Source organism: Haloterrigena salifodinae, assembly GCF_003977755.1.
Lineage (GTDB): Archaea > Halobacteriota > Halobacteria > Halobacteriales > Natrialbaceae > Haloterrigena > Haloterrigena salifodinae.
In genome coordinates, this window is record NZ_RQWN01000002.1 from 1,128,899 (window position 1) to 1,184,421 (window position 55,523).

54 protein-coding genes and 2 tRNA genes (1 of these 56 cut by a window edge) are annotated in these 55,523 nt (G+C 65.8%); 37 read left to right on the top strand and 19 right to left on the bottom strand.

The window, feature by feature from the left end; translation table 11 throughout:
- The first annotated feature begins 373 nt into the window (after positions 1-373).
- The 6 genes from EH209_RS14165 to EH209_RS14190 all read left to right on the top strand — a co-directional run bounded on the left by EH209_RS14165 (position 374) and on the right by EH209_RS14190 (position 4,710).
- Entirely contained in the window at positions 374-697 is a 324-nt protein-coding gene (locus tag EH209_RS14165) for a hypothetical protein (RefSeq protein WP_126663498.1), read from the top strand.
- Positions 698-803: 106 nt separating this feature from the next.
- On the top strand, positions 804-1,124 hold the full coding sequence (gene sugE / locus EH209_RS14170) for a quaternary ammonium compound efflux SMR transporter SugE (protein WP_008896835.1): 321 nt from the start codon (positions 804-806) through the stop codon (positions 1,122-1,124).
- Between the two features lie 203 nt (positions 1,125-1,327).
- The gene (locus EH209_RS14175; RefSeq protein ID WP_126663499.1) at positions 1,328-2,404 is read left to right on the top strand and encodes an Mrp/NBP35 family ATP-binding protein; all 1,077 of its coding nucleotides are present in this window, start codon (positions 1,328-1,330) and stop codon (positions 2,402-2,404) included.
- Positions 2,401-2,658 carry a hypothetical protein gene (locus tag EH209_RS14180; RefSeq protein ID WP_126663500.1) on the top strand — a complete coding sequence of 86 codons (258 nt, stop codon included), beginning with the start codon at positions 2,401-2,403 and terminating at the stop codon, positions 2,656-2,658. Before EH209_RS14175 ends, EH209_RS14180 begins: the two co-directional genes overlap by 4 nt.
- Before the next feature lie 331 nt (positions 2,659-2,989).
- Positions 2,990-3,997 (top strand): helix-hairpin-helix domain-containing protein, encoded by a 1,008-nt coding sequence (locus tag EH209_RS14185; protein ID WP_126663501.1) that lies wholly within the window; start codon positions 2,990-2,992, stop codon positions 3,995-3,997.
- Between the two features lie 89 nt (positions 3,998-4,086).
- Positions 4,087-4,710, top strand: a complete 624-nt coding sequence (locus EH209_RS14190; RefSeq protein WP_126663614.1) for a uracil-DNA glycosylase — start codon at positions 4,087-4,089, stop codon at positions 4,708-4,710.
- A 12-nt stretch (positions 4,711-4,722) separates the two neighbouring features.
- Here EH209_RS14190 and EH209_RS14195 read toward each other — a convergent pair whose 3' ends face one another.
- On the bottom strand, positions 4,723-4,959 hold the full coding sequence (locus EH209_RS14195) for a hypothetical protein (protein WP_126663502.1): 237 nt from the start codon (positions 4,957-4,959) through the stop codon (positions 4,723-4,725).
- Between the two features lie 110 nt (positions 4,960-5,069).
- Between EH209_RS14195 and EH209_RS14200 the strand changes: the two genes are divergently transcribed.
- From EH209_RS14200 to EH209_RS14220, 5 genes are all read left to right on the top strand, one after another.
- A complete protein-coding gene (locus EH209_RS14200) occupies positions 5,070-5,843 on the top strand; it encodes a hypothetical protein (protein WP_126663503.1) in 774 nt (257 codons plus the stop codon).
- A 40-nt stretch (positions 5,844-5,883) separates the two neighbouring features.
- Positions 5,884-5,967, top strand: a tRNA-Ser gene (locus EH209_RS14205).
- Between the two features lie 188 nt (positions 5,968-6,155).
- Positions 6,156-6,974, top strand: coding sequence for a hypothetical protein (locus EH209_RS14210; RefSeq protein WP_126663615.1), 819 nt, complete (start codon positions 6,156-6,158; stop codon positions 6,972-6,974).
- Positions 6,975-7,076: 102 nt separating this feature from the next.
- Entirely contained in the window at positions 7,077-8,165 is a 1,089-nt protein-coding gene (locus EH209_RS14215) for an AI-2E family transporter (RefSeq protein WP_126663504.1), read from the top strand.
- A 256-nt stretch (positions 8,166-8,421) separates the two neighbouring features.
- Positions 8,422-9,753, top strand: coding sequence for a hemolysin family protein (locus EH209_RS14220; protein WP_126663505.1), 1,332 nt, complete (start codon positions 8,422-8,424; stop codon positions 9,751-9,753).
- A 69-nt stretch (positions 9,754-9,822) separates the two neighbouring features.
- Here EH209_RS14220 and citE read toward each other — a convergent pair whose 3' ends face one another.
- The 5 genes from citE to glmS form a co-directional block, all read right to left on the bottom strand.
- Complete coding sequence (gene citE, locus EH209_RS14225; protein WP_126663506.1) at positions 9,823-10,866, bottom strand: L-malyl-CoA/beta-methylmalyl-CoA lyase; 1,044 nt, start codon at positions 10,864-10,866, stop codon at positions 9,823-9,825.
- 97 nt (positions 10,867-10,963) lie between these two features.
- Positions 10,964-12,031, bottom strand: coding sequence for a 2-methylfumaryl-CoA hydratase (gene mch / locus EH209_RS14230; RefSeq protein WP_126663507.1), 1,068 nt, complete (start codon positions 12,029-12,031; stop codon positions 10,964-10,966).
- Positions 12,024-13,307 (bottom strand): methylaspartate ammonia-lyase, encoded by a 1,284-nt coding sequence (locus EH209_RS14235; protein ID WP_126663508.1) that lies wholly within the window; start codon positions 13,305-13,307, stop codon positions 12,024-12,026. Before EH209_RS14235 ends, mch begins: the two co-directional genes overlap by 8 nt.
- Position 13,308: 1 nt before the next feature.
- Positions 13,309-14,748, bottom strand: coding sequence for a methylaspartate mutase subunit E (locus EH209_RS14240; protein WP_126663509.1), 1,440 nt, complete (start codon positions 14,746-14,748; stop codon positions 13,309-13,311).
- Complete coding sequence (gene glmS, locus EH209_RS14245; protein ID WP_126663510.1) at positions 14,749-15,204, bottom strand: methylaspartate mutase subunit S; 456 nt, start codon at positions 15,202-15,204, stop codon at positions 14,749-14,751.
- Between the two features lie 138 nt (positions 15,205-15,342).
- Between glmS and mct the strand changes: the two genes are divergently transcribed.
- Entirely contained in the window at positions 15,343-16,515 is a 1,173-nt protein-coding gene (gene mct / locus EH209_RS14250; protein WP_126663511.1) for a succinyl-CoA:mesaconate CoA-transferase, read from the top strand.
- 84 nt (positions 16,516-16,599) lie between these two features.
- On the opposite strand, the gene EH209_RS14255 is transcribed toward mct, so the two are convergent.
- From EH209_RS14255 to EH209_RS14270, 4 genes are all read right to left on the bottom strand, one after another.
- A complete protein-coding gene (locus tag EH209_RS14255) occupies positions 16,600-17,103 on the bottom strand; it encodes a DNA-binding protein (protein WP_126663512.1) in 504 nt (167 codons plus the stop codon).
- Positions 17,096-17,647, bottom strand: coding sequence for a nucleotidyltransferase domain-containing protein (locus EH209_RS14260; RefSeq protein WP_249038800.1), 552 nt, complete (start codon positions 17,645-17,647; stop codon positions 17,096-17,098). Before EH209_RS14260 ends, EH209_RS14255 begins: the two co-directional genes overlap by 8 nt.
- Before the next feature lie 388 nt (positions 17,648-18,035).
- Positions 18,036-19,382, bottom strand: a complete 1,347-nt coding sequence (locus EH209_RS14265) for a hypothetical protein (RefSeq protein ID WP_126663514.1) — start codon at positions 19,380-19,382, stop codon at positions 18,036-18,038.
- Positions 19,375-21,951, bottom strand: coding sequence for an AAA family ATPase (locus EH209_RS14270; protein WP_126663515.1), 2,577 nt, complete (start codon positions 21,949-21,951; stop codon positions 19,375-19,377). The genes EH209_RS14265 and EH209_RS14270 overlap by 8 nt, the downstream gene beginning before the upstream one ends.
- A 329-nt stretch (positions 21,952-22,280) precedes the next feature.
- Between EH209_RS14270 and EH209_RS14275 the strand changes: the two genes are divergently transcribed.
- The 6 genes from EH209_RS14275 to EH209_RS14300 all read left to right on the top strand — a co-directional run bounded on the left by EH209_RS14275 (position 22,281) and on the right by EH209_RS14300 (position 26,242).
- Positions 22,281-22,607: a DUF5785 family protein gene (locus EH209_RS14275; protein WP_126663516.1), complete on the top strand. Its 327-nt coding sequence runs from the start codon at positions 22,281-22,283 to the stop codon at positions 22,605-22,607.
- Positions 22,608-22,751: 144 nt separating this feature from the next.
- Positions 22,752-23,513 carry a GTP cyclohydrolase III gene (locus tag EH209_RS14280; RefSeq protein ID WP_126663517.1) on the top strand — a complete coding sequence of 254 codons (762 nt, stop codon included), beginning with the start codon at positions 22,752-22,754 and terminating at the stop codon, positions 23,511-23,513.
- A 173-nt stretch (positions 23,514-23,686) separates the two neighbouring features.
- Positions 23,687-24,307 carry a CBS domain-containing protein gene (locus EH209_RS14285; protein WP_008896858.1) on the top strand — a complete coding sequence of 207 codons (621 nt, stop codon included), beginning with the start codon at positions 23,687-23,689 and terminating at the stop codon, positions 24,305-24,307.
- A gap of 136 nt (positions 24,308-24,443) precedes the next feature.
- A complete protein-coding gene (locus EH209_RS14290) occupies positions 24,444-25,670 on the top strand; it encodes a phosphoglycerate kinase (RefSeq protein ID WP_126663518.1) in 1,227 nt (408 codons plus the stop codon).
- Positions 25,636-26,157, top strand: coding sequence for a GNAT family N-acetyltransferase (locus tag EH209_RS14295; protein WP_126663519.1), 522 nt, complete (start codon positions 25,636-25,638; stop codon positions 26,155-26,157). The genes EH209_RS14290 and EH209_RS14295 overlap by 35 nt, the downstream gene beginning before the upstream one ends.
- Positions 26,158-26,168: 11 nt before the next feature.
- Positions 26,169-26,242 (top strand) — tRNA-Thr (locus tag EH209_RS14300).
- A gap of 690 nt (positions 26,243-26,932) precedes the next feature.
- Here the strand turns inward: EH209_RS14300 and EH209_RS14305 are convergent.
- Together EH209_RS14305 and EH209_RS14310 are read right to left on the bottom strand one after the other, a co-directional pair.
- Complete coding sequence (locus EH209_RS14305; protein WP_126663520.1) at positions 26,933-28,438, bottom strand: HTTM domain-containing protein; 1,506 nt, start codon at positions 28,436-28,438, stop codon at positions 26,933-26,935.
- A gap of 506 nt (positions 28,439-28,944) precedes the next feature.
- Entirely contained in the window at positions 28,945-29,571 is a 627-nt protein-coding gene (locus EH209_RS14310) for a universal stress protein (protein WP_126663521.1), read from the bottom strand.
- A 142-nt stretch (positions 29,572-29,713) separates the two neighbouring features.
- On the opposite strand from EH209_RS14310, the gene EH209_RS14315 reads away from it, so the two are divergent.
- The 7 genes from EH209_RS14315 to EH209_RS14345 all read left to right on the top strand — a co-directional run bounded on the left by EH209_RS14315 (position 29,714) and on the right by EH209_RS14345 (position 36,418).
- A complete protein-coding gene (locus EH209_RS14315) occupies positions 29,714-30,733 on the top strand; it encodes a thiamine pyrophosphate-dependent dehydrogenase E1 component subunit alpha (RefSeq protein WP_126663616.1) in 1,020 nt (339 codons plus the stop codon).
- Positions 30,733-31,779, top strand: coding sequence for an alpha-ketoacid dehydrogenase subunit beta (locus tag EH209_RS14320; protein WP_126663522.1), 1,047 nt, complete (start codon positions 30,733-30,735; stop codon positions 31,777-31,779). The genes EH209_RS14315 and EH209_RS14320 overlap by 1 nt, the downstream gene beginning before the upstream one ends.
- Complete coding sequence (locus EH209_RS14325; protein ID WP_126663523.1) at positions 31,776-32,039, top strand: lipoyl domain-containing protein; 264 nt, start codon at positions 31,776-31,778, stop codon at positions 32,037-32,039. Before EH209_RS14320 ends, EH209_RS14325 begins: the two co-directional genes overlap by 4 nt.
- A 39-nt stretch (positions 32,040-32,078) precedes the next feature.
- Positions 32,079-32,912 (top strand): 2-oxo acid dehydrogenase subunit E2, encoded by an 834-nt coding sequence (locus EH209_RS14330; protein WP_126663524.1) that lies wholly within the window; start codon positions 32,079-32,081, stop codon positions 32,910-32,912.
- Between the two features lie 83 nt (positions 32,913-32,995).
- On the top strand, positions 32,996-33,823 hold the full coding sequence (locus tag EH209_RS14335) for a DUF6159 family protein (protein WP_126663525.1): 828 nt from the start codon (positions 32,996-32,998) through the stop codon (positions 33,821-33,823).
- A gap of 211 nt (positions 33,824-34,034) precedes the next feature.
- On the top strand, positions 34,035-35,618 hold the full coding sequence (locus EH209_RS14340) for a long-chain-fatty-acid--CoA ligase (protein ID WP_126663526.1): 1,584 nt from the start codon (positions 34,035-34,037) through the stop codon (positions 35,616-35,618).
- A complete protein-coding gene (locus EH209_RS14345) occupies positions 35,618-36,418 on the top strand; it encodes an enoyl-CoA hydratase-related protein (RefSeq protein WP_126663527.1) in 801 nt (266 codons plus the stop codon). Before EH209_RS14340 ends, EH209_RS14345 begins: the two co-directional genes overlap by 1 nt.
- 57 nt (positions 36,419-36,475) lie before the next feature.
- Here the strand turns inward: EH209_RS14345 and EH209_RS14350 are convergent, their stop codons facing one another.
- A complete protein-coding gene (locus tag EH209_RS14350; protein WP_126663528.1) occupies positions 36,476-36,940 on the bottom strand; it encodes a dCTP deaminase in 465 nt (154 codons plus the stop codon).
- 224 nt (positions 36,941-37,164) lie between these two features.
- Here EH209_RS14350 and EH209_RS14355 point away from each other — a divergent pair, with 224 nt between their 5' ends.
- Positions 37,165-37,989, top strand: a complete 825-nt coding sequence (locus EH209_RS14355; RefSeq protein ID WP_126663529.1) for an MOSC domain-containing protein — start codon at positions 37,165-37,167, stop codon at positions 37,987-37,989.
- A gap of 158 nt (positions 37,990-38,147) precedes the next feature.
- On the top strand, positions 38,148-41,918 hold the full coding sequence (locus EH209_RS14360; protein ID WP_126663530.1) for an apolipoprotein A-IV repeat region-like domain-containing protein: 3,771 nt from the start codon (positions 38,148-38,150) through the stop codon (positions 41,916-41,918).
- 126 nt (positions 41,919-42,044) lie between these two features.
- On the opposite strand, the gene EH209_RS14365 is transcribed toward EH209_RS14360, so the two are convergent.
- From EH209_RS14365 to EH209_RS14385, 5 genes are all read right to left on the bottom strand, one after another.
- Positions 42,045-42,176 (bottom strand): rubrerythrin-like domain-containing protein, encoded by a 132-nt coding sequence (locus tag EH209_RS14365; protein ID WP_008896873.1) that lies wholly within the window; start codon positions 42,174-42,176, stop codon positions 42,045-42,047.
- Positions 42,177-42,249: 73 nt separating this feature from the next.
- Positions 42,250-43,470, bottom strand: coding sequence for an MFS transporter (locus EH209_RS14370; RefSeq protein ID WP_126663531.1), 1,221 nt, complete (start codon positions 43,468-43,470; stop codon positions 42,250-42,252).
- A gap of 525 nt (positions 43,471-43,995) precedes the next feature.
- Positions 43,996-44,460 (bottom strand): hypothetical protein, encoded by a 465-nt coding sequence (locus EH209_RS14375; protein ID WP_126663532.1) that lies wholly within the window; start codon positions 44,458-44,460, stop codon positions 43,996-43,998.
- 66 nt (positions 44,461-44,526) lie between these two features.
- Positions 44,527-45,792, bottom strand: coding sequence for a M20 family metallopeptidase (locus EH209_RS14380; protein ID WP_126663533.1), 1,266 nt, complete (start codon positions 45,790-45,792; stop codon positions 44,527-44,529).
- A 43-nt stretch (positions 45,793-45,835) separates the two neighbouring features.
- The gene (locus EH209_RS14385; protein WP_126663534.1) at positions 45,836-46,285 is read right to left on the bottom strand and encodes a hypothetical protein; all 450 of its coding nucleotides are present in this window, start codon (positions 46,283-46,285) and stop codon (positions 45,836-45,838) included.
- Between the two features lie 175 nt (positions 46,286-46,460).
- On the opposite strand from EH209_RS14385, the gene EH209_RS14390 reads away from it, so the two are divergent.
- From EH209_RS14390 to EH209_RS14400, 3 genes are all read left to right on the top strand, one after another.
- Positions 46,461-46,874 carry an SHOCT domain-containing protein gene (locus EH209_RS14390; RefSeq protein WP_126663535.1) on the top strand — a complete coding sequence of 138 codons (414 nt, stop codon included), beginning with the start codon at positions 46,461-46,463 and terminating at the stop codon, positions 46,872-46,874.
- 116 nt (positions 46,875-46,990) lie between these two features.
- Positions 46,991-47,770 carry an HAD-IIA family hydrolase gene (locus EH209_RS14395; RefSeq protein ID WP_126663536.1) on the top strand — a complete coding sequence of 260 codons (780 nt, stop codon included), beginning with the start codon at positions 46,991-46,993 and terminating at the stop codon, positions 47,768-47,770.
- A 145-nt stretch (positions 47,771-47,915) separates the two neighbouring features.
- Entirely contained in the window at positions 47,916-48,155 is a 240-nt protein-coding gene (locus EH209_RS14400) for a glycine zipper 2TM domain-containing protein (protein ID WP_008896879.1), read from the top strand.
- Positions 48,156-48,390: 235 nt separating this feature from the next.
- Here the strand turns inward: EH209_RS14400 and EH209_RS14405 are convergent, their stop codons facing one another.
- The gene (locus EH209_RS14405; RefSeq protein WP_126663537.1) at positions 48,391-48,834 is read right to left on the bottom strand and encodes an acyl-CoA thioesterase; all 444 of its coding nucleotides are present in this window, start codon (positions 48,832-48,834) and stop codon (positions 48,391-48,393) included.
- A gap of 165 nt (positions 48,835-48,999) precedes the next feature.
- Between EH209_RS14405 and EH209_RS14410 the strand changes: the two genes are divergently transcribed.
- The 7 genes from EH209_RS14410 to purM form a co-directional block, all read left to right on the top strand.
- Positions 49,000-50,769 carry a TraB/GumN family protein gene (locus EH209_RS14410; RefSeq protein ID WP_126663538.1) on the top strand — a complete coding sequence of 590 codons (1,770 nt, stop codon included), beginning with the start codon at positions 49,000-49,002 and terminating at the stop codon, positions 50,767-50,769.
- On the top strand, positions 50,766-51,395 hold the full coding sequence (locus EH209_RS14415; protein WP_126663539.1) for a metalloprotease: 630 nt from the start codon (positions 50,766-50,768) through the stop codon (positions 51,393-51,395). The genes EH209_RS14410 and EH209_RS14415 overlap by 4 nt, the downstream gene beginning before the upstream one ends.
- 249 nt (positions 51,396-51,644) lie before the next feature.
- Positions 51,645-52,478 carry an ABC transporter permease gene (locus tag EH209_RS14420; RefSeq protein WP_126663540.1) on the top strand — a complete coding sequence of 278 codons (834 nt, stop codon included), beginning with the start codon at positions 51,645-51,647 and terminating at the stop codon, positions 52,476-52,478.
- A 1-nt stretch (position 52,479) separates the two neighbouring features.
- Complete coding sequence (locus EH209_RS14425) at positions 52,480-53,502, top strand: ABC transporter ATP-binding protein (protein WP_126663541.1); 1,023 nt, start codon at positions 52,480-52,482, stop codon at positions 53,500-53,502.
- A complete protein-coding gene (locus tag EH209_RS14430) occupies positions 53,499-54,167 on the top strand; it encodes a hypothetical protein (RefSeq protein ID WP_126663542.1) in 669 nt (222 codons plus the stop codon). The genes EH209_RS14425 and EH209_RS14430 overlap by 4 nt, the downstream gene beginning before the upstream one ends.
- 13 nt (positions 54,168-54,180) lie before the next feature.
- Positions 54,181-54,477, top strand: coding sequence for a winged helix-turn-helix domain-containing protein (locus EH209_RS14435; protein WP_126663543.1), 297 nt, complete (start codon positions 54,181-54,183; stop codon positions 54,475-54,477).
- Positions 54,478-54,558: 81 nt separating this feature from the next.
- Positions 54,559-55,523: the 5' portion of a phosphoribosylformylglycinamidine cyclo-ligase gene (purM, locus tag EH209_RS14440; protein ID WP_126663544.1), read on the top strand. The gene runs 28 nt beyond the window's last position; only the first 965 of its 993 coding nucleotides appear in the window; the start codon lies at positions 54,559-54,561; its stop codon lies beyond the right edge, outside the window.

Consider the following 55,523-nt stretch of genomic DNA (forward strand, 5'->3'; position numbering starts at 1 on the left):
GGTTGTGGGCCAGCAGGCGGGTAAACGGTTCGGGACCGCTTTGGAGACTCATCTCGAGCGACGTTCGGCGACTCGAGGTATCACAAATCACTCGAATCATCCCTGCTATCGTGGCGACGGGGAATTGCCACGCCCTCCCCAGCCGACTGCGGTCCTCACTCACGGGTCGTCCCTCCCCGTTCGTTGCGGTCCTCATCCACTGGAAGACGCAATGCGTCTTCCAAGCCTTCACTCACTCCGTTCGCGAAGACCTCGCACGAGTCGTTGATCGCTCCTCGCTGTCACTCGGACCGATTGACAGCGCGCGCCACCGTCCGTCGGATGCGCTCTCCGCGACCGCAGACTTACGTCCTCGAGTCCCATAGAACCGCCGATGACCGTCACCGTTCGCTACACCTGTCCCCACTGCAACGCAGTCGTCAGCCTCGAGCGGCCGCCGGATCTGGCGGATCGGTCGGTCACGAAGAGCCCGCAGCCGGGGTGGGAGTACGCCGACCCGGACGATCCGGGCCGCGAATCGGCCGACGGCATCGAATTTCTCTGCGGTGAGGACGGACCCGTCACCGACCTCGAGGGCGAGCCGGTCGAGGGCTGCGGGCGACCGTTCTACCTGAACTTCGTCCGCTACGAGCAGGGGGTCGAGCTCGAGCCGGATCCGCCGACCTACGGCGGGCCGCGGTTCGATTTCAACGCCTGAGACGGGTTCGCGGTCGCGCGGATCGGTTCGTAGACCGGTTCGCGCCGAGTCGTCGCCTCGAGACCGACAGGGGCCTATACCCGCGGTTCCGATCCTCGAGTCGAGTATGTCGTGGTATCTCCTGGTGCTCGCGGGACTGTTCGAAGTCGGCTGGGCGATCGGGCTCGGGTACTCCGACGGGCTCTCGCGGCCGCTCCCGACGCTCGCCACCGTCGTCTCCCTCGTCATCAGCATGGGGCTGTTGGCCCTGGCGGTCAGAGACCTCCCGGTAGGAACGGCCTACGCGGTCTGGACGGGGATCGGCGCCGTCGGGACCGCGTCGCTCGGGATCGTCCTCTTCGACGAACCCGTGTCTGCGGCTCGAGTCGGCTTCCTCAGCGTGATCGTCGTCGGGATCGTCGGGCTGCACCTCACCGGCGGCCACTGACGACCGACCGGCGGCGGTCCGCGGTGCGACTTCAACGCGTAGACGGTGCGCATCGGTCACAGACAGCGTTCGCGCGGCCAATTTGCTGGTGCGGTCTTTTTGGACCAGCTTTTTGCAAGGGCTCGAGCGAACGAAGTGAGCGAGCGCCCGCAGGAAAAAGGTGGGAACACAACCCTTTTCGACGCCCGGAAGTAGCTAGTTACATGGACGAAGCCGCCGTTCGCGACCGCCTCCGGACGGTCGAAGATCCGGAACTCGGCGACGACATCGTTTCGCTCGGACTCGTCAACGACATCACCGTCGACGGCGAGCAGGTCGATATCGATCTCGCGCTGGGGGCGCCGTACTCACCCACCGAGACCGATATCGCCGGCGAGGTACGGGAACTGCTCCTTGAGGAGGGTCTCGAGCCGGACCTCTCGGCGAGCGTGCCCGACCGGGACGACGTCGCCAACGAGGACCAGGTGCTGCCGGGCGTCAAGAACGTCATCGCCGTCGCCTCCGGGAAGGGTGGCGTCGGCAAGTCGACGGTCGCCGTCAACCTCGCGGCCGGCCTCTCGCGGCTGGGCGCCAACGTCGGCCTCTTCGACGCCGACGTCTACGGCCCGAACGTGCCACGGATGGTCGACGCCGACGAGCCGCCGATGGCGACTGAGGACGAGACGCTCGTGCCCCCCGAGAAGTACGGCGTGAAGCTGATGAGCATGGCCTTCCTCACCGGCGAGGACGACCCCGTCATCTGGCGCGGCCCGATGGTCCACAAGGTCATCACCCAGCTCACCGAGGACGTCGAGTGGGGCCACCTCGACTACCTCGTCATCGACCTCCCGCCGGGGACCGGTGACACCCAGCTGACGATGCTCCAGACCATGCCTGTCACGGGTGCAGTCATCGTCACGACGCCCCAGGACGTCGCCCTAGACGACGCTCGGAAGGGCCTCGAGATGTTCGCCAAACACGACACCGTCGTGCTCGGCATCGCCGAGAACATGTCGACGTTCTCCTGTCCCGACTGCGGTGGCGAGCACGACATCTTCGGTTCCGGCGGCGGCCGGGAGTTCGCCGACGAACACGAGATGCCGTTCCTGGGCTCGATCCCGCTCGACCCGGCCGTCCGCGAGGGCGGTGACGGCGGGAAGCCGACCGTCCTCGAGGACGAGAGCGCCACCGGCGACGCCTTCCGGACGATCACCGAGAACGTCGCGAACAACACTGGGATCGTCCACCGGCGCGGCGTCTCCCAGACCAGACGGAACGAGGCGGCCTCGGCCGATCGATGACGGCGGACGACAACCCCGACTCGACGGACGAATCGGACACACCCGAGTTCGAGCCCGATCCCGAACGCGTGGCGGCGCTCCGCAACGTCGCCGACGACATCCGCGGGGAAACCAGCGAGAGCAAGCAACTCGCTAACATCCTCTACCGGACTAGCGACCTCTACGATCCCGACGAGGAGACCACGCCCGAGGAGATCGTTCGCAACGTGAAGTTCATCCTCGAGGTCACCGAACGCGGTGGCCTCGATCGCTGAACCGCGACGCCGCTTCGCGGACCGGTTTTTCGACCGTCTTCGCCGGCTGTTCATTTCGTCCCCTCGTTTCTCGTCAGCCGTTCGTTTCTCCTTCCTATTCCTCGCCGATGTGCCCGAGCGAACGACCGAGAGCCGGATTGCCCGCGATAGCTATGGCTCCGATGACAGGATATCGAGAAACCACCCGCTGATACTCTGATGAATTTCTACGACATTCTGTGGTATCAAATGGTTCCTAAAACCATTTAGGGACAGCGCTTATACGAGTCGCCGTCGTTCTCGCGGGTAGGTACCAGGGACGGCAATTACCCGTCACTGCGCCCTCGACACCATGACCGACGCAACCACGCCCATCGAAGCCACGTTCGAACTGCAGCGCCAGTCGATCAAACAGAGCCAGCAGCTGTTCGAGCAGGGGCTCGAGTTCCAGGAGAACGCGATGGAGACGATGCTTCGCAACGGGATGGCGGCCCAGCGAAGCGCCCAGCGCCAGGGCACCGAACTCGCCCGCCGGTTCCTCGACGCCCAGCTCGAGGCCCTCGAGGACGCCATCGACGAGGACGCCTACGACGTCCGGTCGACCGTCGACGAGGGATTCGAAGAGAGTACGGCACAGACCAAGCAGGCGTTTAACGAAGGGTTCGAGCAACACGCCGAACTGGTCCAGCGGATGCTTCACGCGCAGTTCGACGCCCTCGACTCCGTGATGAACGGCGACGAGTTCAACGTTCGCTCGGCCGTCAACGACGGCTTCGACGAGTTCGAGCACACCCAGGACGAGGCCTGGGAGGAGCTCGAGGACGGCTTTCTCGAGGCCGTCGACGAACTGACCGCCCAGCAACAGCAGGTGCTCGCCGACTCGACGCAGTCGATGCTCGAGGCCCAACAGGAGACCGAACAGCAGACCGTCGAGGGCGTCCGCCGCGCCGAGGAGGCCGCCGAGACGGTCCAACAGCAGACCGAAGACGTCGCTGATACCGTCCAGCAGTCCACCGAAGCGGTCGCACAGACGGCCCAGGAGTCGACCGAGTCGGTCGCCCGGACGAGCCAGCGCGGCGCGCAGGACCTGGTCGGCGAGGCCGCCGAAGCGACCGAGAGCACCGTCGTCGAAACCACGAACGCGATTGAAACCGCGACCGAGGAAGGAGCCGACGCGACCGAGCAGAACCTGCAGGCCCTCGAGGGCGTCGGACAGACCTATGCCGAGCGACTGGCAGACGCGGGCATCGAGACTATCGCCGACCTCGCGAGCACGCAGGCCGAGACCGTCGCCGACGCCGCCGAAATATCCGAGGACCGCGCTTCGGAGTGGATTCAGGCGGCCCAGTCCCAGGCGTAGTCGGGCCCGACAGTCGCGTCACTTTTGGGCGCCTCCCTCGAGACTCGAGTGTGGACGCGAATCAACAGTCTCGGGCGAACCCGTTCGGCATGGACGAGGAGTGTCGGAACTGTCCGGCGCTCTGTGAGACGCGCACGCAGGTCGTCCACGGCTACGGCGACGTCGACGCGGACTTTCTGTTCGTCGGCGAGCGACCGACCGCGAGCGCGGACGCGATCGGCGTCCCGTTCGCTGCGGAGGCGGCCGACGGGGCGGCCGCCGAGGGAACCGAGTCGGAGACGACCCTCCGGCGAATGCTCGAGCGGCTCGGGCTCTGCGATTCGACGTCGCCGGCCGACGAGCCGGTCCTCGAGAACGTCTACCTGACGAACCTCACGCGCTGTCGCGATCCCGATCGACGGCCGACGGACGAGGAGATCGGCAACTGCGATCCCTACCTCAACGCCGAGATTCGGATGATCAACCCCGAGATCCTCGTCCCCGTCGGCGAGCGACCGCTGCGGGAGCTCGGCGTGGAATACACGACAACGCCGGCCGACGACCTCGCGCTGCCGGACGACCACGCCGTACGGATCCGCGGCCGCGGGTTCGAACTCGTGCCGATGGTCGATCCCCGCGAACAGTCCGACGCGCAGACGCAGGCGTGGCTCGAGGAGTTCGTCGACCTGATGGCGTCGGACTACCGCCAGACGAAGGGGCGACGCGAGCGGTAAGCGATCGACTCATCACCAGTACGGGTTGGCGAGCCACTCGCGGGATCGCGCGCCGAGGGCGGCCAGCGCGCCGACCGCGACGACGACGACCGCGAGCACGCCAAGAAGCGGCGCGAGGTAGTCGCCGGAGCCGAGCAGGGTGCTGTCGGCGAAGCTCCAGACGCCGAGCGCCGCCAGCAGGACGACCGTCAGGACGCCGAGCAGACCGACCGGTCCGGGAATCGACCGCGGGAGCGTTTGCTCTTCCATAGCCGAGTGCTGTCGGTCCACCACCATAATTCGTCCGCCGGCGGCGCAAGCGGCGGGGTCGCGCTGGCGAAAGCGCCGCGTTCAAGAGTCGCGTCCGCGGAGAACCGTGTATGATCGTCGTCGTTCCGGTCGATCCGCCTCGAGAGGGTCTCGTCCTGTCGTCGCTCGTCGACGAAACGCCGCTGTCGGCCGCCGACGCCGTCGCGCTCTACGAGGCCGCCGTCGCCGACGTCTGCTGGGCCGTCGCCGAGAGCGGCGGCGACCTGCTGGTCAACTACCGCGACGCGGAGACGCTGCCCGACGAGTTCGCCAACGCCGACTCCGATCCCGAAGCCGAGGTCCGCACGCTCGTCATCGACGCGCTCGGGGAGGACGCCATCGCCGGCGACGGCGACCGCGACGCGGGCGTCCGATTCGAACGCCAGGTCGGCTCGAGTCGCGATGCGCGGATCGGCAACACCGTCAGCCACCTTCTCGAGCGCGAGGGCGCCGACAGCGTCGGCGTTCTCGAACCCACGGCGCCGCTGGTTCGGCGAACCGAGATCGACGGCGTGGCGATGTCTGTCCGGCGCCACGAGGTCGTCCTCGGGCCGTCCGCCGAGGGACGAACCTACCTCGCCGGCTTCCGGGAGGCGATCGACTTCGCCGACGCGTACGCGACGCCGGAGGTAACCACGCTGGCAACTCGAGCCACGGACGCGGGTTTCGGGGTCGGATTCGCCCCCATGCTCCCGACCGTCGACACGCCCGCGGGACTTCGCTCGACGCTCGCGCTGCTTGAGGCGCGACGCCTCGCGGACCAGCCGGGCAGCGAGGCGACGGCTGCCGTCGTCGACGAACTGGGACTTGCGATCGGGGACGACGGTTCGCTCGAGCGATCGTAACCGACAACACTTTTTGAACGTACGGAGAAGGTGACGATGAGGTGGGGTAGCGAAGCGGCCTAACGCGCCTGCCTTGAGAGCAGGTGGCTGTATAGCCTCATGGGTTCAAATCCCATCCCCACCGTATTTTGCCGCGAACAATCTCGTGAGTGGCAAATACGAAACGTTGGGATTTGAATCAGGGAGGAGCTTCGCTCCGACCGTGGTTCAAATCCCATCCCACCGGATTTTGCCGCAAGTGGCGATTCCCGCATCGCGAGTTACGGAGTTCGCTTGCAGCGAATCAAAGGCGATACCAACCGAACAACCGATATGCTCTCCGCCTCGAGCGCCGTAACCGATCCCGGTCTCGTCAACGCCCTCGCCGCGGTGTTCGCGGTCGCCCTCGCACTGGTCCACGTCTTCGCCGGCCGACTGCGTCATCTCGAGGCGATCCCGCGCAGCCGGTGGCTGTCGATAGCGGGTGGCGTCTCGGTCGCGTACGTCTTCGTTCATATCCTCCCCGACGTCGGGGCAGCCGCCGAGGCGATCGACGAGAGCAACACCGTCCTCGCCACCGTGGATCACCACGTCTATCTCGTCACACTCGTCGGGTTCGCCGCCTTCTACGGCCTCGAGCGGTTCGCCATGGTGAGAGCCGACACCGAGAGCGAAGGGGGTGGGAGGGGTGGCGCCGCCGTCGATGCCAACGACTCGAGGGCCGTCGCCGACGGTTCGGAACCGGAGCCCGACGGCGTCTTCTGGCTCCACGCGGGCTCGTTTGCCGCCTACAACGCGCTCATCGGCTATCTGCTCGTCCACCGCGAAGAGCCGGGCGTCGAGAGCTTGACGCTGTTTTTCGTCGCAATGGCGCTGCACTTCCTCGTGAACGATTTCGGCCTCCGCGAGCACCACGGGCGAATCTACCACCGCTACGGTCGGTGGCTGCTCGCGGCGGCCGTGCTGTTCGGGCTCGCCGTCGGCTACGTAACCCCGATCGGGGAGTTCGCCGTTGCGCTCCTGTTCGCGTTCCTCTCCGGCGGGATCATCCTCAACGTCATCAAGGAGGAACTCCCCTCGGAACGCCGGAGTCGGTTCTGGGCCTTTGCCGTCGGCGCCGCGGGTTACACCCTGCTGTTGCTCGCCGCGTAGCGGTCGAACTACCGGCGAGCCCGCGGGAGCGATCGTTCGGAGACGGAGCGGCGTGCAGTCGCACACCTGTCGTTTTTGCCTCGGACCGGTGAGAGACCCACTATGTACGCGTTCCGCGAGTGGGGCAGTCGTCGTGTCGTCTGGATCGGTCTCGGCCTGCTCATCGCCCTCGCGATCGCCGTCGCCCTCCGAGCCTACTTCGGGACGTTCCTCTTCGCGATCTTCCTCTACTACGCCACCCGACCGCTCTACCGACTACTCGATCGCCGTCTCGAGCACCCGACCGTCACGGCGACGATCACGATTCTGGCCGTCGTCGTCCCCATGGTTGCCGTCGTCGGCTACGCGGGATTCGCGGCCCTGCAGGAACTCGACCGGTTCCTTGCCGCGAGCAATCTCGAGACGTATCGATCGGCTCTCGACCCGTACCTCTCGCTGGCTCGCAATGGGAACGTCGGACGGCTCCGGGAAACGGTCGCGTCGGACACGGGCCGGTCGATCGCCTCGGAGCTCCGGCAGGGCCTCCCGAGCGTCCTCGGTCAACTGTCCGCTGCCGCGGGCTTCGTCGTCGGGGTCCTCGTTCGGGTGTTCCTCATGCTCACGTTCCTCTTTTATCTCCTGCGGGACGACTCGAAGCTCGGCCGCTGGTTCGCGGACAGCGTCGACCACGACGATCAGGTCGTCTCGTACCTCGAGGCGGTCGACGACGACCTCGAGACGATCTTCCTCAGCAACCTCGCGGTCGTCGGGGTCGCGGGGGCCATGGCCGCCGTCACCTACCTCGTCCTGAACCTCGTCGCGTCGGGTACCGTCGTCGGCACGCCGGTGTTGCTGGCCGTCCTGATCGGAATCGGGACGCTGATCCCCGCGGTCGGGATGAAGATCGTCTACGTCCCGTACGGCCTCTATCTGGTCGGCCTCGCGATCGCGACGTCGGTGCCGTTCTGGCAGCCGATCGCCTTCTTCGTCCTCTCGTTTACGATCATCGACACCGTTCCGGACTTCTTCGCCCGATCGCTGCTCTCCGCGCGCAGCGGCGTCCACATGGGACTGGTCCTGCTGGGGTACTTCCTCGGGACGCTGGCGTTCGGCTGGTACGGGCTCTTCCTCGGGCCGATCATCGTCGTGCTAGCGGTCCACTTCGCCCACCGGATCTTTCCCGACCTCGCGAGCGCGGCCCTCGCCGAGTGACCGTCGGCCTCGAGTCTCCCGTCGGCTGACGGCACGCCCTCGTTGCATCTGTCACCCCCGTAACTATGTGGCCGGCGTGACGATTCCAGGGTATGAGCGATGTCGTCACTGCGAACGCGGTCGACGGACGACCGTCCGCCGACGAGGACGAGACGCGGACAGCCGTCCCCTCGTGTTCGGCGCCGGTTCCGGTCGCGGTATCGATCTCCGGATACGAATCGGCTCGCAGATCGCCTCGAGTCGGGAGGGAACGGCGATGGTAGACCTCGTCGCCGACCTCGCGCGGCTGTTCGGGGCGTTCGTGCTGGTCGCCCTGAACGGCTTTTTCGTCGCCGCGGAGTTCGCCTACGTCCGCGTACGCTCGTCGGCCGTCGAGCAGGCGGTCGCGGAGGGCCGCGCCGGGTCGGGGATCCTACAGGAGGCCGTCGATAACTTGGACGACTACCTCGCGACCACCCAACTGGGGATCACCATCGCCTCGCTGGGGCTGGGGTGGCTCGGAGAACCGGCGGTCGCGGCCTTGCTCGAGCCGGTGCTCGCGCCCGTGCTTCCCGAGAGCGCGCTCCACCTCGTCGCCTTCGCCATCGGCTTCAGCTTCATCACGTTCCTGCACGTCGTCTTCGGCGAACTCGCGCCGAAGACGATATCGATCGCCCGGGCCGAACGCGTGGCCCTGCTGGTCTCGCCGCCGATGAAGTTCTTCTACACGATCTTCATCCCCGGGATCATCGTCTTCAACGGGGCGGCCAACGCCTTCACGCGGCTGATCGGAATCCCGCCGGCGTCGGAGACTGACGAGACGCTCTCCGAGGAGGAGATCCGGACCGTCCTGAGCCGCTCCGGACACGAGGGCGAGATCGATACCGGCGAGGTGGAGATGATCGAACAGGTCTTCGAACTCGACGACACGACCGTGCAGGAGGTGATGGTGCCCCGCCCCGATGCCGTCACCATCACCGGCGATCTGTCGCTCTCGGAGCTTCGATCACTGATCCTCGAGGAGGGACACACCCGCTATCCGGTGCTCGACCCCGACGAGGACGACCAGGTGGTCGGCTTCGTCGACGCCAAGGACGTGTTGCGAGCGGGCGAGTCCGACGGCGACCTCGAGCGCGTGACGGTCGACGAGGTCACCCGCGAGATGCCGGTCGTTCCGGAGACGACCCGCGTCATCGATCTCTTAGAGCAGTTCCAGGGGGACCGGGCCCAGATGGCCGCGGTCATCGACGAGTGGGGCGTCTTCGAAGGGATCGTCACCGTCGAGGACGTCATCGAGGTGGTCGTCGGCGACCTCCGCGACGGGTTCGACGCCGACGAGCCGTCGATCGATCGCCGCGACGACGGCGCGTACGTCATCGACGGCGCCGTCACCGTCTCCGCGGTCAACGACCGACTGGACGCCGACCTCGAGAGCGACGAGTTCGGTACCATCGGCGGACTCGTGTTGGATCGGCTGGGCCGGGCCCCCGAGATCGGCGACCACGTCGAAGTCGACGGCTACGCCCTCGAGGTCAAGGACATTGAGGGTGCCCGAATCGCGTCGCTCATCGTTCGCGAGAATCCGCGCGCCGAGGAGTCGACCGACTAGGGGCGTCGCCGACGCTACCGACGAAGACGGGGCGCCGCAAAAATCGAACTCGCCGACCTCAGTCGACGCTTACTGGTAGGAGAGCTCGAGGTCGCGAGCGCGCTCGAGCAGGTCGGTGTCGTAGTACTCCTCGGTCTGTCCCGGACGCATCTCGTCGATCGCGCGGACCTGTTCGACGGTGTTCTTGAAGTTCTTGAACGTTGCCTCGTCGACCATCTGGCCGTCGAGCGTGACCGCGCCGGTGCCCTCGCGCTTGGCCTCGTTGAAGCGCTCGATCTTGCTCACGTCGCGCTCGAGTTCCTGGGGCGTCGGCATGTGGATGGTGTTGGCCTGGATCGTCTGCTTCGGATAGAGCGACCAGGAGCCGTCGAGGCCGAGGCGGGCCTCGTGTTCGACCTGATCCGCGTACTCGTCGGCGTTGTAGTAGGTCAGGCCGGCCCGTTCCTTGAACAGATCGTCGAAGGGACCGCCGATCGAGACGAGGCCGGCGGCGCTGGCCTCGTTGGACATCGCCTCGAGGAGGCCGTCCCAGCGCGGGCGGCCGTCGCCGAGGTCGCGGCCGCCGAGTTCGGCGGTGTAGTCGACGGGCCCGAAGACGAGCCCGGTGAGTCGGGAGTCCTCGCCGAACATCGTGATCTCGCGCAGGTCGGAACGAGCGCGGCCGGTCTCGACGATGATCGAGAGGCCGATCGAGCCGTCGGCGTAGCCGTGTTCGGCCTCGGCTTCCGCGACGACCTCGGCGGCGCGCCGGACGTCCTCGAGGCGGCCGACCTTGGGGACGACGACGCCGTCGATCTCGTCGCCGATCTCGCCGACGAGGCGATCGATCTGGTTGCGGCCCTTCTCGCGGTACTCCTCGTCCTCGTAGCTCCACTCGACGCGGGGCCAGATCTCCCCGGGGAAGTCGTGTTCAGGGACTTTCTCGATAGTGTTCTCGAGGCCCTCCGCTTTCATGTTCGGCGCCGTGCCGTCCTCCATGTCGGGAACGAGCCAGTCGGGCGCCTGAAAGCCCTCCGCGGTGAGCGCGGAGACGAGGTACTTCGCCGAGTCGTCTTTCGGAACGGCGGCCGGTGCGGTCTGGAAGGTTCGACAGAGTCGGATGTCGTCGGTCATGTGTCTGGATCTGGGTGGATCTGCGGTCGGTATCGGTTGGTTGCGGTCGACGGCGGTCGGTATCGATCGTTCGCGGTCGGTTCCCTGTTCGATCGGATTAGCTGGGGCGCTTCCGGATCTCCGCGGTTCGCGTGCCGGAGTAGACGGGTTCGTCGTCCTGGTTGAACGCGATGTGTTCGAACCGGACGGTACCCGCCTCGTCGCTCGAGGCATCATTTTCGGCCTCGAGAACGCGCGTAAACGCGTAGACGGTGTCACCGACCGCGACGAACGTGTGGAACGATTCGTCGTCGAAGCCGACCTCGCGCCAGGTCTCCTCGTCCGAGCGGGCGTGACCCAGCGCGGTTGAGCGGGTGACGTCGCCGTAGGTGACGATGTCGCCTGACGGCGAGTCGCTCATCACGTCGACGTTGTGGTGTTGTTTGGCCGTGTTGAGCGTCGCCAGCGGCAGCGAGGCGACGGTGACGTCGTCCTGCGTGCGGCCGCGCTCGTGGCGGTAGGCGACGGCCGCGTTCTCGTCGCCGGCTTGCTCGAGCGCTTCGACGAAGTCCTCGAAGTAGCCGCCCTCGGGAGCGACGAACTCCTCGGGGAGGTCGGGACCGTTGTCTTCGCTCTCCTCGGCGGCCGCGGCTCCGCTCCCGTCCGTCGCAACCGGCTCGCGCCGCGGGATCATGTTCGTCCGTTCGTAGGAGCAGAGCACCTCGCCGGTCTCGGCATCCGTCCCGCGGGTGTGCCAGGAGACGATCCCGTACTCGGGCCGGGAGTTCGAGGTCGCGCAGTTGACGACCTCGCTCTCGACGTGGAGTTCGGCGCCCGCGTAGACGGGCGTGTCGGGGAACCGGACGTCAGTCCGGCCGAGGAAGTAGCCCCCCTTCTCGCTCAGGTCCTCGACAGTGATCCCCAGCGTCGCGGCGGTGAGATAGTCCGGGTGGATCGGCGGTTCGTCGAAACCGCGGGCTTCGGCGGCGTCGGTCCGCCAGTAGGCAGGGTCGTGGTTGAGCGTCTGGCTCATCCACTGCTCGTTACCGAAGCGCGTGAGGGTGAGGCCGGGGTCGTGTTCGATGACGTCCCCCTCTTCGAAGTCCTCGAAGCAGTTGCCCTTCTCCTTCGTATCGGCTCGCTCGAGCGCCTGTGCGAACGTGTCTGGGTCGGTCCAGTCAGTCATCTGCGGTCACCTCGTCCGTCTCGCTCCCGGTCCGTCGCTGTTGGCGATTCCGTCGTGCGATCGTCCGTCGCATCTCGTTTTCGACGATCATGTAGCCCTCGTCGAAGCCCATCCCGGGCTTGGCCAGCACCTGCGCGGCGTCGGTCGCGAGCGCGACGTGGGCGCAGGCCCGCGCGGAGGTCTCCGTCTCGTTGCAGGTGCCGCCCAGATAGGCGCGGGTTTCCGTCCCCTCGCAGTAGCGAACCGCCTGCCCGCTGCGATGGATTCCGCCGAGATCGGGGGTCTTGACCTGCACGAGGTCCGCAGCCTCGGCGTCGACGAACGCCTGCACGTCCTCGAAGGTGTTGCACCACTCGTCGGCGACAATGTCGACGCCGACGTCGGCCTCAGCCAGCCCCTCGCGGAGTTCGACCATCGCCGCGATCTGATCCTCGCGGTCGCCGACGTCCATCGGCCCCTCGATCTGGATCGGGTACGGTGCGGCCGCGTCCTCGAGGGCCGCAAAGTAGTCGACGACCTCGTCGCGGTCGTAGGGCGCGCCGAAGACCTCCCCGATCATGCCGTACACGTCGATATGGAACCGGGGCTCGTAGCCCTCCGGTCCGAGTTCCTGCGAGCGCTCGGTGAGCCACTCGACGTACTCGAGGAGCGTCTCGCCGTTCTCGCCGATCTTCTCGACGCTGTTGATGAGGGCGTGGGGGAGCACGGGGACGCCCTTGACGAACATCTTCTCGGTGTTGTTGTAGCGGTCGTCGCCGGACTGACCGAAGACGGGCACCGGCTCCGTGGCGGGCTCGGTGCCCAAGGCGTCGGCCAGCACGTCCGTGCGCGTGGTGTGCTGGGCTTCGGCGGCCGCGGACAGCAGGGCCTGCGAGACGCCGTAGCGGATCGCCGTGTGGAGCCGGTCGCCGTCTACGTGCATGTTCTCGAGCGTCTCCGCGTTCTCGAGGAAGTCGGTCGCGTCGCGGCCCTCGAGTTCGTCGGCGACGGGGCCGGAGACGACGGGAGCGTACTCCTCCGCCTGGAAGAGTGGATCGCGCCCGCCGGCGCCGGAGTACTGGACCGCGGCGCAGTCGCCGCGCACGACGGTTCCGTCGGCGAGTTCGATATCGACGATGATCGTCTCGCCGGCCTGGCGAATCTCGTCGAAGCCGTCGGTGACGGGCTCGCCCTCGTAGGTGAACCCGTCCTGCTGTGCGCCCCGCTTGATCGCGCGCTGGTCGTCGAAGAAGAACCCGGAGTAACCGGGCGTCGCGTGGACTCCTGTGATTTCCATGTTAGACGTCACCCGTTGACTGCGGTCGGCCGATGAGCTTGCCGTCGCTGATCGCGTCGACGTCGTCCGCGACCATGCGGAACGACTGTTTGCGGCCCTCGGTGTCGGCCCGGCGCGAGAGCCGCGCCTTGTGGATCTCCTTGATGTCGTCGTCCATCTCGAGGTCGGCCCACTCGAAGATACGGACTCGACCGTCGTCGTCCCGCGCGGGGAGGACGGCGCCCTTCGCGCTGTCGCTGGGCGCGAAGGGGACGTCCAGCGCGCCGGAATCGAAGGCCTCGATCGTGCCCTGGACGACGTCGCCGTCGCCGTGCTCGAAGATGGTGTCCATCAGACACCGGGTCTCGCGCTCGATCAAGTCCTGTTCCTCCGCGATGCCGTCGATGTCGATTTTCTGCTCGATGGCCATGTCGATGACCTGCCGCGTGGTGCGCAGGCCGGCGGAGTTGGCCTCCTTGGTCGGGACCCCCTGGAACTCCTGGGGGGACTTGGTGATGACCTTGTCCGGCTGGGCGATGGCGGCGGTCATCCCGCCGAGGCCGATCACGCCGTTGGCGCGGGCCTCGTCCGGCGGGAAGCCGCCCATCCACTCGTGGAAGACCGTCGTGACGACGACCTCGTCGGGGAGGTACTCGTTGCCCAGCTTCTTCAGGGCGTTCAGGGCGGCGACGTCCTGGACGACGTTGCCGACCTGCCCGTAGCCGAGCGTGATCGATCGGACGCCCTGCGTGGCGGCGAGCTGGCCCTCGACGATCATGATCGCGATGGCAATCGACGGCGGGACGAGGGTACCCGTCAGCGGGCCGAAGGGCTCGCGGTTGATCCGCACGCCCCGCTCGGTGTAGGCGCCCGCCAGCCGGTCGACGAACTGCCACTTCTCGATGGTCTCCTCGAGGCCGTGGCGTTTCGTGTACGGAATGTTATACGAGATCGGACCGCCCTCGAAGCTCTGGAAGCCGCCGGCGAAGGTGATTGCGGCCAGCAGCCGGGCGTCGGGCGTTCCGTGACGGACCTCGATCGGCGCGTCGATCGAGTCGATCAGCTCCCGGCAGCCGTCGACGCCATGGTTGACGGCGGGGAACCCGTTGAGGGTGTCGTCGCCGGTCTCACGCGCTTTTTCGAGGCCCTGCTGGGCCTTCTCGTACTCGTTGTCGCGCGTGTACGAGTCGATGGTCGTCGGCAGGAGGTCCGCCTGCCCCTCCCGGTGGAGGTACTCGAGGAGTTCGATCTGGTCATCGAGCCGAGGGACGCCGGCTCGCGGTTGCAAGAGCGGTTTGTCGGCCGACTCGAGGACGTCCGCGAATCGCTTGTTATCGGGCAGCGACTCGTGGTAGGCGACGGCGTCCTCGAAGTCGACGTCGTCGCCCGTCGACCAGTTCGACCGGATTTCTTCGTCGATACGCCGTAGCTCGTCGGCGGGAATGCGTTCGTCTCGTATCATCTACGAACTGATGGTAGCCCGTTCGGACTCGGTCGGTCTGATCTGCAGGTCCTCCCGAAGCGCCGCGATCGCGTCTTCGGGGTCCGTCTCGGAGTCGAAGACTCGATCGAAGCCGAGCCGCCGGAACGTGCGCCGGGTCCGCTCGAACTCGTCCTGGCCGACGGCGAGGTTGCCGCCGATGTAGGTGACGGCGTCGACCCCGGCGTCCTCGAGGACCTCGTGGAATCCCTGGCAGTCCTGCTCGGCGTGGCCGTAGAGCGAGGAGACCAGTACGGCCTCAGCGTCGTGTGCTACGGCGGCCTCGGCGAACTCTTCCTGGGAGGTCTGGACGCCGAGGTTGATCACGTCGAAGCCCGCTGCGCTGAAGGCCTGTTCGAGGATGGTGATTCCAACGACGTGAGCGTCGGAGCCGATCACGCCGAGGACGACCGTTTGGGACATCGTATGCAGAACCATGAGGAACCGGACTATAAAGTTAATGATCTTCCATGATAATACACCTTAACCGTCCTAATAGCGTCCCTATGGGACGGTGTCACAATGTACATTATCGATGATAAGGTTTAGGTGCCGGCCTGAAAAAGGGTCCGGTACATGGGAGCGCTTTCGAATCTGCGCGTGCTCGATCTGACCCAGGTGCTGGCCGGGCCGTACTGCACGATGTTGCTCGCGGACATGGGCGCGGACGTCGTCAAAATCGAGCGGCCGGGCGGCGATATGATTCGCTCGAACCCGCCGTTCGTCGACGACCCCGAGACGGAGGCCTACGGCGGCTACTTCCAAAGCGTCAACCGCGGCAAGAAGAGCATCGAGCTGAACCTGGGCGACGAGGACGATCGCGCGGACTTCCTCTCGCTGGTCGAGGCGGCCGATATCGTCGTCGAGAACTACCGCTCGGGGACGATGGAGAAGTACGATTTGGGCTACGAAACCCTCAAAGAGCACAACGACGACCTCATCTACTCCTCGATCCGCGGCTTCGGCGACCCGCGGACGGGCGAAACGGAGCGGCAGGGTCAGCCCTCCTTCGACCTCATCGCACAGGCGCTGGGCGGGGTCATGGAGACCACCGGCCAGCCCGACGGCCCGCCGACGAAGACCGGCCCCGGCGTCGGCGACCTCTTCACCGCGACGCTGAACTGCATCGGCATTCTGGCCGCCGTCAACCACCGCGAACAGACCGGCGAGGGCCAGTACGTTGACACCGCCATGTACGACTCGATGCTCAGCTTCACCGAGCGCGCCGTCTACCAGCAGTCCTACACGGGCGAGGCGCCGACTCGACGGGGCAACTCCCACCCCACGCTCTTCCCCTACAACGCCTTCGAGACCGCCGACGGCTACGCCGTCATCGCCGCGTTCAACAACAACCACTGGGCCGAACTCTGCGACGTGATGGGCCGTGAGGACCTCGCCGAAACGTATCCGACGACCGCGGAACGTCTCGAGCACCGCGCGTCGCTCCGCGACGAGATCGCCGACTGGACCCTCGCACAGACCAACGAGGAACTGGTGAGCAAACTCGAGGGCCGGGTCCCGGCCGCCAAGGTCCAGACCACCGAGGAGATCTTCGACGACCCGCACGTCCACGCGCGAGACATGCTCGTGCCCGTCGAACAGCCCGGCGCCGACCGCGACGTCGAGATCGCGGGCAACCCGATCAAAATGAGCGAGACCGAGCCCAGGCCTCGCGGTCGCGCGCCGCTGTTAGACGAGCACCGCGAGGAGATTCTGGGTGAGCGGGCGGAGAAGACGGCCGACGACTGAGCGACGGTCGTATTCGGTATTCTTCGACGGAACTGAGAGGGGCGTACGGTGGGTCAGATTGAAATCTCTCCGGACACGTACCGTCTAACAGCGGCACACACCGCCCTTTCGGATCTGGTTCGTGACGTGACGATGGATCTCCTGCGCCAGTGATTGCATGACGTCTGCTTGCTCCTTCGTCGGCCGTTTTCCGCCGTAGTAGCTGTCCGTCCGGTTCTCGGTGTACAGTCCCGCGAGCCTGTCAGTCGTCGAGCGGGAGAGCAGCGCGAGCTCCGATGCTCGATCGTAACAGTACGTGTGATCGTGGAAGTCCCGTAGTTCGTCTCCGCCCTCTGCGAGCGCGTACGCCTCTATCGACCGTTCGATGGCTCCGAAACAGAGTTCGATCGTTGCGGTATAGTAGCCGTCACCGTCGAGTCGTTCGATGACGTGAAGTAGCGTACACCCCTTCGTGAGTTGGGATGTCCACTCGTCGTCCGTGTCGATCGTCTCCTCGTACGTCGGGATTCCGTGTCCCTCCTCGTTGAACGCGTCGACAGCGGTTTCGAGGGCGTCGGTAATCGCGTTCGGATCGGACCCGTCACGCATCCCCATCACCGCCCTGACTGATCACGTTCCGAACCGTTCCAAAGTCCTCAGTTTCGTAGAGCGCGATTCCATCTCGCAGGATTTCGCGGAGTTCGGAGAGGTAGTTCGGAACCGCCTGCAGCGCTTCGACGTCGACCTCGTACTCGTATCGATCGCCGTCGAACGATTCCTCCTCGAGGTGCTGACGGATTCGGTTCGCTTCCCGCTGGGCTTCCATTCGACCGCCCTCGACCAGCACCCAAAGATCGATATCGCTTCGTCGGTCGGCCTCGCCTCGAGCCACACTCCCGTACAGGACGATTCCGACCACGTCGTCCAGTTCGTCCGCGAGCGTCTCGACGGCCGTCTGTACGGGCGCGTGGAACTCCGACTGCGGGATCTGGAAATATGGGTTGTCGGGAACGGAGAGCCGCTCACGGTTGATCCGCACCATCCGCTTTCGGCCCTTCCGTTCCGCGGTGACGAGATCGTTACTCGAGAGCACATCGATCGCGTTGGTAACGCTCGGCCTCGAGTGATCGACCGCGTTCGCGAGCTCCGTCATCGAGAACTCGTTGTCGGGATTTCGACTTAAAAGTGAGAGAACATCATCGATCACCTCGCTTCGGAATAATCGGCCGTCTTCAACGGGGATATCGAGGGTTATGGTCGTCCGATCCGTCGACGACGTGTTCGGTTTCGTTTTCATTGTAAGGGATACCTTACGCGATCTACTTATAGTTTATATTAGATCCTGCAATTCCTTATATACTACTGGATGTTTTTGATCAGGATCGGCTGGCATCTCGAGACGGTCCCGCTCGTTCCGGACGAGTGTCTGCCGACTCTCGGACGTGATGGTACTGCGAGATAGCGACTCGAGGTCATCGACGGCCAGTGGGTCAAATCTCTTTTCCGGCCACTATCTCGACGACCGAATCGAAGATCGCGAGTTACAGAATCTCGCGTAGTATGCGCTCGAGGTTCCGCTCTAACTCCGACGCCTGCAGAATCGTCACCGGGTTCTCGGACTGTTCCTCGAGCGAGGGCGGGTCGTCGTCGCGATCTTGGACAACGAGGAGTCCGTTCCAGCCCGAGCCGAAGTACTCCGTCTCGTCGGGGCCGAAGACGAACTCCTCGTTGACACGGAGGAAGGCGAGGTATTCGAGCGTCTCCTTGATTCCTCGACGGATCGTGTCGACGTTGGCGCTGTTTTTGACCTCCACAATCAGGTATTCGTGCTGATCGTTGTCTTCGGAGATGACCTCGAGAACGATGACGTCGGGACGACCAGTGTGATTCCTGAAGTCCCGTTCGAAGTAGTTGCCGGCGATATCCTGAGCCTCGAGTTGGACTTTGTCCGTTCGGGAGAGAGTTTCCGCGTCCTCGTCCGGTTCAGCGACGAACGAGAGGTTCCGATCGCCCGCGGAGTTGTCGTGGTAGAGGACGATCTCCTTGTCGTCTTCGAACCGGGCCACCTCCTGTCGACCCGTCGCGATCGTCTTGTACTCCGGTTGGCTCTCTCGAAGACGCTCGAGCGTCGCGACGAATCGAAAGAGGACGAACAGTTCGAACAGCGAATCCTGATCGTCGGGCGCGATCGCCGTCTCCTCGAGCAGTTGGCGAATCGCGTCGGGATCGCCGTTAAATAGTCGCTCTCGAGATTTGAGGAGGGAGGCCGCCTCGCGATACACCGCGTGGCGCGAGTCTGCGGCGGTCGTGAGCATGCGTTCCGTCGGCTCGTAGGCGTCCGGATCGCGAATGCGGCGAATGTGGACGTTTCGATCGACGATCCGCTGCAGTTCGTCGATCAGATTCTCGTTGCCCGTCCACGTCTCTCGGACCCAGTCGTAGTCGCTGCGGAGGTACTCTTCGGCCTCTCGAATCGTCGTATGAACGATCGATATCAGCCGCTTGAGAACGATATTCTCGGGAATGTCGTAATCCTCCATCCGGTCGTCACAGACGAAGATCGACCGATCTCGAGGGTGTTCGGAGTAGCGCTTTTTGATCGTCTCGCTCCAGTTGATCCGCCCGTCGACCGCGCCGCGGCGGGTTCGTGACGTCGTCCGCGTTTCGGTTCGAATGCTTCGCAGGTGCATCGAGAGATCCCGCACGAAATCGACGACGTCGGATTTGAGGATGAAGTGCAAGTCGAGAAGCAGTTCGTACTCCTCGAATCGGTCGTCCAACTGTTCGGGCTTGATCGACTGCGCCAGCTTCCGTTCGGGGAACGATCCTTGCATCACGTGAGCGAGGATGTCTTCGCTCAGTTGGTCGAGGAGTTCGTCCCTATTCATTCTCCGCGACCGTCACCTGCAGCATCTCTCGAGCGGCCCGCTCGAGCAGCGAGTCGTCGATCTCTCTAACGGCCGCGATATCGCGGACGATCTGTCGCCGCTTCGGAACCCCCTCGAGTTGCGGGAAGATATAGCTGATAACCGCCTGTGTGAGATGGTACTCGAGATCCGATTCGGGATGGTGGTTCACGTACCGGAGGACGTCCTCGATGATCGCCGGTCCGATCGCTCGCTCTTCGACGGCGTGGTTCGTCTCCCGCCAGACGCGCCCGGTCGCCATCGCGACGTTCCGGTCGGGATCGAGCCCCCACGCGTCGGCGTACTCGTAGACGAGATCCTCTAACTGGCCATCGTCGGCCGGTAGTTCGGGGGCGGGGACGCGGACGAACGCGAACCGACGCATGAACGCGTAGCTCATCTCGTAGAGCGACGTCTTGTCGTAGGTGTTCATCGTCGCGAAGATTCGCCACGAGTCCGGGACGAGGTACTGGTGGTCGGCAGGGCGTCCCGACAGTTCGTCGGTCGTCGTGAGTTCGATCTCGCGACCGTCCTTGGTGTACGGTAGCTGCACCGACTGGCCGGAGAGGAGCGTGAAGAGTTGTCCGAATGCCTTGTCGATGTCAGCGCGATTCAGTTCGTCGATGACGATCAACTCGTTCGATTGGGTTTCCGTCCGATTGTTCTTGAGTCGATTGAGGACGATTCCGGGCGTGAACGCGAGGTCGTCACCGTCGCTCTCGGTCGATTCGTTCGGCATGTAGCCGCCGACCGTGTCGAACGTCGACCAGTCGGCCGTCGCCGTCGTCATCTCGTAGTCCGAGTACAGGTACGGATACCTGGCCGTGAGATGCGAACAGACGCGTCGAGCGATCTCCGTCTTGCCAGTTCCCGGCGGTCCGGTCAGGAGGATGTGTTTGCCCGACTGGAGGGCTGTCGTGATCTGCTCGAGTACTCGCTCATCCCCGTCGTCGGGGAAGTAAAGCCCCTCGAGCGTGTCGTCAGGGATCGATCCACGGCACGACTCGTGGACGTTGACCGTCGTCACTTCGGTCAACGACTCGGCCATCGCTTCGACGAGCGCGATCGGTCGGTCGCGATCGACGGCCCCGTCTTCCGCCCGGAACGTCGCGTACATCGACTGAACCGGGAACTCGGTACTGGACGTCCCGGAACAGATCTCGTTCGCTCGATCGGTCGGGAGGAGATCGCTCGTCAGTGCAGCAGCCTCCCGATCGATCCTCGAGGTCGACTTTTCGGTGATCGATCGCGATGTATCGATTTCGCCGATCGAACCCGTGAGGAAGAGTCGATCGAACGACGCGATGAGCGAATACGACTCGTCCTCGTGTTCGTCTTGCCACCATGGGTCGTTCGTCTCGAACCGCCGACCGATGATTCCGACGCCGATGACACCGCTCTGCTGGGTAGCGAGTTCATCGTCCGACGACTCTCCTCGAGCGTGAAGTACGACGACGTCTCCTTCGGAGAGGTCGGTCCAGTGGTTTCGATTCGCCTCTTCGAACAAGATCGAACCGTATCTAACGGTCGTGAGCCAGTCCTCAGGCGGCGCAGTGAACGCATAGACCGTCGGTGACGTTTCTCTAATATGGGAGAGTACGGGATGGTCGATATCCGTCGGGCGAGAGCTGGTCTCTTCGCCCTCGACGGTGTACGTGTCGCGGAGAATACTGTTCAATCGAGGCTGACTCAACGGTGCACCGCCGTCGGCAATTTTCGCTTGCAGTATACGAACCCAGCAGAGAAACAGCGTTTTCGCTGGCGAGAACGAGAAGTGTGACCCGATGCCGAGTTCGTCCGCAGTCTCCACGAGTTCGGGCTCGATCGATTCGTAGATCGCTCGCAGTTGATCGAACGTCGCAGCGGTACTCGAAGTAACGGTTCCGGACGGTTTGAACCCCTCGAGCGCCGCCGACCATTCGATAATGAGTGCTTCTCCGAGGCGCGTTTCGAGCCACGATGTCTCTTTCGAGGATTCCTCGAGTCGCGTTCGAACGTCAGCGATCGCGGATTCGAGGGTCTCGTAGTCGTCGGCTGCCGAGGACGAGTCGATCCGAGTGCCACGGATTTGTTCGATGAGGTCAGCGACGGAATCGTACTCCTCGAAGAACGTTGATCCGGTGCGATCGAATTTGATACGGGCGAACGTGTTGTTCGGCCACCCGCTATACCCGACCGTCTCCCAGAAATTCTCGCGATTGAGCGTCGTTTCGTACACGGGCTCGAGAAACAGCACGTGGGGGTACGACTCGTCAGAGACCTCTCCCCAGCCGACGGCGTCCGTAAACGCCGCTGCCGTCTTGTCGTCCAGAATCGTCGCTCGCTCGATACGAGCCAGATACGTATACTCGCCGCCGAAGTGACCGTCGCGATCCGCAAACAAGAGATAATCACCGCCGTTAGCGGCCTCATCCGCTTGGTTTCCCCAGACACGAACCGTCTCGCTCTCGACCGGAATATCGCAGATATCCGTGAGCCGTTCTCGAGGAACCCCATCGATGACAGTTCGGTCGAAGTTGATCCGGATCGGTTCGTCATCCGCCGTTTTCACCGGCACTTGGTAGACTATCGGATCGCTGGTAAGAGAGTCCGCAGCCGATTCGCGTCCCCCAGACGTCATTGGTTCCTAAACCGAGACAGTATCGTCCCATAAATCCTTCCGTAATACCGACTCGCATACATTTCGGATCCTTGCCCAAGTTCCGACTCGAACTCGAGGGCGGGATCACCTGACGCCGATAGGGACGGCCGTTCCAATTGTCTGTTTGCAGACGATCGGCGTGACGAACGTCACACAGAGTCCGGTCTCACCGATGTTGTGTCACCGATTGTCGCCCGAAGAGAGTAACCCTTTTGCGGGACCCCTGCACACGTCGGAGTATGAGCAGCGACTGGCCCGTCGATCCCGACGGCGAGGAAGGCAGCGAGGGAATGCGCAAGTACGACATGCGAATCATCGCGGACAAGGTCGACGAGGAGGAGGACTTCCCGATGGTCCGCGACGAGTTCGTCGAGGAGTACGGAGACTACCCGATCCGGATCAACTACAAGCGCGTCGTCCCGATGCGCGAGATCTTCGAGAACGTCGAACCCGAGCGCTTCGAGACGATCCTCGACATGCACAAGGCCGTCGGCGACGCCATGCGCGCCGGCGACTTCTGGGAGTACCACCCGCAGGGGAAGAACCCCGAGCGGAAACACGCCTGACGCGGACGCGGTCGCGTCTCGCCTCCGTTCTCGACTCGAGGCCCCTCCCTACTTGAGAGTCCCCTCGAGTCTCCCGTTCGTGTCCCCATCACGAATCTGGATTACGTATCGCTTATACGACGGCGTTCGAAACCAACTGCTACCGTGACTAATACGCAGGTTACGCTCGTTCAGATCGACAACTACGGGCCGTGGACGGTCACACCGGAGCCGCGACGGGAGGCCGACCTCCAGACGATGCAGTCCCGGCTCTACGCCGACATCTCCCAGTTCGTCGGCAACCGCGGCGGCTACACCTTCTTCACTCGCTTCGACAACATGATCGCCGTCACGAACGGCCTCGATCTCGAGGATCACGCGCTCCTCCAGGAGTCCGTCGGCAATCGGTACCCCGTGACGCTCAGCCTCGGCGTCGCGGCCGATACCAGTCCCGTGCAGGCGCTGGCCGACGCGACCGCGCGCGTCCAGGACGCCGGCAGCGCACAGGACGAGGATCGACGCGAGTGTCTCGAGGGCCGGGCCGTCGGCCCCGCCGACCGAACCGCCGAAGACGTCCAGATCGCCCACTTCGACGTCATCAACGCGACCGGCACCTACACCGACGAACTCAACGCCTTCGACACGTTCATCGAGATCGAACAGGGGTACGCCGAACTCATGCGGCACATGCGCCACGCCCACGAGAGCCTCTCGTTTTTCGTCGGTGGGGACAACATCATCGTCACCTGCCCGGACCTCGACGAAGGTGACTACGAGGAGGCCATCTACCACGTCGAGGAGGCCGTCGACGTCGAACTGCAGGTCGGCGTCGGCCGCGGGGAGTGCGCCCACGACGCCGGCTTCGCCGCGAAACACGCCCTCGAGACCTGTCGGGCCGACGGGACCCGCGTCGAACTCGAGTGGTGAGCGATTCGAGCGATCGCGCCGGGAGTGCGACCATTCGGGGACGGGATGTCGCCAGCGTAGCGGACAGTTTTCCGCGGTAGAACGGCCGAGAAACCGACTCACGGAACTTCGATCCCGATTCGCTTAAGAGTGGCGGGGGTAGCTTTTAGCCGGTGTGTGGCTATCTTTCACACATGGAATCGGAACTGTCGGTCAGGGAGGTCCTGACGAACGACTACGTCGGCGTCAGCGAGTCAGACACGGTTCGCGGCGCCGTTGAACTCATGCGAGAGGAGCGCTCGAGTTGCGTCCTCGTCGTCCGCGGGAGCGAGCCGGTCGGAATCATGACAGAGTGGGACGTCCTCGACGTCGTCGCCGACGAGCGCGATCCGTCCGAGACGACTGTCGGCGATGTCATGAGTTCGCCGGTCATCACGTTCGGGCCGGACCGGTCGCTCACCGACGTCGCCGACGCGATGGCCCGCGAGAGCATCCGCAACGTCGTGGTCGAGGACGACGAGGGCGTGGTTGGCTTGCTCACCCAGCGCGACGTCATCGCCGCCGCGGGCTCGTTCCAGGCCACGATGACACCCGGGCGAACGGCCAACACTGCGACGGGACTCGAGGGCGCGCAGCCGTCGGACGAGCGCTCCGCGCAGTCCCAGCCCGCCGGCGAGAGTCTCGACTCGCGGATGCTGGCCAACGGCGGCGACGAGTACACAACCCAGGGCGTCTGCGAAGCCTGCGGCTCGCTCGCGGAGGCGCTGTGGGACGCCAACGGCCAACTGGTCTGTGCGGACTGTCGCACGGTGTGACCGTCGAGGAGCCGGCGGTCCGCACCGCTCCGAGCGGACACGTACCGTTGTGTGTTAAACAATAGCGTGACACAGTCACCGACAGCGATTTCTCCGATGGAAAGACCTTTCGGGTGCCGCGGTGCACCTGTGGACAATGATCGATACCCTCGACGACCTCGACGTCGAAGGGACCACCGTCGGCGTCCGCGTGGACATCAACAGCCCGATCGGCGACGACGGTACCCTCGCCGACGACGCCCGACTGCGTGCCCACGTGGACACCCTTTCGGAACTGCTCGAGCGCGGCGGCCGGGTCGCCGTCCTCGCTCACCAGGGCCGGCCCGGCGGCGACGACTTCGTCTCCCTCGAGTCCCACGCCGAGCGGCTCTCGAAACTGCTCGAGCGGCCCGTCGACCACGTGGACACGACGTTCAGCGACGCCGCCCGCGAAGCCGTCCGGAACCTCGAGAACGGCGACTGCCTCGTCCTCGAGAACACGCGCTTCTACAGCGAGGAGTACATGGAGTTTGATCCCGACCGCGCCGCCGAAACCCACCTCGTAGAGGGGCTGGCCCCGGCGCTGGACGTCTACGTCAACGACGCCTTCGCCGCGGCCCACCGCTCCCAGCCCTCGCTGGTCGGCTTCCCGACCGTCCTCCCCGGCTACGCCGGCCGCGTGATGGAGTCGGAACTCGACGTCCTCGGGACGATCGAGGAGACCCCGGAACCACGGATCTACGTCCTCGGCGGGGCGAAGGTCCCGGACTCGATCGACGTCGCCTGGTCCGTCCTCGAGAAGGGGCTGGCCGACCACGTCCTCACCGCGGGCGTCGTCGGCAACGTCTTCCTCATCGCCGACGGCGTCGACGTCGGCGACGCCAGCTCCGACTTCATCTACGACCAGGGCTACTGGGACGAGATTGATCGCGCCGCCGACCTGCTCGACGCCTACGGCGACAGTATCGCGCTCCCGCGAGACGTCGCCGTCGAACGCGACGGCGAGCGCCACGAACTCGGCGTCAACGCCCTCCCGCCGGGCGACGAGGAGGCCGCCATGGACATCGGTAGCTCGACGCTCGCCTACTACGAACGCCTGCTCGAGGACGCGGGCACGGTCATCCTCAACGGCCCCGCCGGCGTCTTCGAGGAGGAGGCGTTCGCGACGGGAACCCGGCAGCTCTACGGCGCCGCGACCGACGTCGAGATGAGCATCGTCGGCGGCGGCGACACCGCCTCCGCGCTGCGCAGCCTCGGCGTCGACGGCTTCACACACGTTAGCACCGGCGGCGGCGCCGCCCTGCGGATGCTCACCGCGGAACCGCTGCCCGCCGTGACCGCACTTCAGGATGGACCCAAACGACAACAGCCGGCTGACGATTGAACGCGCCACCGCCGACGACGTCGAGACGGTCGCGGACCTGTGGGTCCGACTGGCTCGAGACCAGCGCCGACACGACTCCTACGTCCGCGCCGACGCCAACCGGGAGACGATGCGGGACACGCTCGCGGCCCACCAGGTCAACGACGGGCTGCTCGTCGCCCGCGACGGCGAGACTGTCGTCGGCTTCGCCTCGTTTTCCGTCGAACGGGGCTCGCTCCAGCTCGACGCCACCCGCGGCGTGCTCTCGAACATCTACGTCGTTCCCGCCGCCCGCGAGCAGGGCGTTGGAACGGCGCTGCTCGAGGCCGTCGAGGACGAACTCGCGTCCCAGGGCGCCGAAGTCGTGGTGCTCGAGGTGATGGCCCACAACGAGGCCGCCCGGCGGTTCTACGAGCGGAAGGGGTACGAGACCTATCGGGTCGCGATGGAACGCGACCTCGGCGACGACCGTTCGGAAAACGATACACATTCAAAGGAGGACGGCTAACCCGAAACTGCGCCAGGGGAGCATGGGTGGTTCATGCACTCGACTTGTAATCGAGACTCCCGGGGTTCAAATCCCCGCCCTGGCTTGCTGACGCGAACAAATTCGTGAGCGTCAGCAGCGAGCCGGGATTTGAATGAGACCGAGGTTCTGCGAACGAAGTGAGCAGGTTCTCGGCCGTGGTCCAAATCCCCTCCCTGGCTTGAATCCTTAGGCTCAAATCCGCTACCGACAGATATCGATACTTCCAGAATTAACGGAGATTCCGGCAGATCCCCTCTCGAGCAACGAGAATCGCCCGCGACGGGGACGACTCACGACTCGAAACGCTCCGGACTATTATTACGGACTCGCCGATACTGGATACTGTCCGGGTCGCATCTCCCTGAGAACGCCAGATCTCACATCCACTCCCAAGTTGCCTTCGACTCGGACACCCCGGTACCGGCACGTAGTGTCACCCGAAACGCCGACGGAAGTCGGCGTCGGAACTCCCCTTTCGACCGGTGGCGTGTCGATCAAAATCGACTATTGATAGCGAAGCGATTCCGATCGGCAGCGACCGGTGTGGTCGTTTCGAATGTCTCGAGTCGAACGGTAGTCGTCGGCAACGGCGGACTCCCCATCCCGCCACTCGAGTATTCGACTACCGCAAATTAAGCCTACTGGCCGGCTAGTCCCACGTTGGACCGGGTTTCGGACGATTCGGAGCGCTCCGAGTGACATCGCAGCCGGCCGATCGTTCGCAGCCGTTGCCGACGCGTTCGGAGACGGGCGCTCAACAGCGTCTGGTGACCCGCTCGTTCACGACTGGGTCGCCGGCCGGCCCGTCCGCCTCGACCGGCTGCTCGAGGTGATAGATCGTCACCGACTCGAGGTCTCGATCCGACGCTGCGCAGACGTACCCCGCTGCCGGCTCGTACTGCGACTCGCCGGCGTACCGCATATCGACGCCGTACCGGTGCCAGAGCGTCGTCGGGTACGTCTCGGCGGCGTCCGGCGGCGGATCGAACGCGACTGCGCCGCCGTCGACCGCGTCGATCGTCTCGCCCGACTCGAGGGTCGCCTCGATCGCGTACCAGCTCGAGGTGTCCGGCGGGTTCGGCGCGAAGAACGACCAGCTCACGTCCGAGAGTTCGCCGTCCAGATCCGGCGTCGAATCCTCGGCGATTCCGAGACTCGCCACCTGCCAGCAGAGTATCGCGACGAATACGCCAGCGAGCAACGCGGTGCTCCCGACTCGGACACCCCGCCGGACGCGGGGGAGGCGTGGCCTCGAGCCGGGCAGTAGCGGTCCGGTTTCTCCGATTCGATTCACCCGAATCGAGGACGGGAACCGCTGCCGGACGCTCGGAGCGACGGGAGCTGTAATCTCCTCGAGCCGGTGCCAGACCGGTGCCGGGAAGAACAGGAGCAGGCCGGCGATCATGACGAACGGGAACGCGCCCAGACGCATCGTCGCGGCCATCCCGAGGTGCGCGCAGACGAACGCGGCGGCGAGTGCGGTCCGCGGCCGCCCGGTGTACAGAAGCAGGAACGGCGAGACGGAGAGCATGGCGACCCAGAGCCAGTTGATCGCGGTGAGCACCGTCCCGAACTCGGCGAGGGACGGCCCGAGCAACACGATGTACTCCTCGAGATGGAAGATCCGGGGTACCGCCGTCCCGGACAGCCACGCCTCGCTCTGGAACTTGTGGACCGCGCTCGCCGCGTAGATGGTCACGAAGTGGACACAGAGAATTGCCGTCTCGAGCGAGTAGACGGGGCGCTCGTCGTCGCTCCGCCGGCGGTCACCGAGCGACCAGCGCGCGTCGAGCGGCAGGAACAGGCCCAGAAACAGGAACGTGAGCAGGATGGTGTCGCCGCCGTTGACCACGTGCGGGTTCCGGGCGAACAGGGAGGCCAGCAGGACCAGAGAGAGCCCCAGCGAGAGCTTTGTCCGGTAGCCGACGAGGAGACACGCGGCGGCGACGCCGGCGATCGCGAACAGCATCCCTTGTACCCACGCCGCGCCGGAGACCGCGTGGAGCGACGCGGCCGCAAACGTGGGATAGACGTCGGCGAGCGCCGAGCGCGGGAAGACGCCGCCGTCGGTGTAGAACGGTACTAGCCCCGGCACCCGGAGGAACGCCAGATCGGCGAGTAGGAGCACTCCCAGCACGATCCGAAACGCACCGAGCGCTCGCGGATCGATGCCCAGACGCGGTCTCGCGACCGCGTGGAGTCGCTCGAGGGTCGCGCGGGATCGACCGGTCGGTTTCGGGTCCTGTTGTGACGAACTCATCGGCGAGTGACGTCCGGCAGATTCGATCGCTAGTATAAGTGCTTTGTAGTGTCACTTCTTCCGTCACATTGTGCCGCTATTGGAATAGTCTGAGAGCGAATGAGACGAGGACTCTCGAGACGGACGAAAGCCGCAGCGACGACCTGCTGAGCGAACCTACTGGATAGACTCGACTCGAGAGACCGGAGCCGTCACTCGCCGGTGGTCCGGCAGGTACCGATTCGAGTGCCTGAAAAAGTCGGCCGGCGAAAGCCGACGGTGGAACGATGATAACCGAGGACGAGGGAACTGTCTCAGAGTCGGAACCCCCCTACTGGCAACGACTAGGTGTTCCTCCCTCGTCATTAGCGTGAACGTCCCAGATAGTGATAGCTCCATTGCCAAACTGTGTAGGTAGTGGCACGACGGGACGTCGACTCGAGCCCGTTACCGACCGATTCGATCCAGAACGCGACCGAATCGTCACCGCCGCTCTCTCGGCCCAAACGGTAGTGTCCCGCGGCCGGTCACTCGGGTCGTTTCGCGGTCCGCGCCTCGCCCGATACGGCATCGACGTGGACGTGAACGGTATCGGTCGCCGTCTCGAGGGGGACGATCCAGGAGGCGCTGGTTCGATGGGGGTCCTCGAGGACGGTGATTTCCGCCGGGTCGAGCGAGCCGTCTTCCTCGGCGAGCGCCTCGCGGGCGATCCGGGTCGCCTCGTCGGCGTCGTCGATCCGGACGTTTTCGGTGAGGCGAACGGTCACGACCGGCGCGTCGGCCATCCGAACGACGCGCTCGGTGACGCTCCCGACTAGCACGCGGTCGAGGCCGGTCCGGCCCTGGGTCCCCATGACGATCATGTCGACGTCGTGTTCGTCGGCGTACTCGAGGATTTCCTCGTGGGGAACGCCCTGCTCGACCGCCGTCACGACCTCGACGCCCTTACGGGTGGCCTCCCGCTCGACGCGCGCGACGGCGCGGTCGGCGGCGGCGATCGCCGTATCACTCTGTAGCGTCCCGAGGGGCCCCTCTGGAACGACCGACAGCGCGTGGATGGTCGCCCCGAACTGCTGTGCGATGGCCATTCCGTGGTCGATCGATTGGCGGGTCCCGTCGCTCCCGTCCGTCGGAATGAGCACGTCCTGATACATGGTATCGGACGTTAGGAATCCGGACGTATATAGCCTCGAGTCCCGCTCTAGGGGACTCGCGTCGCCGTTCCGGTGCCTAGCTATTTATCGATCGATGTGGTGACACCCACCGAGCATGGTACCTGTTACCGACCTACAAGAGATGTACGAGGCCATGGTGACGGCGCGCCAGTACGAGGAGCGCCTTCAGGAGGAGTACCTCGAGGGGAAGCAACCGGCGTTCGACATCTCCGCCGGGCCGATTCCCGGCGAGTTACACCTCGCCGCGGGCCACGAGGCATCGGGCGCGGGCGTCTGCCAGCATCTGCGCGACGACGACACGGTGACGGCGCCGCACCGACCCCATCACATCGCCGTCGCAAAGGGCGTCGATCTGAAGCGGATGACCGCCGAAATTTTCGGCCGCGAGACGGGCCTGAGCAAGGGGAAGGGCGGTCACATGCACCTCTTCGATCCAGACGTCAACTTCGCGTGCAGCGGGATCATCGCCGAGGGCTGCCCGCCCGCGGTCGGCGCCGGACTGGCCGCGAAGAAACGAAATACCGACAGCGTCGCGGTCGCGTTTCTCGGTGAGGGGGCGATCGATCAGGGCGCGTTCCTCGAGTCGCTCAATTTGGCTGCCGTCCAGAACCTTCCCGTGGTCTTCGTCGTCGAGGACAACGACTGGGCGATCAGCATGCCCAAAGATCGCGTCACCGACGTCAAGAACGGCGCGCGGCGCGCCGACGGCTTCGATATGCCGGGAACCCGCGTGGACGCCGACGACGCCGTCGCAGTCTACGAGGCCGCGCGGGAGGCGATCGGTCGCGCTCGAGACCGGAACGGACCGTCGCTGCTCGAGGTCCAGGTCCACCGACGCATGGGTCACTTCATGGGCGACCCCGAGGCCTACCGCTCCGACGAGGACAAGGCCGCGGCCGAGCGGCGGGACTCGATCGACCGCCTCGAGTCGGACCTGCGGGCCCACGACGTCGACGACGAGACGATCGACGAGTTGCGCTCGAGCGCTCGGGAGCGCGTCGAGGAGGCGATCGAGTGGGCGAAAGAGCAACCGGAGCCCGAACCGGCGGCCGCCCACGAAGACGTGTTCTCGAATCCGCCGTCGGGCGTGACGGACAGCGAACCGAACGTTGCGGAACCAGAGGCCGGAGGTGACGACTGATGGCACAACAGGAGCGAGATCCGGCGGAAGAACGGCAGACGGACCGATCGCTGACGATGAGCCGCGCGATGGTCGAGGCCATCGCCCACGAAATGCGTGAGGACGACGAGGTCTTCTACATGGGCGAGGACGTCGCCGACTACGGCGGCATCTTCGACAGCACTGAGGGCCTGCTCGAGGAGTTCGGCCGCGACCGCATCATGGACGTCCCGATCAGCGAGACGGCCTACATTGGCGCCGCGGTAGGGGCGGCTCAGGCCGGGATGCGACCGATTGCCGAACTCATGTTCGTCGACTTCTTCGGCGTCGGGATGGATCAGATCTACAACCAGATGGCCAAGAACACCTACATGAGCGGCGGCTCCGTCAGCGTTCCGATGGTGCTGACGGCCGCCGTCGGCGGCACATACAACGACGCCGCCCAGCACTCCCAGGCCCTCTACGGGACGTTCGCCCACCTGCCGGGGATGAAGGTCGTCGTCCCGTCGACCGCCTACGACGCGAAGGGGCTGATGCACAACGCCATCCGTGACGACGATCCGGTCGTCTATCTCTTCCACAAGCGGCTCATGGGCATCGGCTGGCTGCCGGCGCCAGACGGCCCGAAGACGCCCGTTCCGGAAGACGACTACACGATTCCCTTCGGCAGCGCCGACGTCAAGCGCGAGGGAACGGACGTGACCGTCGTCACGCTCGGCCTGCACGTCCACCGCGCGCTCGAGGCCGCCGACGACCTCGCGGACGACGGGATTGACGCCGAAGTGATCGACCTCCGAACGCTGGTGCCGCTTGACACCGAGACCGTCCGCGACTCGGTCGCGAAGACCGGCCGCCTCGTCGTAGTCGACGAGGACTACCGCTCGTTCGGCGTCACCGGCGAGATCGTCGCGCGGGTGGCCGAGGACGGACTCGCCGACCTCGAGGCCGTCGAGCGGGTGGCCGTCCCGGACGTCCCGCTTCCCTACGCACGGCCGATGGAGAACGAGGTCATCCCGGATGCCGAGGACATCACGGATGCCGTCCGCGCGGCCCGCGGTGACGAATGAGTTCGGATGACGACCGCGTCGCCGTCGACACCGGCGACGTCTGGCCCGAGGACACCGACGAGGACGAGGGCGTCGTCGTCAACTGGTTCCTGAGCGAAGGGGCCGGCGTCGAGGCGGGCGACGCCCTCTGTGAGTTCCAGGTCGAGAAGGTCAGCGTCGACGTTCCGGCGCCGACAGACGGCACGATCGACGAGATCGTCCTCGAGGAAGACGACGAGTTCGAGCGCGGGGCCGTCCTCGCCTGGATCGCCCCGGCGTAGCGGCGGCCGCGCTCGAGTCCTCTCGATAACTGATTTCCGATGCCACCCACCGATACAGCATCCGACGGGAGCGACGAACGGGAGACCGAGACGAACGGCGACGGCGAACGGGACCGAAACGGCGGAGCGGACCGCGACGACGGGTCGGGAAGCGACGAGACCCCGAATACCGACGAAACGGACCAAACCGTCCGCGAGGAGCGATCGCTCTCCCCGATGCGGCGGACGATCGCGAACCGCCTGCAGGACAGCTATCGGAACGCCGTCCACGTGACAGCCAGCCGAGAGGTCGGCGCCGAGGCGCTGTTCCGTGCGGTCGAGACCGCGAACGACCGCCTCGAGGCGGACATCTCGCTGGTCGACGTCGTGCTGGCCGCGCTCTCGGCAACGCTCGCGGACCATCCGGCGTTCAACGCGACGTTCGAAGACAGAACCCACCGCACGTACGAAGAGCACAACGTCGGCGTCGCGGTCGATATCGAGGCGGGGCTGGTGGCGCCGGTCCTGCGCGATGTCGGCTCGAAGTCCCTCGCCGAGATCGCGACCGAACGACGACGGCTGACGGAAACCGTTCAGTCTGGCGCGTACACGATGGACGACCTCCGGGGCGGGACGTTCACCGTCACGAACCTCGGCGTCCTCGGCGTCGACTCGTTCACGCCGGTCATCAACCCGCCGGAGGTCGCGATCCTCGGGATCGGACGGACGCGGGAACGGGCCTGCCGCGGCGACGACGGTCTCGAGTTTCGCCGCGAGTTGACCTACGATCTGAGCTTCGACCACCGGATCGTCGACGGCGCGGACGCGGCTCGGTTCCTCGGGACGCTCGCGGACTACACCGAGGGTGCCGAACGGTTCGCGCCCGACGGCTGACCCGACTCAGCGGGGTCCGCTCCTGTTCCCGGTACGGTTAGAAACCCAACAGGAATATATATTCAGAGAGACTATCGTGAAATATGCGCGACCGATATCGCAACGGACTGGCGGTAGTCGACGCCAGTCTGGACGTGTTTCGCGCCCGCCCTGGGCTCGCAATCCTCCCGCTGTTGAGCCTCATCGCCGTCGGCAGTGCGTACGCGGCCGTCGGCGTCGCGATCCTCCACTACGGCCTGCTCGGCGCGGTATTCACGAACGATCTCGTCAGGTACGGCGCCATGTTCGCCGGCCTCGCGATTTCCTCGAGCGTCGGCGTCTTCTTCAACGCCGCGGTGGTCCACTGCGCGTCGCGGCAGTTCGACGGCAAGGAGACGTCGGCCCGCGACGGGCTCGCGGCCGCGTGGGACGCCCGCCGGGAGATCGCGAAGTGGAGCCTCGTCTCCGCGACGATCGGGACCCTCCTCTACGTAGCCGAAGACAACGCCCCCGGCGTCGGCACGCTCACCCGATCGATCCTCAATCTCGGATGGGGGTTGCTGACGTTTTTCGTCGTCCCAGTGATCGTCACAGACCGAACGGGCTCGCTTCGGTCGGAACTCCGGAAGAGCGGCGACGCGTTCGCCCGAACGTGGGGCGAGTCGATCACCGCAGCGTTCGGGATCGGCCTGGCGCTGTTCCCGGTCACGCTGGCCGGGATCTGCATGCTCGTCGTCGCCTACGTCTCGGCGACGGGACTCACCGCGTACGGACTCGGCGCGCTCGGCGGCCTCCTTGTCGTCGCGACCCTCGTCGTCACGCAGGTACTGGGCATGATCGTCCGAACGGCGCTCTACCGGTACGCGACCGACGGCGAGTGCGTGGGCCCGCTCGCGGAACTTGACCCGGAGGAGGTTTTCGTCGACGACTGACCCGCTCGAGTCGGTCGGTCGCAGTCACCCTTCGTACGGATCAGCAGGCGACCTGACTCACGCTCGAGAACGACCGGTCGCAGTCGACGAACCGGAACGACTCGCTAACGCTGACTGTATTGATTGGGTGAGTGGTTACCGTCGGAAAGGATCCCTCCGGTGTATCTTTGACAATCTTTTTTACGGTACACGAAAACGTATCGCACGGAGCATGACAAATCTTGTCACTAACGTCGCGGCCGCCGTCGAGGACCACGGCGAGAACACCGCGATCGGGTTTCAGGGCTCGGAAACGAGCTACGAGGAGTTCTGGGGGCAGACCGGAGCGTTCGCCACCGCACTCGAGGAACGGGGGCTGGGTGCCGACGATCGGGTCGCGCTCTATCTGCCGAACGTACCGCCGTTTCTGATCTCGTTCCACGGGACGTTGCGGGCCGGCGGAGTCGTCGTCCCGATGAACCCGCAGTACAAGGCCCGTGAAATCAGCCATCTGCTCGCCGACAGCGGGGCAAAGGTCGTCGTCGCACTCGCCGATCTCGTTCCCTTCGTCACGGAGGTCCAAGACGAGACCGATGTCGAACACGTGGTCAGCGTCGGCGGCGACGCGGACGGTGCCACCGAGTTCGAGGCGTTCCTCGAGCCGGGTGATCCCGGTATCGCCAAGCGCGACGACGACGACGACGCCGTCCAGCCGTACACCTCCGGGACGACGGGCCAGCCAAAGGGCGTCCAGCTCACCCACGAAAATCTCGCATCGAACGCGAACGCAGCGTCGAAACTCATCCCCGACGGAATCCGGCCGGACGACAAATCACTCGGCGTGTTACCGCTGTTCCACATCTACGGGATGACCGTCGTCATGAACGCGTCGCTGTTCAACGGCGGTGCGTACTACCCAATGGCCTCGTGGGATGCACAGGAGGCCGTCTCGTTGATCGAAGACGAGGAGATGACGATCATGCACGGCGTACCGGCGATGTACAACGACGTTATCAATCAGCCGAACGCCGAGGAGTTCGACATGTCCTCGCTGAGACTCTGTGGCGTCGGCGGCTCCGGGATCCCGGTTGAGGTCCTGCGCCGGTTCGAGGAGCTCTACGAGCCGAAGATCTACGAAGGATACGGCCTGACCGAGACCAGCCCGATCACTCACTTCAACAGCCCGATCGAAGGCCGTCGAGTTGGCAGCATCGGGAAGACCGTCCCCGGCGTCGACTCGAAAGTGGTCGACGACGACTTCGGAGAGGTCCCACCGGTCGAAACGGGTCCCGTCGACGAGGAGGAGGCCGACCTCCACGAGATCACCGGCGAGATCGTCGTCGCCGGCCCGAACGTGATGAAGGGCTACTACGGCCTGCCCGAGGCCAACGAGGAGGCCTTCACTGAGGAGGGCGGCCGTCGCTGGTTCCATACCGGCGACGTCGGCTACCGCGACGAGGACGGCTTCTTCTACGTCGTCGATCGCGAGAAGCACATGATCGTCACCGGGGGCTACAACGTCTACCCGCGGGAGGTCGAGGAACTCCTCTTCGAGCACGAGGACGTCGCCGACGCCGCCGTCGCGGGCATTCCCGACGAACGTCGCGGCGAGACCGTCAAGGCGTTCATCGTACCGACGCCCGACGGCGACGTGACCGAGGACGAGATCAAGGAGTACTGTCTGACCAACCTCGCGGAGTACAAACACCCCCGCGAGGTCGAGTTCGTCGAGGAACTGCCCCGGACAACCACGGGCAAGGTCCAGAAGTTCAAGCTCCGCGAGCAGGACGAAGAGGAGGAGGCGGAGGCCGAATAATGGCGCTGGGCGAAGCGGTCCACCTCGAGATCGAGGCCGACGGCCCCGCGACGATCACGCTCGACCAACCGGATCGGCGCAACGCCCTCTCGGAGGCGATCAGCACCGGTATCTCCGAAGCGCTCGACGAGATCGAGGGTAGCGACGCTCGAATCGTCCGTATCGAGGGCTCGGGCGGCTCGTTTTCGGCCGGCGGCGACATCGAGCGCATGGTCGAGGGAATCGAAAACGACGTCCCTGCCGACGAGCGGGTGCGCAGGCTCGAGCGCTCGACGAACGCGCTCATCGGGCGAGTGGCGAAGTTCCCGATTCCGACGGTCGCGGTGATCGACGGCCCCGCCGTCGGCGCCGGCGCGAACCTCGCGATCGCCTGCGACGTGCAACTGGCCAGCGAAACGGCCGTCTTCGGCTTCGTCTTCCGGCAGGTCGGGCTGAGCATCGACGCCGGCACGTCCTACCTGCTGCCCCGCATCGTCGGTGAGAACGTCGCCAAGGAACTCGTGTTGACCGGCGACATCATCGACGCCGGCCGCGCCGAAGAAATCGGCCTCGTTAATCACGTCTACGGCGCCGAGGAGTTCGACGAGCGGGTCGACGAGTTCGTCGAGAAGGTCGTCTCCGGCCCGCCGGTCGCGCTTCGACACGCCAATCGGCTGGTGGGCGAAGGGCTCGATAAATCGCTCGAGCAGGCGCTGACCGACGAGGCGACGGCCCAGGGGATCGTCTTCGACACCGCGGATCACGAGGAGGGCGTCGACGCCTTCCTCGAGGACCGCGAGCCGTCGTTCGACGGCCGGTAGCGGCCGAATTCGTTCTCCGACTCGAGCGATACTCCCGTCTCCGTTCGCGACCGTCGCTTAGCGATCCGGCTCGGTCCGAGCGGTCCCGCCGCCGACCGGAATCAACGTCGAGACCCGTGCGTTTTCCTTGATCTGCAGGCCGCCGTCGGCGACGGTCAGCGGGATCAGCGGTAGGTGCGACGCGACCAGCATCGAGGGGTGGGAGCTGCCCCGAGCCAGCAGTTCGTTGCGCGGCTGGAGCTGGACCGGCTCCTCGAGGTCGGTCAGGAACTCGTTGTGCTGGAGGACGTACTGGCCACCCTCGAGATCCCACCAGCCGTACTCGTCGTCCGGATCGCGAAGATCGGTGGGCACCGGCTCGAGGTCGGCGTCCTCGAGTTCGTCGCCGCCGAAATCCAGTCGCCCGGGCGCGGCGACCTCGTAGATTGCGCTGACGGTCAGATCGATGCCGTGCTCGTGGACCTGTGCGGGTTCGTATACGAGGTTGTCGACGACCTCGGCGAGCGGATGCTCAGCGGACATTTCGGTCGGAGTGATGGTTTCCCAGCGCAAAAAACGTGTCCTCGTCCCATCGAATATCGTCGGTGCGTCGAGCGCCGGCGGAGCCAGCGGACTCGAACGCTGACCGAGGTACCCTCGCCGTCGATTCGGATCACGACTGGCGGCTCGCTATCAACCACAGTGACTTTCCGATATTCTTTCCAAAACGAATACACCTAAAAGTTAGGCCGTCAACAGTAGGGCCGATGGTACACCTCGAGCGGATTCGGATTCGGCCGGTCGCGTCCCTCGATGCGATCTCGGTTTCGGAACGGACGCTCATCGACCGCGGACCGGCGTGGGAGCGGCGGTATACGATCGTCGAGCGAACGCCGGGAAGCGACGCCCGACCCGCGCCGGTCACCGCGGAACGCGAACCCCGACTCCGCAGGCTCGAGACGACGTACGACCTCGAGCGAGAGACGGTGACGGTCCGCGAACGAGGAAGCGACGAGACCGCGACCTTCCACCTCAACCTCGATCGGGAGTGTTTCGCCTCGTGGCTCTCGGAGTACCTCGGCTACCCAGTCGAGATCGTTCGCACCGGCGAGAGCGGCGGCCCGGACGCCGCAGTTCCGTCGGGACCGACGGTCGTCAGCGTCGAGACGCTCGAGACGGTCGCCGAGTGGTACGACGAGATCGACGCCGACGAACTCTGTCGTCGCGTCCAGCCGACGCTCGTCATCGGCGGCGCCCCGCCGTTCTGGGAGGACCGACTCTACGGGCGGGCCGACCGGATCGTTCCCGTCGAGGTCGGGTCGACGACGCTGTACGGGACCGCGCCGTCGCAACTGTGCGGCGTCTCGGCGCGCGACCCTGAAACCGGCGCGCAAACCGACGGGTTTCGGGAGACGTTCGTCAAGCGCCGCCGCGCGACGCTACCTGACTGGGCGACCGCGGTGCGGTTCGACCACTACTTCCGGCTGTTGTCCGAAACGCGAGTCCCGCAGGCGTCGGTGGGGACGACGCTCTCGGTCGACGAGCCGGTCACCGTCAGGGAGCCCGTCCCATCCCCGACGCCGGCTGACTGACTCGAGCGACGACGGCCGACGCGTTGTTGCCCGTCGATCGGCGTAGCGAGCGAAACTGCCGTTTGTCGGCCGAACGCGCCGAGACGCGTCCGCACTCGATTTTCACATCTGGTATTCGGAGCCAAAGCTCAAAGAGGGCGCTCTGATTTGCCGGTGTCATGGGAACGGGTCTCGATATCGGACCGGGAGCGCTCAGGGTGGCCGCGGAACCGGCCGGGGACGCGATCGAATCGGTACCGCCGGTCGTCGTTCCAGTCGACGACGCCGCGGCGAGCGATCTGACGGATGACGGACTGTCCGTGGAGCGAGAGGGAACGACCTACGCAGTCGGCGAGACAGCCGAGGCGGTCGCCGACGCGACCGGCACGGCGCCCGAGTCGCTGTTTTCCAACGGTGTCTTGGCGGTCGACGGCTACGCAGAATCGGCTCTCGAGGCGCTGCTCGAGGACGCGCTCGGGAACGGCGCGAGCGACGGGCGACTCTGCTATACGACGCCGGGGACGCTGGTCGGCGCCACGGAGCCGACCGCGGCCCACCGGGAGATTGTCGAGTCGATCGTCGCCGAGCACGCGGCCGATATCACGCCGATCAGCAGGGGATTCGCCGTCGTCTACGACCAGCTGGCCGAGGACAACTACACCGGGCTCGGCATCTGCATCGGGCCGCAGACGACCGACGTCGCGCTGGCCTACTACGGCGTGCCCGCGTTGGCGTTCTCGCTCGCGAAGGGCAGCGAGTGGATCGTCGAGCGAGCGGCGGCCGATACCGGCCGCGAGCCGGCGGAGATCGCGGCCGTCCGCGAGGAGTTCGCGCTCGATCCCGACGCCGCGTCGGGCGAGGTCGAGAGCGCGCTCGCGCAGGCCCACGACGCGCTGATCGGCGACCTCGCCGACGCAATCGCGGCCGAGGCCGACGAGAACGACGTGCAACAGGGGCTGGCCGTCCCGATCGCAGTCGCCGGCGACGGCGCGATCGAGGGCCTCGAGTTCCTGCTTGGCGGGCGGTTCGACGCGGCGGCGCTCCCGTTCTCGGTTCGCGGGGTGCGGCTGGCCGACGACCCCGCCGGGAGCGCCGCCCGCGGTGCGCTCGCGGCGGCCGAAGACAACGTCGACGCCTACGAGGACGTCACCTGGTCGACGGCCGAAACCAATGGGGACGGCGACGAGTCGAACGGGGCTTCGGCCGGCGCCGACGCGAGCAGATCGACGACGCTCACCTTCGACGGCGATCTGGGCGGCGGGGCCGGCGTGGACCGCGACCCCGCTGACGACGCCATCGAGCAGCTGTTCGACCGGCTCGCCGACCGCGACGAGGAGATCGAATCGGTCCGAACCGACCTCGAGTCGGCGTTCGATGACATCGCGTACGTCGAGGAGCGGACGGCCGAGGTCGAGACGGTCGCGGAGCTCGACGAGCGCCTCGAGGCGTTCGCCAACGACCTGCGCGACCTCGAAGCCGAGAGCGAGACGCACGCGAGCGACGAAACGGTCGACGAACTGGGGGACGATCTCGAGGCGCTCTCGACGGCCTTCGAGGACTTAGAGACCGACGTCGACGGCCTCGCGACCGAGCTGGAAGCCGACCTCGAGGCGGTCGAATCCGGGTTGGCGGACGATATCGACGAGTTGGAAGCCGAGCTAGCGGATGACCTCGACGAACTGGAGTCCGGACTCGAGACCGACCTCGAGACGCTGTCGGAGACGGCGGCAGACGAACGTGCGGCCCTCGAGGAGCGAATCGAGGAGCTCGCCGACGATCTCGAGGGGGTTTCGGACAGAACGAACTCGCTGGACGAGCGACTCGAGACGATCCGAACGGGCCTAGAGCGGCTCGAGTCGGAGACCGCGTCCGCGGCCGACCTCGAGGACGCGATCGCGACGATCGATCGCCTGGACGAGACGCTCGCGGCGATCGACGAGGACGTCGACCGGATCGACGATCGTCTCGCTGCTCTGGACGACGGCCTCGAGGAGCAGGCGACCCGGATCGACGGCGTTGATAATCGACTCGACGATGTTGACGACCGGCTCGCTGACCACGTCGAACAAACTGATGACGACCTCGAGGAATTCGCGGCAGATATCGAGGCCGTTGAGGCGACGGTCGACGACGAACTGGCTGCCGTCGACGCCGATCTCGAGGACGTGGCAGCGACGATCGAGGACGAAATCGACGCGCTCGAGGGTGAACTCGAGTCGGTCGACGACCGGATCAGCGACGCCGATGGCCGGATCAGCGATGTCGACGACCGGCTTGAGGACGTGATCGATGACGTCGACGATCGAATTCAGGGCATCGACGATCGGCTCGAGGCGACCGACGACCGCGTCGGGACGGTGGCCGACGACGTCACCGACGCCCGCGAGACGCTGGGTGCCCGAGCCGACGATCTGGAGGCGCGCCTGGAGAGCGCTCGGGAGACGATCGGGGACGTCGAGGCGACGGCGGCCGGCGACGAACGGGTCGACGCCGTCGAAGACGACCTCGAAGAACTCGAAGACAGTGTCACGAGCGTCTCGGAGCGACTCGAGGACCTCGCGGAGCGGACGGCGCTCGAGGATGCGGTCACCGACCTCGCGACCGACCTCGACGCCGCCGAGAGCGAACTCGCCGATCTCGGCGAGAAGTTCGACTTGCTCGAAGTGGAGGTCGACGACCGGTTCGAGGCGACGACCGCCGAATTCGAAACGACGGCGACCGAACTCGAGGCGCGACTCGACGACCGGACGGACGACGTCGAGACGAGACTCGAGGACGCAGTCGGATCGATCGAAGACGATTTCGCGACGCTCGAGTCGCGCCTCGATCGCCTCGACGAAGCGGCTCCGGAGGATGACGCGGTCGCCGAACTGTCCGATTCGCTCGCGGAGACGCGGGAGACGGTCGAATCGGCGACCGCGGAGGTCGACGCCCTCGGAGACGACCTCGACGCGCTCGAGACGACGCTGACGGAGCGAATCGACTCGGTCGAGACGGAACTCGACGACATCGCGTCCGACCTCCGATCGACGGTGGCTGAAGAGACCGACGCGCTCGCGGACCGTCTCGAGCGGGTCGACGATCGCTCGGCGACCGTCGAGAGCCGACTCGAGGACGTTACCGAAACCGTCGACGCCGACGTCGAACGAATCTCGGCGCGCGTCTCGGAATTCGACGACCGCCTCGAGTCCCTCGACGAGACGGCCGCGTCCGCGGACGCCGTCGCGACGCTCGAGGAGTCGATCGACGCCGTCGAGGGAGAGCTCGAAACGCTTCGGGCGGCGTCCGACGAAACGCGCGAGGCGATCGACGCCCTCGAGGCCGACCGCGAGGCGGCGCTGGAGGACGTCGCGGATCGCGTCGACGATCTCGAGGGCCAGACCGACGCGCTTGCGAGCCGAGTCGATCGACTCGACGACCGCTCGACGCGAGTCGACGACCTGGCCGACCGCGCGGACGAACTCGATGACCGGACGAGCGAGCACGGGTCGCGGCTCGATCGACAGGCCGATTCGCTCGCGGCCCACGACGACCGCCTTGAGTCGGTCGCGAGCGAGGTCGACGACCTCGCAGCAGCCCTCGACGCGACGCCAGACGAGACGGTCCTCGAGTCGACGGACGATCGACTGGACGCGCTCGCGGATCAGGTGGACGGACTCGAGTCGGCGCTCGACGATGTGGAGTCGTCGACGGCCCGCGGAGAGCGACTCGAGGCGCTACAGACGGACGTCGCCGAGTTGCGAGAGCGCGTCGAGACGGAAGCGCAATCCCACGAACGGGACGAGTCGTCCGGAACGGCGGAGACGGTCGTTCCGATCGCTGCCGGCGGTGGCGGCGCCGGCGTCGTCGCCGGCGGCTCGCTCGCGCTCGCGGGCGACGGGACGATCGGCGCCGTCGCCGTCGTGTTCGGCGTCGTCCTGATCGCCGGCGCTATCGCGGCGAGTCGGTAAGGAGATCGTTGCGGGTCGCTCGCACAGTCGCTCCTTCTCGGAGATTCTCGCGTTCGCGGAGCCGGCGCTACGCGTACGGAGCTGCGGGAAAACGGCGCCGTCGGTCGTCACGAGGGCTGCGACCGGTTACTCGCGGATCGGGTCGACGTTTCGCATCTCGCCCCCGCACCGCCGACAGGTGCTGACGAGCGCGTCGGCGACCGTCTCGCGGTGCCCGCACGCCACACACTCGTACTCGAGCTGCTCGGCTACTGTCATATGCTAACGTTTGTGATGAATCGTGTTAACTCTTTCCACGGTAAATAGTATCGATGAACGTCATCGAACGCGACTACTCGAGCAGCCAGAGCACGGCACCGAGCGCCGTGGCGGCGGCGACCGACACCGCGAGGAGACCGAACGCGGGCCGGAAGCCGGCGACTTCCGAGAGCGTGCCGACGATCGCGGGGGCGATCGCCCCGGCCGCCATCAGCAGCGTCCGGACGACGCCGAGCCCGCCGCCGGCGACGTCGTCGGGGATCGCCGACATCAGGTAAGCCCCCCTGACGGGCCGGAAGCCGTGGGAGCCGATCCCGACCGCGACGAGTGCCGCGCCGAGAACCAGTGGCCCGGCCGTCCCGGTCAAGACGATGAGAGCGGTCAGGGAGACCGACGCGATCCCGAGCGTGCCGACGATGAGCGGGAGTCGTCCGACCCGGTCGCTGAGATCGCCGGTGACGAGTTGGACGAGGCTCGCGAGGAAGAGGGCGCTGTAGAGCAGGCTCGCCGTCGCGTCAGTCAGCCCCGCCTCCTGCGTGAGATACAGCGGGGCGAACGCGACGAACCCGTTGTAGGTAAACGAGAACAGCACCGTCAGCAGCGCGAACACCGCGAACCGCGGGTCCCGAAGGAGCGTCGTGTACTGTCCGATGCCGCCGGCCGAGACGGCGGCCGTAGCGGCGTCGCTCGCGGAGTCGTTCGGGAGGCGTCGCGGAACGCGTACCCGAAACGCCGCGCCGAGTCCGAGGCCGAGCAGCCCGGCGCCCAGGAAGAGCAGCCGCCAGCTATCGCCCAACGGGAACGAGACGCTCGCGACGGCGACGATCACGGCCGGCGCGACGACGCCCCCGAAGGCGCCGAACGTGTCGAGCACGCCGAGGGCGCGGCCCGTTCGCTCGGGGTAGGCCCGCGACAGCAGCCGAACGGCGACGGTCTTGTGTGCGCCGGTGCCGGCGCCCATGACGAGCATCGCGCCGACGAGGACGAGAAACGGCGAGTCGACGACCAGCGCGAGGGCGGCGACGGCCGCGACGACGACGCCCGCGGTGATAACGCCCACTGAGCCAAAACGATCCGCGAGCACGCCGGAGGGAAACTGCATGGCCGCGTAGACGAGCATCAGACCGGTGTAGGCGGTCCCGAGAACCGCGTTCGAGACGCCGTAACTCGCCCCAAACGAGTCGAACAGCGGCGGGAAGGCGTAGCGAAGGAACTTCGCGAGAAACCAGATCGCCGCCGTCAGGACGAGGACGTCGTAGCCGCGGAGTCGGTCGACTGTCTCGCGAAGCGCCATATGGGTCTATCGGGGATATCCGAACGAACGACGAATACCCACCGATTTCGCCACCGCGATCGAAACGGGGACGAACGGTGTATCAGTGACTGCGGCGGGGCCGGTCGACGGCGATCGCGACCGATCTCGGGCGGTCTCGTAGTCGGTCGCCGTTCGTAGTCAGTCGTCTCGGAGGCGATCGTCGCCGCGCTGTGCTCGCCCTCGAGTCGTCTCGGGTTAGCCCGCTTATCGCTGACCCCAGCGTCGAATATCACCGGAGCGTCGCAACTGCGTTATTCCTGCGCTTACTGAGCGATTGGACGAACGTCTACTGATAGCGTCCTCGAGCCATCGATCGACGCGCCGGTATCCATCTGACTGTACCAGATCACATGACCTGTTCGGTCGAAACCTGCTACCGACGCAACCGTGAATAATCGGACGAACGAGAAATATCGCGGTCGCCCGAGCGTAGGGCGCCGTCGCGTCGGTCCGCCGCAGTAGCTTACGCGTGTCTGTGCCGACGCGGCCCTAACGGCCGCCTCATCAGTCGAAGTCCGGGAGGTCCTCCGGCGGTTCGTACTCGGCCTCCCAGTCGATGTACTCCTCCTTGAGGATCACCGAGACGATCTGGCCGAACTCGGTTAGTTCGGCGTTGATCGAGGAGACCGTCCCCCATGTATCGAGGCCCGGGTGGTACTCCCGCGCCTGCCAGTCCTCGGGGATGCCGGGCGCGTGATAGCCGACTCTGTCGGCGAAGTCGTCCCAGAAGAAGTCGAATCCGGCGAAGAGATCCATCTCGCGGGCGATCTCGTACTCCCGTTCCTCGAGGTCGGTGTCCTCGCACCACTCCTCGAACGCTTCCTCCCAGGCGCCCGTCTCGAGGAACTCCTGGAGTTCCTCGCGCCGATAGTCGACGTCTCCGTCGGCGCTGATCGTCGCGTCCTCGTACTCGTTCGGGTCGACGAAGTTCAGTTCCGGCGGCTCAGGCGGTTCGACCTCGAGTGTCATGACCGGACGTAGGAGGGGTTCGCGGATAAGAATTCCCACCTCCGGTCGCGAGGCGGCGATCGGACGTCACCCGTCCCGTTCCCGATCGATCGCGAACGGCACCTGCGCGTACGCAATCGCGTTTCGCAGGAGTTTGTCGACGGTCGTGTACTCGTCGACCGCGTGTGCCGTCCCCGTTCCGGTCGCGAACTCGACCGTCGGGACGCCGGCGTCCCGAAAAACCTGGGCGTCGCCTCCGCCCGTCGCGAACCGTCGATAGACCGGCGTCGGAACGACGTCCTCGACGACGTCGGTCGTCGCGCGGACGATTGCGGACTCCGGATCCGTATACGACCCCGCCGTCCACGCGATGTCCGTGATTGTCGCGGCCTCCCGGTCCTCGAGGCAGTCGCGAATTCTCGAGACGATCGCCTCGGGATTGACCGTCGGGAGCACGCGGACGTCGAGGTCGGCCCGAGCGCTCGAGGGGACGGTGTTGACCGCGTCGCCCCCGCTGAACCGACCGAGGTTGACGGTCGGCGAGTGGAACAGCGCTCTGGCGGACGCCTCGTCCAGATAGCAGGCGTAGTAGGCGACGCTCTCGGCGAGGATCTCGTCGTCGATTCCGTCCGTCGGCACGTCTAACTCGCGGAGGCGTCGGCGACAGGTCCGTAGGATCTCGTAGAGTCCGTCGATCGCGTTCTCGCCGAGCACCGGCCGCGAGCCGTGGGCGGCCCGGCCCTCGTACTCGATCGTCGGCCAGACGTAGCCCCGGTCGCCGACCGCGACCGAGTTGACGTCGGTCCGCCCGGTGGCCTCGCCGACGATACAGGCGTCGGGATCCAGCCGATCGGCGGCGAACCGATCGGCCAGCCCGATATCGCCCCAGACCTCCTCGTCGCTCACGAGGGCGAACTGCAGGGTCACCGGCGGTTCGGTGTCGGTACGAGCGTATGCGCGGGCGACCTGAATCATCGCCCCGATCGCGCCCTTCATATCGTTCGTCCCGCGGCCGTACAGGCGATCGCCGTCGATCTCGCCGAGCGGATCGCGGTCCCACTCCGCGGCGGTGAACGGCACCGTATCGACGTGCCCGTTGTACAGCAGGGTGAACTCGTCGGCACCGGGCAGCGTCGCGACGACGTTCGGTTTCATCGGGTCGACGCCGAACCGGTCGCAGTCGAATCCCAGCGACTCGAACTCGTCGATCAATCGGTCGACGAGTTCCCGCGTGTTCCCGGGCGGGTTCCGGGTGTCCGCCGCCACGATTTCGCGGGTGGTCTCGAGGAGTTCCCGCGGATTGTCCCGGAGATACGTCCGTACCGACTCGGGCGAGTTCCGATCGCCGTCCATACCCGAGCCACGGTCGCCGGACGGCTAAACCCTCGGCCTCGAGTCACTCCCAGTCGTAGCCGAACTCCTCGCTCCCCCGGTGGATGTAATCGTTCTCGAGCACTTCGCTGACCGTCCGCGCGAGGTCGTCCAACTCCTCTTCGACGGTTTCGACGGTGTCGGCGTCGAACTCCTCGTGACCGTCAAATTGATCCTCGGGGATCGACGGAACGCGGTAGCCGACGTCCTCGGCGGCCTGATTCCAGTAGAAGTCGAGTTCGTCGAGCAGGCCCGCCTCGCGGACGGCTCGGAACTCCGCGTCAGTCAGGTAGGTGCGGTCGGCCCAGTCGTCGAACGCGTCCTCCCAGGCGCCGGCCCGTAAGAACCCCTCGAGTTCGCCGCGCCGCACGTCGTCTCCGATCCGTTCCTCGGGTTCGTCGACGGCGTCGTAGTCGCCCGGATCCGACGACCCGCGGAGCGCGGGCGGGTCGGGAACCTCGGTGTCGAGTGCCATACGTGAGGTTCGTCCGGGAGGAGGATGTGCGTTTTCCCGGCGAGGGACCGGTCTCCGCTTCGACGGGGGTCAATTCGAGAGCGACGAGGCGATAGACCGGACAGCGACTGCGGTCGACTACGCTCTCGCCGTTTCGATCCCCACAGTTATTTCGAACGACACCCAACTGTCACGTATGGGCAGCGAAAGCGGCGGCCGAAGCTACACGCTGACGGAAATCTTCGCCATCAAGTTCGTCCTGGCCGACGTGCTGATCATCGCCGCCTTGCTACTGGCGGGGCCGCTGTGGGCGCTCGGCCTCACCGCGCTGTTCGTGGCCAGCACGTTCCTCATCTGGTATCTCACCCGTCGCAGCGAGCGAGCCGACGCCCACCGTGCGGCCGAGCGGGAGTGGGACGCCGCGGAGGCCGCATCCGAACGCACGGCGGATGCGAGCGACCCCGTCACGAGACTGCAGGAGCGGTACGCCGACGGCGAACTCTCCGAAGCGGAGTTCGAGGCGAAACTGGATCGGCTGATCGAGTCCAACGAGCGGGCCGACGCCGCCGGACTCGAGACCGAGGAACTCGAACTCGAGCGGTCGCAGTAACAGCTGAAACGACTCGCGCCGATCGCACAGCCGACGCGCAATCGGGTGTGCAACGACTCGCAGCGGCCACTCTTGGTCCCAAACACTCAATCGGCGCCCCGCCGTAGCCCCGGCCGATGACCGACTACGAGGCGGCGATCCTCGACGTCGACGGCACGATCGTCCGCGGTGAGGAGTTGCTCCCGAACGCCACCAACGGCCTCCGCGACCTCGAGGACGCCGGCGTCGATCGACTCCTGTTCTCGAACAACCCGACGCGCGGCAGCGATCACTACGGGGCGAAACTCGAGCCCCACGGGATCGACGTCGATCCGGCGACCGTCCTCACCTCGGCGACGGTCTCGGCGGAGTACCTCGCGACGACCCATCCCGATGCGACGGTCTACCTCGTCGGCAGCGATCGGCTCCGGGCCATCCTCGAGGAGGCGACCGTCGGATTGACCGACGACCCCGACGCCGCGGATGTCGTCCTGGGCTCGTTCGACGAGGAGTTCACCTTCGGCACGCTCTGGGAGTCGCTGCGAGCCCTCGAAGGCGACGTCCCCTTCTACGGGACCGATCCGGACGCGACGATCCCGATCGACGACGGCGAGATTCCCGGCTCCGGGGCGATCCTCGCTGCGATGGAGGCCGTCGCGGGCCGGGAGCCCGACGCGATCCTCGGGAAACCCTCGTCGGTCGCCGCGGCGGCGGCGATGGACCGCCTGAACGCCGCTCCCGACCGGACGCTGGTCGTCGGCGACCGCCTCAACACGGACATCGCGTTGGGAGAGCGAGCCGGCATGACGACGGCGCTCGTGTTGACCGGCGTGACCGACCGAGCCGATGTCGAGTCGTCCGAGATCCAGCCCGATCACGTCCTCGAGTCGCTGGCTGACGTCGCGACGCTGCTGTAGCGCTCCGCTCGGCGATCGCCGAGGCCCGCCGGCGAAGGATCGGTGACACGATCTCGAGTCGGTCCCGATCGGAATCGGACGGGCGTTCCTGCAACTCGTGTGCTCGAGAGACATATTTATGGGTAACAGTCACGAACCGCTATCTATGAAGGAACGAATCAAGCGCGTCTTGCTCCGAGCTCGGTACGCCGCGATCGGCGCGGCCGTCGGCGCCGCGATCGGCTCCGTCTTCAGTCGAAACGCCGCGAGTACCGGCGGTGCGATCGGCGCGATGACCGGTGCGACCATCGCTGACACCCGCGAGACGGCAACGGCCGTCCTCGAAGAGGCCAGAGAACAGGACTTCGTGCCGCTGTCGGAAGACGCCGATAGCGACTCGAACTGAACTAGCTCCGTTTTCGCCGCGCGACCGAATCGACGGATCGCTCGGGCTCGGTTCCGAACGGCGGTCAGTCGGTAGTGTCTGCCGTCAACTTCCCATGCGGTCTCGAGCGATGGTAACCGGAGACGGACACCCCGGTCGCGGATGTAGGTCGGCGCCGCGCCGCCGGAGCCGCTCGGAATCGATCGATCGCTGACGCGGTCCGAGTCGACGGTCGTCCCGGCTGCTCTGTATTCGATCAGCGGTCGCCGTCGCCCTCGAGTGCCGCCTGCCGTAGTGCTACTTCCTGTTCGCTGTCGGCGGTCAGCTCGGGCACCGCCGTCGGGTTCTTCTCGTCGTCGATCGCGACGTAGACGAAGTAGGATTCGGTCGTCATCTCCCGCTCCCGCGTCCGCAGGTCCTCGCGCTCGGCGACCAGCCGGACCTTTACACTCGAGGTGCCCGCGTCGTAGACGTAGGCCGTGATGTAGGCGGTGTCGCCGACGTGGATCGGCCGCTCGAAGTTCATTTGGTTGACGCGGGCCGTCACGCAGGTTTCGCCGGCGAACAGCATCGCGGACATGGCGCCAACCTCGTCCATCCATTTCATGACGGTGCCGCCGTGGGCCGTATCGAGCATGTTGGCGTGGTTGGGCTGGACCATCTCGCGATTCTCGACGAGCGTCTCGATGAGATCGGTCATCGGTTGTTCGTTCGGGACGAGCACAAACACTCTTGTCGTCGCTTCGGCCCGCAATACCGCGGCGGTTCGTCGTGGGAAATAATTATATGCAATAAGTAAGAAATCGGAATTATTATTTCCTCCGGCTTCGATACTGGTAAAAGTCGTCGCCGAGTTGACTCGCTAATGAGCGATGCAGGCGACGCCGACGTGCCGGCACCCCCCGATCCACCGGGTGACGAACCGGGCTCCGTCACCGTCCTCGGGACGGCCCACGTCTCGCAGTCGAGCGTCGACGAGGTCCACGAAACGATCGATCAGGAGCAACCAGACGTCGTCGCCGTGGAACTGGACGAGAACCGGTACCGCCAGATGCAGGGCGGCGCGCCGGACGACATCGAGGCGGGCGACCTCCTCTCGGGGAACACCGTCTTCCAGTTTCTGGCCTACTGGATGCTTTCCTACGTCCAGTCGCGGCTCGGCGACCAGTTCGACATCGAACCCGGCGCGGACATGCGCGCCGCCATCGAGTCCGCCGAACGCAACGGGAGCGGCGTCGCGCTGGTCGACCGGGACATCCAGGTGACGATCCAGCGGTTCTGGCGCGGGCTCTCGATCACCGAGAAGCTGAAGATGGTCGGCGGGCTCGCGCTGGGGGTCACCGATCCCCGGACCATCGGGCTCTCCTTCGGCGCCATCGGCGGCGCCCTCGTCGGACTCCTCTTCGGGGCATTCCTCGCCCCGTTGTTGGGGCTGGGTGACACCCTGTTGCTCGGTATCAGCGGCTCGACGACGCTGGCGTCCGCCGGTGCCGTCACCGCCGGGGCCTTCGGCGGCGCCCTCGTCGGACTTCTCTTTCTCCCCTCGCTCGAGTCGATCGGGAGATCGAACGGCGTTGCTGGCGGGTTCACGATACGGATCCTCGCTGGAATGGGACTCGGAATCGCGGCCTGTCTCGCGCTCGTCGCGGCGGAGGTGTCCGTCGGGCCGTTCTCCGTCGGGACCTTCGAGAGCCTCGGCACCTACGCGATCCGCGGGACAGCCGGCATGCTCGCCGGCCTCGGCATCGGCGTCCTCGTCGGCGCGGTCGTCGGGCTCCTCCTCGACGGCATCAGCGGCGACGTCGACGAGATCGACGAGGTCGACATCGAGGAGATGACCGACGGCGACGTCGTTGCGGCGATGATGGAGGAGTTCCGCCAGTTCAGCCCGCGCGGGGCCAACGCCCTGATCGACGAACGCGACGCCTACATCGCTACCCACCTCCACCGGCTTCGCCAGCAGGGGTACGACGTACTCGCCGTCGTCGGCGCCGGACACAAGGCCGGCATCGAGCGCCACCTCCAGAACCCCTCGGAGATCCCGTCCCTCGAGTCGCTGTCGGGGACGACCTCGAGCAGCCGGTTCTCGCCGCTGAAGATCGTCGGCTACCTGCTGACGCTCGGCTTCGTCGCCTTCTTCTTCCTCCTGGTCATGGCCGGCGTTCAGGACACATTCCTGCTTCAGCTGTTCGGAGCGTGGTTCCTGATTAACGGAATCTTCGCGTTCACGCTCGCCCGCCTCGCTGGCGCGCGCTGGATCAGCGCGGGCGTCGGCGGGGCCGTCGCCTGGCTGACGAGCATCAACCCGCTGCTGGCGCCGGGCTGGTTCGCCGGCTACGTCGAACTCAAATACCGACCGGTCAACGTCCGGGACATCCAGACGCTAAACGAGATCATCGACGACACCGAGCGCCCGATCGAGGAGGCCTTCGCCGACATGTTCGAGGTGCCGCTGTTCCGGCTCATCATGATCGTCGCGCTGACCAACATCGGAAGCATGATCGCGAGCTTCCTGTTCGTGGTTGGCGTGTTGCCGTGGCTGGCGCCCGAAATCGGTGGGATCAACGCCCTGTTCAACGAGCTCTTCCGCGGGGCCGAGAACACGCTCGAGCTGCTCCGAGGGCTGTTGACATGAGCGTCCGCGCGCGGTCGCGGTCGGAGCCGGAGCTGACCTTCAGCGACCGGGAGCTGATCGATCTCGCCGTCGCGTGGGTGACGCTGTCGGTCGCGTTCTCGCTGATATTCGCGCCGATCCAGAACGGCGCCGACGTCGGCTACTTCCTCGGGATGGTCGGGTTCAGTCTCGTCACCGTCGGGGTCGCCTTCCTGTTACACGAGCTCGCACACAAGGTCGTCGCGATCGAACACGGCCAGATCGCCGAGTTCCGAGCGGACTACCAGATGCTGTTTCTGGCTCTCATGGGCGCGCTCGTCGGCTTCCTCTTCGCCGCCCCTGGTGCCGTCTACCACCGCGGCCGGATCACCCAACGGGAGAACGCGATGATCGCCCTCGCCGGGCCCGTCACCAACCACCTGCTCGCGATCATGTTCCTGCCGCTGATGCTCATGCCGGCCCCGCTCGGGACCATCGGCCAGATGGGCGTCTGGATCAACCTCGTGCTGGCCGCGTTCAACATGATCCCCTTCGGTCCGCTGGACGGCAAATCGGTCTACGACTGGCACAAGGGCGTGTTCGCGCTCGTGTTCGTCCCGAGCGCTCTGCTTGCGGGGTACGTGGTCCTGTTCGTCAACCCGTTCTGACGGCGGTCGGCAGTCCGGACTGCGACGATCCGCGTTTCTCTTTTCGATCGGTGACCGACGTCCCCCGCTGTACACAGACAAATGACCGACTGTTCCCACCAACGAACCTCTTACCAATTTATGTCTTTCGCTACTTTGTGATAGGAAGTAGTCTATCCCGTAAATATTTTTAGCCTGTGAGCTGACGTTCGACTCGAGCGAGCTGTCGGCGGTCTGTCGAGATCGTCGGTACTCGGGAGTGTGCTCACGATGACCAACCCAAGACACCGATCGGTCCCCTGGACCGGACAAGCGCGAGCGTTCACGCGGAGGCACGTCCAGCAACTGCGTCGCAACAAACTTCTGGTCTTTCTGTCGGTCGGCTGGCCGGTGTTGTGGTACTTACTGACAATGGCGATCTTCATCGAGGCCCCCGACCCCGATCAGCTCGGCTACGTCAAGGCTGCCAACGGGATCACCTACGGGTTGTTCGGCGCGTTCACCGTCTCCGTCGCGGTCTTCGCCGGCGAGTTCGCTCGGGACCTCGAGGGCGATCGGTACCGAAAACTGCGAGCGATGCCGGTCTCGCCGACGGCCGACCTCGCCGGCCGGTTCGTCGCCGGAACGGCGCTGGGTGCCTGTTCCTATCTCGTGACGATCCTCGTGGCCGTCGCACATGGCGCCACGTTCGAACTCGAGCGGATCGGTCCGACGACGGTTGCGATCCTCGCGCTGACGTTCGTGCTGTTCTGCGTGATCGCGATGGCGCTCGCGATGGGGCTGGCGCTGGTGATCACCAAGCCCGAACACATGACGACGATCGCGGTCGTCGTCGTCCTGATGGCGTTCTACTTGACGGGGTTCAACGGAATCACGCCGGGTATGATCGCCGAGGATCCGGCGTTCGTTAACTACCTGCCGAACTCGTTGGCGACGCGCATGCAGATCGCCGCCTGGGCGGGAACCGACAGCGTCGAATTCATGACGCCGCCAGAGGCGCCGCTCTCGCTCGAGTACGGTGCCCTGCTGGTCGGCTACGCCATCGGCCTCTCGGCCGCGGCCGTCGGGGTCATGACGCGATTCGCGTACGGAGGTGAACCGTAAGATGCCAACTGATACCACGATCGCGGAGCGAACCGACGGGGAACAGCAGCCGCTGCTCGAGGCCCGAGACGTCGAGAAAGGGTTCGATGACGGTGCGGTGCTCGAGGGGCTCGACCTGACCGTCGAAAAGGGAGAACTCGTTACGCTCATGGGGCCAAACGGCGTCGGGAAGTCGGTGTTCCTGTCGTGTCTCGCCGGCAGCACCGCGCCGGAGCACGGCGAGATCGAACTGTTCGGCGACCGATCGCCGACCGAAGCGCGGTCGGCGACCAGCGTGATGCTCCAGGGTGAGACGATCGATCCGGATCTGACCGGCCGGGAGAACCTCCGGTTCTACGGCGATCTCCACCCGCGGGCGACCGACGACTGGCGGGCACTAGTCGACCGCCTCGAGTTGACTTCGGACCTCGATCGGCCCGCGCGGGAGTACTCCGGCGGGATGCGGCGGAAGCTTGAACTGGCGATCGCGCTCACCGTCGACGCGGACCTCTACCTGCTGGACGAACCCACGGCGGAACTCGATCTCGCGATGATCCAGATCGTCCACGACCTCTTGCTCGAGTACCGCGAGGCCGGGAAGACGATCCTCGTGACGAGCCACGCGCCGCTGGACGCACAGATCGCCGACCGTATCGCGTTCGTCCGGGACGGGCGGACGGTCGCGACGGGTGCCCCGGCAACCCTCCTCGAGGAACTCCCGCCGGTCGTCCGGATCCGCGGAGCGATGGCGCCCGAGTCGCTGTTCCTCGGCGACCGCGTCTTCCAGCGCGGTGACGAAATTCGGGGTTTTCTGGCGTCCGACCCCGACCTCGCGGCGATCGAGAACGCCGTCGAGGGAGCGCGCGAGGGCGCGACCGTCGATCCGGATCCGCCGTCGTACACCGACCTGTTCAACTACTACACGTACGTGCAGTCAGCCCGCGGCGACGCGACTCGAGGCGCCGGCTCGAGTGTGGCTGAGGCGACCGACAGCGCCGGTGTCGCCGCCGAACCATCCGATCCAGAGGAGGCCGGGCACCGATGACCGATAACGTCGATCGCGCGGACGATTCGACGGCGGACGACCCGGACGTCGACGTGCTGCGCGAGGACATCGAACAGATCAAGTCCGCGATGGCCATCGAGAAGCGGTATCCCGGCCAGCGACGCCTGTGGCTCGTCCACGGCGTCGTCGTCGGTCTTGCAGGCGTCATCACGAACGCTATGTTCGTCTACCCGTGGCCGGAGTACGTCTACGTCCTCGTCTGGGGGGCCGTCTTCGCGCTGGTCGGGTTCACACAGTGGCAGACGAGCGCTCGCGCGGGATCGAACGTCGCCGATCCGGGGCCGACGCCGAGCTGGACGGTCGTCTTCGGGACGCTCGTCGCCGGCCTGTTCGTCGTGACGTCGATCGTCGACCCCGTTCGCGCCGAGGTCGAGAGCGTCTTGCAGGGGGCGTTCTTCTTCAGTCTCGCCTTTACCGTCCTCGGCATGGGGTATCTGTTGGTGGGGACGATCCTGCGGGCCTACCGGATCCGCGCGATCGACCGCTACCCGTTCTACGTCAACGGCGCGTGGATCCTGGTGTTCGCGCTGTTCATGCCCCACGTCGAGTGGCTCCAGTACTTCGGCTACGCCGCGTTCGGAATCCTCTTTTTCCTCCACGGCGTCGGGACGTACTACCTGCTGACCTATCGTCTGGCCGACTGACTCGCTCGCCATCATGGAATTCGACAAACTCGTCCACCAGCCGACTCGGTTACAGATCTTCGCGTATCTCTATCGCCATGACCGGGCGACCTTCTCGGAACTGCAAGACGATCTCGAAATCACCGACGGCAACCTCTCGGCGCACGTCCAGCGGATGGAAGAGGCCGACGCCGTCAGCATCGAGAAGCAGTTCGTCGATCGCCGCCCGCAGACGACCTACGAACTCACCGACAAGGGCCGGGAGACGTTCGAATCGCACGTCGATACGCTCGAGGCCTTACTCGATCAACTCGAGCGCGGCGAGGAGTGACCGCCGGCGACGCCGCGTCTTGGCTCGCGGTCGCTCGCCCGGACCGGTGACCTTTTGCTCGCCCCGGGTGGTCGTTCAGACATGACCGATTCAGCGGACGACGGGAGCGAGGAACGGCTCACCTACGCGGAGACGGGCGTCGACATCGAAGCCAGCGAGGACGCGACCGCGGCCTTGCTCGAGGCCTTCGGCAGCGACCTGCGGACCGAGTACGCCGGCCTGATCGACATCGGCGACCGCTATCTGGCGCTGGCGACCGACGGCGTCGGGACCAAACTGCTGGTGGCGGAAGCCATCGAGGACTTCTCGACGATCGGGATCGACTGTATCGCGATGAACGTCAACGACCTCGTGGCCGCGGGCGTCGAGCCCGTCGCCTTCGTCGACTACCTCGCGATCGACGAGCCCGACGAGGCGCTGACCAACCAGATCGGCGAGGGGCTCGCCGTGGGTCTCGAGGAAGCCGACCTGACGATGCTCGGCGGCGAGACGGCGGTCATGCCCGAGGTCGTCAAGGGATTCGATCTCGCAGGCACCTGCGCCGGGATCGCGGGCAAGGACGAGGTGCTCGAGGGCGAGGCACAGGTCGGCGACGCTCTCGTCGGCTTCGCCTCGAACGGCATCCACTCGAACGGGCTCACCCTCGCGCGGGAAGCGGTCACGCGCGAGCACGACTACACCGACGAGTTCCCGCCGAACCCCGATCGGACGATCGGCGAGGAACTGCTCCGGCCGACCCGGATCTACACGGACCTGCTCGAGCCGATGCGCGAACACGGCGTGCGCGCGGCGGCACACGTCACGGGCGGGGGCTGGACCAACCTGCTCCGGATGGGCGAGTTCGAGTACGTCGTCGACAACCCGTTCCCCGCGCAGGCAGTCTTCGAGTTCGTTCAGGAGGAGGGCAACGTGACCGACGAGGAGATGCACCGGACGTTCAACATGGGTATCGGCTTCGTCGTCGCGCTGCCCGAGGACCGCGCCGAGGACCTCGCGGCCGCCACCGACGGACGGATCATCGGCCGCGTCGAAGAGGGCGATTCAGT

What these genes read in the sequence shown, in the direction of transcription:
- EH209_RS14165 (WP_126663498.1), top strand. Translation starts at nt 374, where the DNA reads ATGACCGTCACCGTTCGCTACACCTGTCCCCACTGCAACGCAGTCGTC.
- sugE (WP_008896835.1), top strand. Translation starts at nt 804, where the DNA reads ATGTCGTGGTATCTCCTGGTGCTCGCGGGACTGTTCGAAGTCGGCTGG.
- EH209_RS14175 (WP_126663499.1), top strand. Translation starts at nt 1,328, where the DNA reads ATGGACGAAGCCGCCGTTCGCGACCGCCTCCGGACGGTCGAAGATCCG.
- EH209_RS14180 (WP_126663500.1), top strand. Translation starts at nt 2,401, where the DNA reads ATGACGGCGGACGACAACCCCGACTCGACGGACGAATCGGACACACCC.
- EH209_RS14185 (WP_126663501.1), top strand. Translation starts at nt 2,990, where the DNA reads ATGACCGACGCAACCACGCCCATCGAAGCCACGTTCGAACTGCAGCGC.
- EH209_RS14190 (WP_126663614.1), top strand. Translation starts at nt 4,087, where the DNA reads ATGGACGAGGAGTGTCGGAACTGTCCGGCGCTCTGTGAGACGCGCACG.
- EH209_RS14195 (WP_126663502.1), bottom strand. Translation starts at nt 4,959, where the DNA reads ATGGAAGAGCAAACGCTCCCGCGGTCGATTCCCGGACCGGTCGGTCTG.
- EH209_RS14200 (WP_126663503.1), top strand. Translation starts at nt 5,070, where the DNA reads ATGATCGTCGTCGTTCCGGTCGATCCGCCTCGAGAGGGTCTCGTCCTG.
- EH209_RS14210 (WP_126663615.1), top strand. Translation starts at nt 6,156, where the DNA reads ATGCTCTCCGCCTCGAGCGCCGTAACCGATCCCGGTCTCGTCAACGCC.
- EH209_RS14215 (WP_126663504.1), top strand. Translation starts at nt 7,077, where the DNA reads ATGTACGCGTTCCGCGAGTGGGGCAGTCGTCGTGTCGTCTGGATCGGT.
- EH209_RS14220 (WP_126663505.1), top strand. Translation starts at nt 8,422, where the DNA reads ATGGTAGACCTCGTCGCCGACCTCGCGCGGCTGTTCGGGGCGTTCGTG.
- citE (WP_126663506.1), bottom strand. Translation starts at nt 10,866, where the DNA reads ATGACCGACGACATCCGACTCTGTCGAACCTTCCAGACCGCACCGGCC.
- mch (WP_126663507.1), bottom strand. Translation starts at nt 12,031, where the DNA reads ATGACTGACTGGACCGACCCAGACACGTTCGCACAGGCGCTCGAGCGA.
- EH209_RS14235 (WP_126663508.1), bottom strand. Translation starts at nt 13,307, where the DNA reads ATGGAAATCACAGGAGTCCACGCGACGCCCGGTTACTCCGGGTTCTTC.
- EH209_RS14240 (WP_126663509.1), bottom strand. Translation starts at nt 14,748, where the DNA reads ATGATACGAGACGAACGCATTCCCGCCGACGAGCTACGGCGTATCGAC.
- glmS (WP_126663510.1), bottom strand. Translation starts at nt 15,204, where the DNA reads ATGGTTCTGCATACGATGTCCCAAACGGTCGTCCTCGGCGTGATCGGC.
- mct (WP_126663511.1), top strand. Translation starts at nt 15,343, where the DNA reads ATGGGAGCGCTTTCGAATCTGCGCGTGCTCGATCTGACCCAGGTGCTG.
- EH209_RS14255 (WP_126663512.1), bottom strand. Translation starts at nt 17,103, where the DNA reads ATGCGTGACGGGTCCGATCCGAACGCGATTACCGACGCCCTCGAAACC.
- EH209_RS14260 (WP_249038800.1), bottom strand. Translation starts at nt 17,647, where the DNA reads ATGACGGAGCTCGCGAACGCGGTCGATCACTCGAGGCCGAGCGTTACC.
- EH209_RS14265 (WP_126663514.1), bottom strand. Translation starts at nt 19,382, where the DNA reads ATGAATAGGGACGAACTCCTCGACCAACTGAGCGAAGACATCCTCGCT.
- EH209_RS14275 (WP_126663516.1), top strand. Translation starts at nt 22,281, where the DNA reads ATGAGCAGCGACTGGCCCGTCGATCCCGACGGCGAGGAAGGCAGCGAG.
- EH209_RS14285 (WP_008896858.1), top strand. Translation starts at nt 23,687, where the DNA reads ATGGAATCGGAACTGTCGGTCAGGGAGGTCCTGACGAACGACTACGTC.
- EH209_RS14290 (WP_126663518.1), top strand. Translation starts at nt 24,444, where the DNA reads ATGATCGATACCCTCGACGACCTCGACGTCGAAGGGACCACCGTCGGC.
- EH209_RS14295 (WP_126663519.1), top strand. Translation starts at nt 25,636, where the DNA reads ATGGACCCAAACGACAACAGCCGGCTGACGATTGAACGCGCCACCGCC.
- EH209_RS14305 (WP_126663520.1), bottom strand. Translation starts at nt 28,438, where the DNA reads ATGAGTTCGTCACAACAGGACCCGAAACCGACCGGTCGATCCCGCGCG.
- EH209_RS14310 (WP_126663521.1), bottom strand. Translation starts at nt 29,571, where the DNA reads ATGTATCAGGACGTGCTCATTCCGACGGACGGGAGCGACGGGACCCGC.
- EH209_RS14315 (WP_126663616.1), top strand. Translation starts at nt 29,714, where the DNA reads ATGTACGAGGCCATGGTGACGGCGCGCCAGTACGAGGAGCGCCTTCAG.
- EH209_RS14320 (WP_126663522.1), top strand. Translation starts at nt 30,733, where the DNA reads ATGGCACAACAGGAGCGAGATCCGGCGGAAGAACGGCAGACGGACCGA.
- EH209_RS14325 (WP_126663523.1), top strand. Translation starts at nt 31,776, where the DNA reads ATGAGTTCGGATGACGACCGCGTCGCCGTCGACACCGGCGACGTCTGG.
- EH209_RS14330 (WP_126663524.1), top strand. Translation starts at nt 32,079, where the DNA reads ATGCCACCCACCGATACAGCATCCGACGGGAGCGACGAACGGGAGACC.
- EH209_RS14335 (WP_126663525.1), top strand. Translation starts at nt 32,996, where the DNA reads ATGCGCGACCGATATCGCAACGGACTGGCGGTAGTCGACGCCAGTCTG.
- EH209_RS14340 (WP_126663526.1), top strand. Translation starts at nt 34,035, where the DNA reads ATGACAAATCTTGTCACTAACGTCGCGGCCGCCGTCGAGGACCACGGC.
- EH209_RS14345 (WP_126663527.1), top strand. Translation starts at nt 35,618, where the DNA reads ATGGCGCTGGGCGAAGCGGTCCACCTCGAGATCGAGGCCGACGGCCCC.
- EH209_RS14350 (WP_126663528.1), bottom strand. Translation starts at nt 36,940, where the DNA reads ATGTCCGCTGAGCATCCGCTCGCCGAGGTCGTCGACAACCTCGTATAC.
- EH209_RS14355 (WP_126663529.1), top strand. Translation starts at nt 37,165, where the DNA reads ATGGTACACCTCGAGCGGATTCGGATTCGGCCGGTCGCGTCCCTCGAT.
- EH209_RS14360 (WP_126663530.1), top strand. Translation starts at nt 38,148, where the DNA reads ATGGGAACGGGTCTCGATATCGGACCGGGAGCGCTCAGGGTGGCCGCG.
- EH209_RS14365 (WP_008896873.1), bottom strand. Translation starts at nt 42,176, where the DNA reads ATGACAGTAGCCGAGCAGCTCGAGTACGAGTGTGTGGCGTGCGGGCAC.
- EH209_RS14370 (WP_126663531.1), bottom strand. Translation starts at nt 43,470, where the DNA reads ATGGCGCTTCGCGAGACAGTCGACCGACTCCGCGGCTACGACGTCCTC.
- EH209_RS14375 (WP_126663532.1), bottom strand. Translation starts at nt 44,460, where the DNA reads ATGACACTCGAGGTCGAACCGCCTGAGCCGCCGGAACTGAACTTCGTC.
- EH209_RS14380 (WP_126663533.1), bottom strand. Translation starts at nt 45,792, where the DNA reads ATGGACGGCGATCGGAACTCGCCCGAGTCGGTACGGACGTATCTCCGG.
- EH209_RS14385 (WP_126663534.1), bottom strand. Translation starts at nt 46,285, where the DNA reads ATGGCACTCGACACCGAGGTTCCCGACCCGCCCGCGCTCCGCGGGTCG.
- EH209_RS14390 (WP_126663535.1), top strand. Translation starts at nt 46,461, where the DNA reads ATGGGCAGCGAAAGCGGCGGCCGAAGCTACACGCTGACGGAAATCTTC.
- EH209_RS14395 (WP_126663536.1), top strand. Translation starts at nt 46,991, where the DNA reads ATGACCGACTACGAGGCGGCGATCCTCGACGTCGACGGCACGATCGTC.
- EH209_RS14400 (WP_008896879.1), top strand. Translation starts at nt 47,916, where the DNA reads ATGAAGGAACGAATCAAGCGCGTCTTGCTCCGAGCTCGGTACGCCGCG.
- EH209_RS14405 (WP_126663537.1), bottom strand. Translation starts at nt 48,834, where the DNA reads ATGACCGATCTCATCGAGACGCTCGTCGAGAATCGCGAGATGGTCCAG.
- EH209_RS14410 (WP_126663538.1), top strand. Translation starts at nt 49,000, where the DNA reads ATGAGCGATGCAGGCGACGCCGACGTGCCGGCACCCCCCGATCCACCG.
- EH209_RS14415 (WP_126663539.1), top strand. Translation starts at nt 50,766, where the DNA reads ATGAGCGTCCGCGCGCGGTCGCGGTCGGAGCCGGAGCTGACCTTCAGC.
- EH209_RS14420 (WP_126663540.1), top strand. Translation starts at nt 51,645, where the DNA reads ATGACCAACCCAAGACACCGATCGGTCCCCTGGACCGGACAAGCGCGA.
- EH209_RS14425 (WP_126663541.1), top strand. Translation starts at nt 52,480, where the DNA reads ATGCCAACTGATACCACGATCGCGGAGCGAACCGACGGGGAACAGCAG.
- EH209_RS14430 (WP_126663542.1), top strand. Translation starts at nt 53,499, where the DNA reads ATGACCGATAACGTCGATCGCGCGGACGATTCGACGGCGGACGACCCG.
- EH209_RS14435 (WP_126663543.1), top strand. Translation starts at nt 54,181, where the DNA reads ATGGAATTCGACAAACTCGTCCACCAGCCGACTCGGTTACAGATCTTC.